The organism is Bacteroides sp. An322, assembly GCF_002161765.1.
Taxonomy (GTDB): Bacteria; Bacteroidota; Bacteroidia; order Bacteroidales; family Bacteroidaceae; genus Phocaeicola; species Phocaeicola merdavium.
Window position 1 is genome coordinate 1 of the sequence record NZ_NFIN01000025.1, and the last position, 44,461, is coordinate 44,461.

A 44,461-nucleotide genomic window follows, 5' to 3' on the forward strand; every position below is an offset into this window, starting at 1 on the left:
ACCATCGATTATGAATTCCTTGCTGAAACCGCAGAAGCTATGGTACAGATTGCATTCATCCAAATCATGCTTAACAGATTTATCGAATGAAATCAAAACAGCTTCTTAATCTGCGTAAATCTGCGCTAATCTGCGTTTAAATACTTCTTTGTGAAAATCACATCAACGCCGGGACCAGCCATTTCGTGAGCAGGTATCCTCCGCCTACCAGCCATACGTACAAAAGTCCGGCAAGGAGGAACGGTTTGGCTCCGGCTTGTTTGAACTTCTCGATGTTCGTATCGGTGCCCAATGCCGTCATAGCCATGGTCAGCATGAATGTATCGATGTATTCGATGGCACCGTTGAGCGGGATTTCCTTCACGCTCTCTACACCTAACAGGTATTGGAGGAACGAGTTGAGGCAGATGATGCCGATGAATCCGAAGGCAAACCAGGGAATGGTGATTTTGCTCTTGCCCGAAGCGTTTCCGGCTTCCGCTGATTTGCGTTTGGCAAGCGCGAAGCTCATAATGACCAATACCGGGGCGAGCATCATCACGCGGATCATTTTCGTAATAGTAGCCGTTCCGGCTATGCCCAAGGCATCGGTAGGGTCCATGGCATTCCCCGCTCCGGCTACGTGAGCCACTTCGTGAAGCGTGCTTCCGGTATAGATAGCCGTGCCGATATTGCCTAATGAATCCAATAATCCCGCACGGTACATAATCGGGTAGAGGAACATCGATATTGTGCCGAAGATAACCACCGTAGATACGGCAATGGCGGTCTTATGCCCTTCGCATTTCACTACAGGCTCGGCTCCCAATACCGCCGCGGCACCGCATATCGCGCTTCCGGTAGCGGTCATGAGCGAAGTGTCTTTATCCATTTTCAAGGCACGTCCTAACCATACGCCCAGCCCGATGGTTCCGCATACGATAATGGTATCGATGATGATAGCTGGAAGCCCTACCGCCGCCACTTGCGTAAGGGTGAGGCGGAAACCGTAAAGCACGATGCCCGCACGAAGGATTTGCTTGGTGCAGAACTTGATGCCCGGCACCCATGTTTCGGGCAAGCGGTTGCGTAAACTATTGGCATAGAGCATGCCTAAGATGATTCCCACGATGAGCGGGCTGAACGAGAGACTCCGTACAAAGGGGATTTCGGCGATATAGAAAGCCGCGAATGAGAAGAGGGCGATAAGCAAGATACCGTGAAGGGTATTTCCTCTGGTTCCTTTTTCAAACATAATACGTATTGTTTTTAAATTAGGCTGCAAAGGTAGGGCTTTTTTGCGTATTCTTTAGCGGGGAAAGGCAAAAAGAGGAGGAAATAGTGGGAAGAATTTGCGAAAAGGTGTACGTTTTTTTTATGGAACACAGAGACACGGAGACACAGAGAAAACAAATATAGAGAAGACAAAGCTCACAGAGCCAGTCTTTTTCTCCGTGGACTTTGTCCTCTCTAATTTAAAATAAAAACTCAGTGCCTCTGTGTCTCTGTGTTCTATCAAATCAAAAATTGCTATAATCACGCATGCCGCAAGCGGAAGAAGCGTGCCTCCGCTTGCAACATCCATGCATAAAGAGTCATACCTCACAGATTCATCATCCGTTCAGAAGAGGAGCAGTTCAAGTCCGTTTCCCTTTCCTTTTCTATTTGCGATAATTATATGTAATCCTATTGAAAACAAGTAAAAATGTAAAGAGAATCTTCGTATTAGGAAAGGTTTCCGGTTTACACTTCGGCTTTATCCGAAAGTTTTCAAATATACGAAAAAGTTAAATACTTTACAAATTCTATGACGTGTTTTTTGCAAGGAAATTGTATATTTGCTCCCGTTTTCAAAAAGTTTAAAGAATGAAGAGACAAATCATAATGGCACTGACATTGCTGGCGGTGCTTTCCCTTCGTGCGCAAGGAGAGATGAAAGCCGATTTCCGTTCGCCTTTCGATTTCCCGCTTCTGTTGAGCGCGAACTTCGGGGAATTGCGCCCCAATCATTTTCATAACGGATTGGACATCAAGACCGGAGGCGTAACGGGCAAACCGATTCATAGTGTGGCGGAAGGCTATGTGTCGCGCGTCATGGTGCTGCACGGAGGATATGGGCAAGCCTTGTTCGTGACCCATCCCAACGGGTTTACTTCGGTGTACGGGCATGTGGTTTCGTTCGCTCCGAAGATTCAAGAATATGTCCGCAAGCATCAATACGAACACGAGACCTTCGTATGCGATATCCGTATCGAGCCGGGAGTGCTTCCCGTAGAAAAAGGTGAAATAATCGCCTTGAGCGGAAACGAAGGCGCATCGGCGGGTCCGCACCTGCATTTGGAATTGCGCCGGAATGATAACGGGGATTATGTCGACCCGATGCCTTACTTTCGGCGATACCTGAAAGATGACAAGGCACCCGTAGCGAGCCTGATAGGGATTTATCCCGTAAAAGGCAAAGGCGTGATAGAAGGAAGCCAGCGGCGCAAGTTGGTTGGAGCCGGAAACCTGAAGCAACGCTTTACGGCATGGGGTGAAATCTATACGGGCATTGCCGCTAAGGATTATATGAGCGGGACTTCTAATTTCTATGGCGTGCATTCGGTGACGCTTTATGTCGATTCGGCTCAGGTTTTCCGGAGTCTGACCGATGAGGTCTCGGCAAACGAGAACCGGATGATAAACGGCTTTATCGATTACGGGGAATACGCGAAGACCCGCCGGCTGGTGATGCGCTCGTATAAGGCACCGGGCAATAGCTTGCGCTTGTTGGAAACGGATGACGCAAGGGGCATCGTTACGATAGACGAGGAGCGCGATTATCATTTCCGTTATGTATTAGAGGATAATTTCGGGAACAAGCGTACATACCGCTTCACGGTGTCCGGAAAGCGGCAGGACATTCCTCCTTACAAACCTCAGGCGAAGCGGATGTTGCGTTGGAATCAGACCAATGTGGTGCAAGAACCGGGCTTGAACTTAGTGGTGCCGAAAGGAATGGTGTATGAAGATACAGAGTTAGATACCCGTGTGGTGAGCGATAGCGGGCGGGTATCGTTCGATTATGTGCTCGATGCAGGACCTACGCCTCTGCACGGCTTTTGCCCCTTAGAGATAGGGGTGCGCCGGTTGCCCGTGGCGGATACCTCGAAATATTACATCGAGCAACGCGTGGGCAAGTGGAAGGCATCGGTAGGAGGCGAATATGCCGACGGATGGGTAAGGGCGAAAGTCCGCACGCTCGGCACGTTCTCGGTGCAGATAGATACCGTCGCTCCCCGCATCACTCCGTTGGGGCAAGGCTCTTGGCGGACCAACCGGAATATCCGCTTCCGCGTAAGCGATACGCAGACCGGCATCGCCTCGTATAAGGTGTATGTGGATGGAGAGTTCGTCTTGTTCGGATTGAAGAAGGGCATCTTGGTTATTCAAGACCCGCAACGGATAAAGAAAGGAGTCCCTCATCCTCATCGGCTGGAAGTAATCGTAAGAGACGGATGCGGGAACGAGGCGCGTGAGGAGTATGAATTCAATTAAAAATTAAAAGTTAAAAATTAAAAGTTGTCCGTGCGGCATCCTAATTCTAATTCTCAACTTTTAATTTTCTCTGTGTCTTCGTGCCTCTGTGTTCGATTTTAATTAATAATATAATTATAACAAATGAGAAAAAAGATTGGATTAATCGCCATGCTATTGGCGATATGTGTGATGAACGGTTGGGCTTGCACCAACCTGATTGTCGGCAAGAAAGCCTCTGCCGACGGGTCGGTAATCGTCTCTTATTCGGCGGATTCGTATGGCATGTTCGGATTCTTGTGCCATTATCCGGCGATGACGCACGAAGCGGGAGCCATGCGCCCCATTTACGAATGGGACACCGGCAAGTACTTAGGTCAGATTAAGGAAGCGAAGCAGACCTATAATGTCATCGGGAACATGAACGAGTTTCAGGTGACGATAGGCGAGACCACTTTCGGCGGACGCCCCGAACTGGTGGACACAACGGGCATCATGGATTATGGAAGCCTGATTTACGTGGCTCTCCAACGCTCGCGCACCGCAAAGGAAGCCATTAAGGTAATGACCGACTTGGTAAAGGAGTACGGGTATTACAGCAGCGGAGAATCATTCTCTATCGCCGACCCGAACGAGGTTTGGATTATGGAGATGATAGGAAAAGGACCCGGTGTGAAGGGTGCCGTATGGGTTGCGGTGCGCATTCCCGATGATTGCATCGCGGCACATGCCAACCAAAGCCGTATCCATAAGTTCGACCTGAACGATAAGGACAATTGCCTCTACTCGCCCGATGTGATTTCCTTCGCCCGCGAGAAGGGATATTTCGACGGGATGAACAAGGACTTCAGCTTTGCCGATGCCTATTGCCCGCTGGATTTCAGCGGACTTCGTGCGTGCGAAGCCCGTGTGTGGAGTTTCTATAATATGTTCAGCAAAACCACTGGTCAGGCATACCTTCCCTATATCCAGGGGCAAAGCAAAGAGCCGATGCCGCTTTACGTGAAGCCCGACCGCAAGGTGTCTGTCCGTGATATCCAGCACGCCATGCGCGACCATTACGAAGGCACTCCCCTCGACATTACGAACGATTTGGGTGCCGGAGCGTTCCGGATGCCTTACCGCTTGTCTCCGCTGACTTTCGAAGTGGACGGGCAAGAATATTTCAACGAGCGTCCTATCTCGACCCAGCAAAGTGCCTTTACGTTTGTATCCCAGATGCGTTCCACGATGCCCGACGCCATTGGCGGTGTCTTGTGGTTCGGCTTGGACGATGCGAACATGACGGTTTTCACTCCCGTGTATTGCAATACCGATAAGGTGCCGGCTTCGTATGCCGAAGGAGAGGGCGATTGCGTGACGTTCTCATGGAACTCGGCGTTCTGGATTTATAATTGGGTGGCGGATATGATTCGTCCGCGCTATAGCCTGATGATAGAGGATATGCGCACCGTTCAGAACTCATTGGAAGACATGTACGCCGATGTGCAAGCCGGAATAGAAAGCACCGCTATGAAGCTCTATGCCGACAATCCGCAAAAGGCAAAGGACTTCCTGACCAATTACACGGGTATGAGCGCCCAGTCGGCGGTAGACGCATGGAAGAAGTTAGGCGAGTTCCTCATCGTGCGTTATAATGATGGTGTAGTGAAGCGTGTAAAGAACGGCAAGCTCGTGCGTCCCGAAACCGGCAATTCCGCACCCCTCGACCGTCCCGGCTATCCCCAAGAGTTCCTGAAAGAACTGGTGAAATCCACCGGAGAGCGGTATAAGGTGATTGACTTGAAATAATCGGAAACTGATTTGTCATTCGGAGTGCCTGTTTATGTTGACAAAGTCTTTTCACGAAGCAGGCTTCATCAGCCTTCGAAGCCGTATGCATCGGGCGATGCAGCCTGCTTCGATGGGCGATGAAGCTATATGCATTTTTGTCAGTAGTTGTATGCCAATATGGCGGTTGGCGTTATAAGTATCTTCCGGTCATGTAATCACAATATTTTTCATTTCCTTCGTAAAAATCGTTGGCGAGTTTGGCTATTACTTCCTGGTAAGTGATGTGGCGGAAGTCGATGAAATCTTTCTCGGCGATTTTGGCGAATTCTTCTATTTCGTTCCGGTGTGCGGCTCCGTCTCTTCCCAGTGTGTCATACCAAAGATAGACAAGAAAAAAGCGGCGTTGCACGGTATATTTCATCGTTTGGGTCACGACCCGTATCGGTTCTTCATAGGCTTTTCTCAATACGATAATGTCTTTTATCAACCGGGCTACATCCAAGTGGCGGAACCAGTAATTGTGTGGCGAGATTTCTTTTGCCAGTTCGCGCAGGTTGGGTAGTTTTTTCCAAAAAGATTCATGCTCGATGTATTTGCTTTCCAGCCCTTTATAGATGTCCCTGTAGGGCTCGGTGAATTGGGTTTCGATAGCGAAATCGAATCCGGCATTGATAAGCACGTCTATCGTGACCGGGTGAGGAAAAATGGCTTTGTGTGCATCGAATTCGAACTTTTGCTTCAATTTGACCGGATAAAGAAGCGGGGTATCTACGGAGATTGCTTCCGGAAGTTTGCTTCCTAAGTTCTTTATCTGTTTAGCCGAATTGTTTCTTGAAGGCAAGCGGAGGGCATTCAATAAAGGGTGAACGTCTTTTCCTTGCCAATATTGGAAGAGGTTGAGGCAGGCGGCAGAAGTCGAACAGAGTTGTTTCATTTCTTTTTTATCGATTTTCCCGAAAAGTTTGGCATTCTTTTCCGATAAAGGTTCGAAAAGATTTAGATTGAATTCGGCAAGATAATCCGTTTCGTATTCGTTTCCTGCAAATTCAGATGTCAATGCGATTCCATTCCGTTTAGCCCAATTCCGTTGCTTTGATTTGATAAATGCGATTCCGTTCATGATTCCGTTTTTAGTTTATAATTGCTAATACGAAATTCAAATTTTACGGAATGGGGAAATGAAACACTTTTTTGCATATTGCGTGAGGCTGATAATGTCTTATTGCTTTCATTAGTAATGATTTGTGTGGTAATGTTTTAAATCTTTGAGAATTTTCCGTTAACATTATTTATGTTATTCGAGTGGGATAATCTCCTTGAATCTCCCTGATTCTTGGTTCGGAGTATTTTATAAATCTTTCTTGTAGGAGCGGAAAAATCATTGGTTTGTAATGTGGAAACGGAAGATATTCGTTACCTTTGCACGCTGAAAATTAAAACCGTTATGCAAACCAGTAGCAGACCGATTATTGAAATAAAGAACGTATCCAAATATTTCGGCGAGAAGACCGCGCTCGACCACGTCAACTTGTATGTCCGCAAGGGCGAGTTTCTTACCATTTTGGGGCCTTCGGGATGTGGAAAGACCACGTTGCTCCGTCTGTTGGCGGGATTCCAGACGGCTTCGGAAGGCGAGATTTACATTGGTGGAAACGAGGTGACACAGACTCCTCCTTACTGTCGTCCGATTAATACCGTGTTTCAGAAATATGCCTTGTTCCCTCACCTGAACGTGTATGACAACATCGCTTTCGGATTGAAACTGAAGAAAATGCCTCGTGCCGACATGGAACGGAAAGTGAAGGCAGCATTGCGCATGGTGGGGATGACCGATTATGAATACCGTGATGTGGATTCGCTTTCGGGAGGCCAGCAGCAACGGGTGGCTATTGCCCGTGCTATCGTAAACGAGCCTGAAGTGTTGCTTCTCGATGAACCGCTTGCCGCGCTCGACCTGAAGATGCGTAAGGATATGCAAATGGAACTGAAGGAGATGCACCGCCGTTTGGGCATCACTTTCGTCTATGTCACCCATGATCAGGAAGAGGCATTGACCTTGAGCGATACCATTGTGGTGATGAGCGAGGGGCGCATCCAGCAAATCGGCACGCCTACCGATATTTATAATGAACCGGTCAACTCGTTTGTGGCAGACTTTATCGGCGAGAGCAATATCCTGAACGGTACGATGGTCTGCGACCGCTTGGTGCGTTTTTGCGGCCACGAGTTCGAATGTGTGGATGAGGGTTTCGGCGAAGAAGCTCCCGTCGATGTGGTGATTCGTCCCGAAGACTTGTATATCTTCCCGGTGTCTGATAAAGCCCAGTTGAAGGGCGTGGTTCAATCGTGCATCTTCAAGGGCGTACATTATGAAATGGCGGTGGCGGTAGACGATTACGAGTTCATCGTGCAAGATTATCACGCTTTCGAGGCGGGCATGGAAGTAGGTTTGCTGGTCAAGCCCGATGACATCCACATCATGAAGAAAGAACGTCTGTGCAATACTTTCGAGGCGAAGATTGCAGACGAGACCCATGTAGAGTTTTTGGGATGTACGTTCGAATGCCTTCCTTCGGCTATCCCCGCTTCGTTGCAGAGCGGGCAGGAAGTCAAGGTAGAGGTGGATTTCGATAAAGTCGTTCTTCAGGATAACGAAGAAGACGGTATGCTTACGGGCGAAGTGAAATTCATTCTCTATAAAGGAAACCACTATCACCTGACGGTACTTTCCGACTGGGACGAGAATGTGTATGTCGATACCAACGATGTATGGGATGACGGCGACCGTGTGGGAATCACCATTCCTCCCGAAGCCATTCGTGTTTGTATGTAAATAAGAAGCAAATGACAAAATTTATCCGGTTTATATCTTCGCGGAAAAGCTGGGCGTTGCCTTACCTCCTCTTTTCCATTCTGTTTGTGATTGTCCCCTTGGTGCTCATTGTCGTATATGCCTTTACCGACGATGCGGGACACTTGACGTTGGAGAACTTCAGTAAGTTCTTCGAGCATCCCGAAGCGGTCAATACGTTTGTCTATTCCATTGGGATAGCGATGATTACCACCATCGGGTGCATTCTTTTGGGCTATCCTGCCGCTTGGATATTGAGCAATTGCAAGAAGTTAGGATATGCCCGCACGCTCATCATGTTGTTTATTCTCCCCATGTGGGTCAACATCCTTGTGCGTACGCTTGCCACGGTGGCTTTATTCGATTTTTGCCGCTTGCCTTTGGGCGAGGGTGCGTTGATATTCGGCATGATTTACAATTTCATCCCCTTTATGATTTACCCCATTTACAATACGCTTCAGAAAATGGACCGGAGTTATATCGAGGCGGCGCAAGACTTGGGAGCCAGTTCGTTCCAAGTGTTCTGGAAGGTGGTGTTCCCGCTTTCGATGCCCGGTGTGGTGAGCGGTGTCATGATGGTGTTCATGCCTACCATTTCCACTTTTGCTATCGCCGAATTGCTTACCATGAACAACATCAAGCTCTTCGGTACCACCATTCAGGAAAACATCAACAACAGTTTGTGGAATTACGGGGCGGCACTTTCCCTCATTATGCTGTTCCTCATAGCCGCCACTTCGCTCTTCAGTGCCGAAGATAAGGGCGAGACGGAGAAAGGAGGAGGTGTGACATGGTAAGGCGGATTGTCGAGCAGGTCTATGTATGGGTGCTTCTCATCCTCTTATACGCTCCGATAGCGATTATCGTGATTTATTCGTTCACCGAGGCGAAAGTCTTGGGCAACTGGAGTGGTTTTTCGCTGAAACTGTACGAATCGTTGTTCCATACCGGTGCGCACCATTCGTTGATGAACGCATTTGTCAATACCATTTTGATAGCCCTGATAGCCGCTACGGTTTCTACTCTTTTGGGAAGCCTTGCCGCTATCGGCATCTTTAACATGCGTGTGCGGAGCCGCAAGGCAATGGGCTTCATCAATACCATTCCCATTCTGAACGGTGACATCATTACGGGTATCTCCTTGTTTCTTTTGTTCGTCTCGTTGGGCATTACGCAAGGATTCACTACGGTGGTATTGGCGCATATCACGTTCTGCACGCCCTACGTGGTGCTGAGCGTATTGCCTCGCCTCAAGCAGATGAATCCCAACCTTTACGAGGCGGCACTCGACTTGGGAGCAACTCCGATGCAGGCGTTGCGCAAGGTCATCCTTCCCGAAATACGTCCGGGCATGGTGAGCGGTTTCCTTTTGGCATTGACTATTTCGATAGACGACTTTGCCGTGACGGTGTTCACTATCGGCAATCAGGGATTGGAGACGCTCTCCACCTACATCTATGCCGATGCCCGCAAGGGAGGATTGACGCCCGAACTCCGTCCGCTTTCCGCTCTGATTTTTGTCGTGATACTGGTTTTGCTGATTATCATTAACCGTCGGGCAGGGAGATTGAGAGTGAAGAATTAAGAATGTGTACAATAGTTGATATGATAAAAAAACGCAGATTTCCGCGGATTAACGCAGATTGAGCAGAAGATTAAAATGATAATCTGCGGGAATCTGCGTTAATCTGCGTTTCCCAAATTAATATACGGCAATGAAAAAAATACTTATCGCTTGGATAATGGCGTGTATGGCGTTGGCTGGGTGCTACAACGCCAGCGAGTCGCGCGAGAATGTGCTGAAAGTCTATAACTGGGCGGACTACATCGGCGAAGGCGTGCTCGATGACTTCTGCACCTACTATAAAGAGCAGACGGGAGAAGACATCCGCATCGTGTATCAGACGTTCGACATCAACGAAATCATGCTCACCAAAATCGAGAAGGGGCACGAAGACTTCGACGTAGTCTGTCCTTCGGAATACATCATCGAGCGGATGTTCCGCCGCGGATTGCTTTTGCCTATCGACACGGTGTTCGCCCGTTCGCCCAACTATATGAAAGGAGTGGCGCCTTACATCCGTGCCCAACTCGACCGCTTGGGTACGGCGGAGCGTCCCGTAAGCCGTTATGCCGTATGTTACATGTGGGGCACGGCGGGCTTGCTTTACAACACGGCTTATGTCAGTGCCGAGGAAATGTCTACGTGGGGATGCCTTTGGGACAAGCGGTATGCCGGAAAGATTCTGATGAAGGATTCCTATCGCGACGCTTACGGCACGGCGTTGCTTTATGCCCACCGCAAGGAGTTGGCAGAGGGGAAAGCCACCGTTCCCGGACTGATGAACGACTATTCGCCTGCGGCAATGGACACGGTGGAGAAATACCTGAAGCTCCTGAAACCCAACGTGGCGGGCTGGGAAGCCGATTTCGGTAAGGAGATGATGACGAAAGGCAAGGCGTGGATTAACATGACGTGGAGCGGCGATGCCCAATGGGCGATAGAAGAAGCCCGCACCGTAGGCGTGGAATTGGCATACCGGGTGCCGAGCGAGGGAAGCAACATCTGGTACGACGGCTGGGTCATTCCCAAGTATGCCAAGAACCGGAAGGCGGCAAGCTATTTCATCAATTTCCTGTGCCGTCCCGACATTGCCTTGCGCAACATGGAAGCTACCGGTTATGTATGTTCCATCGCTTCGCCCGAAATCATGGAGGCAAGCATCGACTCCACTTTGCCGGAAGGCGTAGACGCCAGCTATTTCTTCGGCCCCGAAGCAACGGATGTCAAGCTCCGCCCCACCCAGTATCCCGACCGCTCCGTAGTAGAGCGTTGCTCCATGATACGCGATTTCGGCGACAAGACGGTAGACGTGCTCGAAATATGGAGCCGCGTCAAGGGCGACAACCTGAATAGCGGCATCGTCATCCTGATACTGATAGTCATAGCCCTCCTCAGCGCATGGCAAGTCCGCCGCCGCTGGCTCCGCTGGAAGCGGAAACGCACCTCGCGCCGCAGAAGGCGGAGATAGTTTTTCACCACAGATTACACAGATTGAAATAATTATTGTAGGGGCGGGGTTTGCCCGCCCGAATGCACTCACAGATATATCGGTTGATACAGCCGCACGGGTGTTTTCGGGCAGGCAGACCCTGCCCCTACAATCTTTTTTATGCCCTCCCCGCAAAAGAATCCGAAGTCTCATTGGTTTGCCTTAGCGCAGATAAGCAAGTGTTCGCAGTGTTAAAAGACTTGATGGCATAACGACCTGTCAAAAAAAAGCTACCTTTGAGGACGTTCAACATCAAAATGAATCACGATGAAAAATCTTAAGCTTTTAGGGCTGCTCTTCTGCCTCTGCCTCCTCAGCTGCGGAGGCAAGGCGCAAGAGGCGGAAAAAAAGAAGACGGTCGAAGTGCCGCAGCCGGGCGCATATGGTTTCCCAAAGGAAATGGACGTAAAATGCGAAGTCGTACTGAAAGTAATCTTTAACTATTCGCTTGATAACGTGACTTGGACACGAAGTTCTGTGTATCCATGGGCACATGGGCGAGAGGTATATGCACTATACCATTACGAAGACGGGCAATGGAAAGACATCACCGAGGAGACGATTGCTCCCGAGTTGCTGGAAACATTCCGCAATACCCTTATGGGGGAGTCCCCGCTTTTCGCCGGAGTGGATTACACGACGGAAATCCCGCTCTACAATTATTCCGCCTCTTCGGTAAAAAAGGGATTGTATAAAATCCTTTTCGGCATCAACTACAAGCCCTGCTATGTTATCTTCGAACTCTAAACCGAATCCGCAGCAGCTCCGTTTCCGGCTCCTGCGGATTTGTTTTTGCCCGAAAATCCGACCGCAAAACAAAAAATCCGCTTCCTGAAGCCGATTTTCTCTGCCGAAATGTTGGCGAATCCGCCGATTATGCTAACTTTGCGGAAGTGCAGGCTGCGAAAACGTCCTCCCATCGGGAGCAGCAAATTGCAAGCTGCGAAACCGTCCTCCCGTTGGGAGCGGCAAATTGCAGGCTGCGAAACCGTCCTCCCGTCGGGAGCGGCAAATTGCAGGCTGCGAAACCGTCCTCCCGCTGGGAGCAGCAAATTGCAAGCTGCGAAACCGTCCTCCCGCTGGGAGCGGCAAATTGCAGGCTGCGAAAATCTCCTCCCATCAGGAGCGGCAAATTGCAGCAATCAACCGTAGGGGCGTATCGCATACGCCCGAATACATACGCAATGACAAGTGGGCGCATTCAGGGCGTATGCGATACGCCCCTACATCGATTTTTACTCAATAACCATTAAAAAACGGATAAACCATGAAAGAAATTCTCTACAACTTCTCGAAAGCGAGAGCACGCAACGCACAGCACGTGCAGTTTGCCACCGATGTATTGGCAGCCGTGCCCGAAGAAACGGCAACCGCGCAGGGATTCGCCCCGCAGCGCACCGTGTTCGCCTCGGCTACAGGCGACGAACAGGATTGTTTCCAGCCCGACCGCGGTTATTTGGGCACCGAAGAAATCGAGGCTTCCGACAACAAGCGTGACAACATTTTTTATTTTTACAAACATCTCATCGAGGCGTATGCCAACTATTGTCCTGACGAGGTGAAAAAGAATGCGGGGCGGACGCTGCTTTTCGCCATACAGGAAGCGGGCGATGTCGCCAAGAGTGATTATGCCAGCGAGACTGCTATCCTTTCCGACCTTTCGGCGAAGCTGAAGCAGGAACCTTACGCTGCAGCCTTGGCTGAAATCGGCTTGTCGGACGCTCCTACGGTCATTGCCGAGGCGAACGATGCTTTTAATGCCGTTTATCTGAAGCGCAGCGCCGAGGAGCGCGACCGCAAGCTGGGTGCCACGATGAAGACCCTCCGCCCCGTGACCGACGATGCGTTCAATGAATTGGCAAAGGCGATAAACGCCCTCTATGCAGCCAACGAACTGGTGACGAAAGACGCCGAAAAGTCCACTGCTTTGGAAAAAGTGATAGACGATGTGAATGCTATCGTGGTCCGTTTCCGCAAGACTATCAGCACCGCTTCTTCGGCATCGGAGGAGGAAGAGCCGGCGGAGTGAAACCAAAAAGTGAAACTCCTATCACGAATAGGGAAGTCCCTACCGACGTTTGGGGAGATTCTGTTGCAGGAGGATTTTTATCCTCCTATTTTTGTGTCAAGAAACTTAAACCGTTATGATTATGAAAGCGAAAAGATTTTTCATGGGAATGATGCTTGCCCTTTGTCTGGCGGCTCCAGCTGTGGCTTCCGGTTTGGGCGACATCCGGGTGAATGCCCGTTTCCTGACCGACCGCATGGCGTTCGAACTGAACTTGACACAGACCCAATACAATGATTTGTATGAGGTGAACTATGATTTTTTCAGCGGCATCGACCCGTATGTGTCGGCTATGGCACGGCAGGAGGCGTATGCGCTGGATGCTTATTACCGCTATCTGGACGAGCGGAACGACGATTTGCGCTGGGTGCTTTCCAGTGCCGAGTATGTGCGCTTCATGGCGTTGGAGTATTTTTTCCGTCCGGTTTATATCTTGAACCGCGTGTGCAGCCTGCGTATTTATCAGGTCTATCCCAACCGGACGTTCTTCTATTTCGGGCGTCCGGCGCATTACCTTACGTATTGCGGAGGGCATAGCCGGCGTCATTTAGGGGGGCGGAGCTTCTACCGGGCGCGTCATCCGAAGGTATACCGTCATCCGGTTTATGCGGGGAATTTCCATAGCCGTCCCGATTTCCGGAAGCATGATTTCGCGCCGGGGCGTCCGCCTCAAAAGGGTCCGGGTTATCATTTTACGCCTGCACGTCCTTTGCGTCCCGAAGCGGGACCTGCTCATAAGCCCGGCAAGCGTCCGGCGGTAAAGCCTTCACGTCCCGATAAGAAGCCGGCGATGCGTCCTTCGCGTCCGAACAGGCCTGACAAGAAGCCGGCGGTGAAGCCTTCTCGTCCCGACAGGAAGCCGCAAGCCCGTCCGCGTCCGAACCGGAATGTTTCGAAAGAAAGAGAAGGCGGACATTTGCGTAGAACCTGAAGATGATGTATCTTTGGCGTGGATGTTTTTATGGCTGTGTGCTATTATACAATAAGCAAAATTATGAACCGTAAACTGAAACGACTTGGGATTTGGATAGCCTTGCTCGCGATACTTTCGGGGGCAGGGCTTTTTTTGTCGCGCGGCGTCTTGTTGCGTCATGTCGCCGATAAGCGGATAGCGGCTTGGTCTGCCCGTTACGATATCGGGATAACTTATGCTTCTTTGCGGATGCCTTCGCTTTCTGCCGTAAGGGTGGAGGGGCTGAGTGTGGTTCCTGCCCGTCGGGACACCTTGCTCCGGCTGGCTTCGGCGGAGGTGAAGATTGATTTCTTTTCTTTGTTGCGGGGCGATATTTCGATACGGGAAGTCGATACGGAGGGGCTGGAATGTACGTTTATGAAACAGGGGACGGTGTCGAATTATGATTTCTTGTTCCGTTCTTCCGAAAAGAAACGTGCCGCTTCGGATGCCGGGGCTTCGCTCGGTTATGCCGACCGGATAGACCGTGCGTTGGGCTTGTTGTTCCGCTTGCTTCCCGAAGATGCCGTGATGCGCCGTACGGTGTTGGTAGGCGAGCGCGATTCGCTCCGCACCCGTTTCTATATGCCGGAGTTTGTGTTGGATAACCGGGTGTATGTTTCCGACATTGAAGTGACGGAGGGGGATATGCGGGGCAAATGGCACGTGGAAGGCGCATTGGATTGCGGGATGCGGTCGGTGAAAGGGAGTTTGGCTTCCGCCGAGCGAGGCAAGTGTGTGGTGATGCCTTACGTCCGTCCGCATTATGGGGCGGCGGTGGCGTTCGATTCCGTTGCTTTCAGCTTGGCGCAAATGAAGCCCGAAGGTGGATGCCAGCTTTTGAAAGGGCATGCCGAAGTGAGCGGGCTGGAGGTGCATCATGCGGCTTTATCGCCCGATACGATTGACTTGAACCGAGGGAAAATCGACTATGCGCTTCGTGCGGGAGAACGTTTCATTGAGTTGGATAGTGCCAGTACGGTGTGTTTCAACCGCCTTTCGTTTCATCCTTTCGTGCGGGCGGAGAAGGAGGGGCGTTGGCATTTCACGGCTTCCATACATCGTCCGCCTTTTCCGGCGCAAGACCTGTTCGCCTCGCTTCCCGCTGGTTTGTTCCGGCATCTGCAAGGGATTCAAGTGAGCGGAGAGTTGAGTTATGACCTTCGGGCGGATATTGATTTCAACCGGTTGGATAGCCTGGAGTTTTCATCGGATTTACGCGGGCACGGTTTCCGTATCACCCGCATGGGAACAACCGACCTTGCCCGGATGAGCGGGGAATTCGAATATACGGCATACGAGCACGACCAGCCCGTGCGCACTTTCTCTATCGGACCTTCCAATCCCGGTTTCCGTCCGCTTTCGCGCATTTCGCCTTTGCTTCAAATGGCAATCCTGCAATCGGAAGACGGGAGTTTCTTCTATCACGACGGGTTCTATCCGGGTGCTATCGGGGAGGCTTTGGCATACGATTTACAAAAGGGACGCTTTGCGCGAGGGGGAAGCTCTATCACGATGCAATTGGTAAAGAACGTGTTTTTGAACCGGCACAAGAATATCGCCCGCAAGCTGGAAGAGGCACTCATCGTATGGCTCATCGAGTCGCAACGCCTCACTTCGAAAGAGCGCATGTATGAGGTTTATCTGAATATCATCGAATGGGGACCGATGGTCTATGGTGCGGCGGAAGCGAGCCGTTTCTATTTCGAGAAAGAACCGGCGGACCTGAGCGTGAGCGAAGCTATTTTCTTGGCATCGATTATTCCTAAGCCCAAGCATTTCCGTTCGGTATTCAATCCCGATGCCACGTTGCGCGAGAACCAGTTGGAGTATTATCGCGTTATAGCCCGCCGGCTTGCCGCAAAAGGCTTGATGACGGAAGAAGAGGCGGAAACATTCCGTCCCGATGTGCAGGTGAAGGGAGAGGCAAGGAGGCTTTTAAAAATTGAAAATTGAGAATTGAAAAATATCCATGCGGCATGTAATTCTCAATTCTCAATTTTCAATTTTTCATTTATTCTTGTACATGTTTTCGTAATAGTTCTGGTATTCTCCGCTTGTCACGTTTTTCACCCAGTCTTGGTTATCGAGATACCAGCGTACGGTTTTCACGATGCCGTCTTCAAACTTGGTTTCGGGAAGCCAGCCTAAGTCGCGTGAAATCTTCGACGGGTCGATAGCATAGCGTTGGTCGTGTCCGAGGCGGTCTTTGACAAATGTGATGAGCGACTCGTTTATCCAGTCGATGCGTATCTGTCCGCTCTCGTCCAGTTCTTTCTTTTTCAACATCTTCCGGTATTCGGGTTCTGTTTCCATTATCTGACGTATCGTGTCGATAATCAGCCGGACTATCTCGATGTTCTGCTTTTCGTTGTGTCCGCCTACGTTGTAGACTTCGCCATTCTTTCCATTACGTACTACCAAATCAATAGCTTTGCAATGGTCTTCCACGTAAAGCCAATCGCGCACGTTTGTGCCTTTTCCATACACCGGAAGGCGTTTGCCTTCGAGGATGTTCTTGATTACTAACGGAATCAGCTTTTCGGGGAATTGGTATGGGCCGTAGTTGTTCGAGCATCGGGTAATGGTTACCGGCATTTTATAGGTGTCGCGGTAGGCAAGTACAATGAAATCGGCACTTGCTTTTGATGAACTGTACGGGCTATGCGGGCAGAGCGGGGTTTCTTCGGTAAAATACCCTTCTTCGCCTAACGAACCGTATACTTCATCAGTTGATACCTGATGGAAGCGTACATCGCGTCTCCAAGTCGGGTATCCTTGTTCATCCTTGCCCGTTACCCATGCACGGCGGGCAGCGTCCAGCAGGTTTTGTGTCCCCAAGATATTGGTTTGTAAGAACAGTTGCGGGTCTTCGATGCTTCGGTCTACATGGCTTTCGGCGGCAAAATTGATGATGCAGTCGAATTTGTATTCGGAAAATAGCTGGTCGGCAAGATTGCGGTCGCATATATTCCCCTTGGTGAAGAAGCAACGTTCGTCATCGATGTCTTTGGCAATGGTGGCAAGATTGCCCGCGTATGTCAAGGCATCCAGTACGACAATCCGTATGTCTTCGTGTTTAGCAAGTATGTATTTAATATAATTGGCACCGATAAATCCGGCAGCTCCTGTAACTAAATAAGTTTTCATAATGTCACTTTATTTTCGCGGTGCAAATTTCGCAAACTTTTTTTAATCAACCAAGCATTATCCGTTTAATTCTATTACTTCCAGGTCAGAAAAACTTCCTTCGTGGATGCAAAACCGCACCAATGTACGCGCTTGGTGGAAGCCGTATTTCCCTGCGGCTCCCGGATTGATGTGGAGTAGATTTAGCTTTGGGTCGAACTTAACTTTCAGAATATGAGAGTGTCCGCTGATGAAGAGTTTGGGAGGATGAGCATACAGAGTGGCTCGTACCGAAGCGTCATATCTGCCCGGATAGCCTCCGATGTGTTTCATCAGGACATCGGTTCCGTCTATCGTAAAACGGTTGATTTCCGGATAAATCAGTCGGATATCGTGCCCATCGATGTTTCCATATACGGCACGTAGGGGACGGAACGCTTCCAGGCGTTCAATAATTTCCATAGAGCCGATGTCTCCCGCATGCCATATTTCGTCACACGGCTCGAAATATTTTAGGTAACGTTCGTCCCAATAGCCGTGTGTGTCCGATAGAAGTCCGATTTTAGTCATATTTGCATTCCTGCTTCTGGATTAGGGAAGTTGCAGCTTTTGTTTTACAAAGGATTTAATAAATTCCACTGTTTGGTCAATGCCCAATACCGACGAATCAATGCATAAATGATAGGTCGCGGCGGCTCCCCATGTATTGTAACTATAATAATTATAATAGGAGGAACGTTTCTTGTCGGCTTTTTCCATAATTTCTTCGGCTTTCTCTTCGCTGATGTTCAGGCGTTTGGTCAAGCGTTCGATGCGGGCTTGAGGAGATGCCGATACAAATACATTGGCGCATCGCGGATGGTCGCGCAATACATAGTCGGCACATCTTCCTACGAAGAGGCACGATTGTTTTTCGGCAAGATGCCGGATAACATCACTCTGTATTTTGAATAAGGAGTCATTGCTCAGATAAGAGTTGTAAGGATAGGCACCTTCGGTTATGAAGGGGAAGCGTGTCCCGAACAAGCCTCCTAATAGTCCTTGGGATGCTTTTTCATCGGCTTTTTCGAAAAATTCCTTGCAGAGTCCGCTTTCTTTCGAAGCGAGGTTAATCAGTTCTTTATCATAAAAAGCGATGCCGAGGTCTTTTGCCAGCTTTTCGCCGATTTCTTTCCCGCCGCTTCCTAATTGTCTGCCCAGGTTAATTACATAATAATCGTTCATAGCGTTTGTTTTTGGTTAATTTCTTATGTAAGAGCAAATGTAAATAAAAAAATGGAAACTCGGAAGCGTTTGGTGTGATTTTGTGTGTCTAATTCGAACGCAGAGGCGCAAAAGCGCAGAGAAAATATCGTTAGAGGAGGCAAGAGTGCACGGAGTTCTTTAAATTAAAATACCGTACGGCATCATATCTTTAATTTCTCTGCGCTCTTTGCTTCCTCCAAATAAAAACTTTGCGATTTTGCGTCTCTGCGTTTGAATCAGAATCAACTTACCGCTTGCAGCTTGAATTTCTTAAACTGGTTATAAAGCATGAAAGCGGCGATTACGCTGGCTGCAAGGTCGGAGATAGGCATACTGAACCAAATGCCGTCTACGCCCCAAAAGAGCGGCAGGATGAGCAAGAGCGGGATGAGTATCACCACTTGGCGGCTCAGCGAAAGGATGATGGCTTTCTTCGCCATGCCGATGCTTTGGAAGAAGTTCGACGTGACCATTTGGAAGCCGATGATAGGGAAGAACATCATCACGATACGCAGACCTCGTGCCGAAAGGTCTATCAAAGTCTGGTCGGTGGTAAAGGCTTTTGCCACCAGTTCGGGTATCAGTTCGCCCACTAAGAATCCGGTGGTGGTCACGATTGTGGCGGCTATGACGGTGATTTTCATCACTTGGTTTACGCGCTGGTATTGGCGTGCGCCGTAGTTATATCCCGCAATGGGTTGCATGCCTTGGTTCAGCCCCATTACAATCATCACGAAGAGGAAGCTGATGCGGTTCACAATGCCGAACGCTCCGATGGCAAGGTCTCCGTCGTATAGTTTCAATCCTTTATTAATAAGGATGACAATCATGCAGGCGGCTATGTTCATGAAGAACGGTGCCAGCCCGATGCCGATGATGTTCTGCACCAAGTGGCTCCGCAAGCGGTAGATGCCTTTCTTCAGGCGGAGCAATTCGTTCTTGCGGCAGAAGAGCTTGATTTGCCACGTCAGGGCGATGATTTGTGCCAATACGGTTGCCATTGCCACTCCCTGAATGCCCCAATGGAACACGAAGATGAATATCGGGGCAAGGATGGTGTTGATTATGACGGTCATAATCGTGGCGAACATCGACTTTTGCGGATAGCCGGCGGCACGGAGCACCGAGTTTAAGCCTAAGTACATGTGGGTCACTACGTTGCCTAACAAGATGACTATCATGTAATCGCGTGCGTAGGGGAGGGTCGCTTCACTCGCTCCGAAGAAATACAGAATCGGGTCGAGGAATAAAAGGGTAAGAATCGTGAATCCGATACCGATAAGGACATTCAAGGACACGACGTTCCCCAAGATAAGCTGGGCGGTAGCATAATCTTTTTGACCTAACTTCACCGATACCAATGTCGAGGCACCCACACCCACTAACGAGCCGAATGCGGCGGCAAGGTTCATCAAGGGGAAGGTGATGGCAAGTCCTGAGATAGCCATTGCGCCTACACCGTGCCCGATGAAGATGCTGTCAATCATGTTGTAAAGTGAAGAAGCCGTCATAGCAATGATGGCAGGGACGGCATATTGCGTCAATAGTTTGCCGATAGGCTGCTCGCCCAGTTCGGTTGCTGTTCCTTTTTGTGACATAAAACTCTTTTTACCTTTTTGATTTTCGGGTGCAAAGGTAAGCAAAATAATTGTATCTTTGCACGGAGTTGCTTTAATTTATGGTGTACATTGTGACCGATTACTTTGGAGAAACGCGGATTTTCGCAGATTAGCGCAGATAGAATTAATAATTAAATTATAATCCGCGGAAATCCGCGTTAATCTGCGTTCTAAAAACAGATAATAACATTATTAATATTAATTCATGGAACAGAATCCTTTATCATTATACGAACTGAATGCCTTAGTACGCCAAAGCGTGCGCTTGTCCATGCCTGACGCCTATTGGGTGCAAGCGGAATTGAGCGATGTGCGCACCAATTATTCGGGACATTGCTATGTGGAGTTTGTGCAGAAAGACCCGAGAAGTAACGCTTTGCTTGCCAAGGCGCGGGGCATCATCTGGAGCAATGTGTTCTGCAACCTGAAGCCTTATTTCGAGCGTGAGACCGGACAGGCGTTTGTGGCTGGGCTGAAAGTGCTGGTAAAGGTAACGGTCGATTTCCACGAACTATACGGCTATTCGCTTACGGTATCCGATATTGACCCTACTTATACGTTGGGCGACATGGCGAGGCGGAGGAAGGAAATTCTCCGGCGTTTGGAAGAAGAAGGCGTGCTTACATTAAATAAGGAGTTGGAACTGCCCGAACTTGCCCAGCGCATTGCCGTAATCTCTTCGCCCACGGCGGCTGGCTATGGAGACTTTTGCGACCAGTTGGAGCGTAATGCTTTTGGCTTTGCGTTCTATACCAAATTGTTTCCGGCAATCATGCAAGGCGAGCAGGTAGAGGCTTCCATTATCCGTGCCTTAGACCGGATAAATGCCGAACACGGACGTTGGGACGTGGTGGTGATTATCCGGGGAGGAGGAGCTGCTTCCGACTTGTCGGGCTTCGATACGTATGAACTGGCTACCAATTGTGCCCAGTTCCCTTTGCCTATCCTTACAGGAATCGGTCACGAGCGGGATGATACGGTCATAGACGCGGTGGCTCATACGCGTGTAAAGACGCCTACCGCCGCCGCCGAGTTCTTAATCAATCATTTGCGCAAGACCGCCGAACGGTTGGAAGGGTACGCTTCGTTCTTCGCTCAAGAAGTGCCCGACTGGCTTAACAGGCAAAAGGAGCGGTTGGAACGGTGGGTGGCACGCATTCCGGCACGGGTGCAAATGCGCATCCAAAACGAAGGCTTCCGTCAAGAACGGCTGATGAAGCGCATCCACTTAGCATGGCAGACCCGCCTGATGCGCGAGACTTACTGCCTGCAACTTGAAAGCCGGATAAGCATTGCCCTGCAGTCCCGTCTGACGCGGGAAAGCCAGCATTTGCGCCTGTTGGAGCAACAAGTCAAGTCGGCATCTCCCGACCTTTTGTTGGCGCGCGGATACAGCATCACACTGAAAGACGGGAAAGCCGTGACCGATGCCTCTGCCCTCCGTCCGGGCGATGAAGTGGTGACCCGTGTGGCGAAAGGGACATTTAAAAGCAAAGTGAGTAAATGAAAATCAAACGCAGAGACGCAAAGGCGCAAAGAAAATATTTTAGAGAAGGCAAAAGGACACGGAGCCACTCTCTTGCGCTCTTTGTTCTCTCAATAAATAAAAACTCTGCGCTTCTGCGTCTCTGCGTTTAAAAATAAAAAATATGGCAACAAAGAAAGAAACCTACACCGAAGCGATGAAGCGCCTGGAGGCGATTGTGTCGCAAATTGAGAGCAACGAACTGGACATCGACGAGCTGGCGAACCGCCTGAAGGAAGCGCAACGCCTGATAAAGTATTGCCGCGAAAAGCTCTACAAGGCCGACGTGGAGATTAAAAAAATGCTCGAAGAAGGGCAGGATGACGAAAAAAATGCCGAATGAATTGGATATTGTAAATATAAACCGTACTTTTGCTTTCGTTCTACCACAGATTACACGGATTAAAATAATTAATAATGAACAATTAATAGTTAATAAAGACAGGCGAAAAACACATACCGTTGTTCATTATTCACTTTTAATTATTAATTATTTTAATCTGTGTAATCTGTGGTGAACCTGAAAACGGAAACATTAACATTAAAATATAGATTATCGTATGAAAGAAATCGATTGGGCTAATCTGCCGTTCGGGTATATGAAGACAGATTACAACGTGCGTTGCTATTACCGCGACGGCAAATGGGGAGAATTGGAACTGTGTTCGGAAGAAACGCTGAATATCCACATGGCGGCTACTTGCTTGCACTACGGGCAAGAGGCGTTTGAAGGATTGAAGGCATTCCGCGGCAAGGACGGCAAAATCCGTGTGTTCCGTCCGCAAGCCAATGCCGAGCGTCTGCAAAGCACCTGCAGGGGCATTCTGATGCCCGAACTTCCCACCGAGTTGTTTTGCGAAGCCGTGCGTAAGGTGGTAAAAGCCAACGAACGTTTCATTCCGCCTTACGAAAGCGGTGCCGCTCTTTATATCCGTCCGTTGCTCATCGGTACGGGAGCGCAGGTAGGCGTTCATCCGGCAAGCGAATATTTGTTCGTTATCTTTGTCACTCCGGTAGGACCGTACTTTAAGGGAGGCTTCGCCACCAACTCGTATGTGATTATCCGTGAGTTCGACCGTGCCGCTCCGCTCGGTACAGGTACATATAAAGTAGGCGGAAACTATGCAGCCAGCCTTCGTGCCAACAAAATGGCGCACGATGCAGGCTATGCGTGCGAGTTCTACCTCGATGCCAAGGAAAAGAAATACATCGACGAATGCGGTGCAGCCAATTTCTTCGGCATCAAGGACAATACTTACGTCACTCCGCTCTCTACTTCTATTCTTCCGTCTATCACCAACAAGAGCCTGATGCAATTAGCGGAAGATATGGGCTTGAAAGTAGAACGCCGTCCCATCCCCGAAGAAGAACTGGAGACCTTCGAAGAAGCCGGAGCATGCGGCACAGCGGCGGTCATCAGCCCGATAGAGCGCATCGACGACTTAGAGAACCACAAATCTTACGTCATCTCGAAAGACGGCAAGCCGGGTTCCATTAGCGAAAAGCTCTATCACAAGCTACGCGCCATTCAGTATGGCGACGAACCCGACCCGTACGGATGGGTGATGACGGTGGATTGAAAAAAGAACAGGCAGACACTCAGCCAGAGATTGTGGCGTGACATTGTTCGTCCTTTATATAGAAAAAGAAGCGGAGGCACTGAGTCTTTTTATAGAGATAAAGTGTCTCCGTTTCTTGTTACGTCTGAGTTGCAATTTCTATTCTTTCTTCGTTCCGGTAGTGAAGAAAAGTGGGTCAATATACTAAAGAAACGGTTTTATTTTGATAAGTGTTTATCGGGTAAAATTGCTTCTGTCAAAATGTCAGAAAAGTGCTGACAGAAATGCATACTGCTTCATCGGCTGATGAACCTTATTTCGTTATTCGATTTATAAATGGTTCTAGGATTATTTTCGTTAAAACTATTTAATACTTTGGCTTCTCTTTTACTTTCTTTGAACATTCTACTATATTTGCCGACCGAAAACACTTTTATATTTTTTATGGACGAGATCTTTATAATTATCGGGTTGATAGTACTTAACGGTATTTTCTCCATGTCCGAGGTGGCATTAATATCAGCCCGAAAAACTCGGCTTTCTACCGATGCGAAGAAAGGAAGCAAGGCGGCAAGCGTGGCTCTGAAATTAGCGAACGACCCTGACCGTTTCCTTTCGACTGTTCAAATCGGAATTACGTTAATCGGAATCCTGACCGGTATCTATTCGGGAAATAAAATCGCCAGCGACTTTACGGGGGTATTGACCTCGTGGGGGGTGCCTGCTTCGTATGCCGACACGTTGGCGCAAGGTATCATCGTGGTCATCGTGACTTATCTCACTATCATTTTCGGTGAACTGGTGCCCAAGCGCATCGGATTGAGCATAGCCGAACAAGCGGCGAAGACCGTTTCGCGCCCCATGCGTTTCCTCTCGGTGCTGGCATTGCCTTTCGTATGGTTGCTCTCGAAGAGCACAGAGGTGATATTCAACCTCTTGGGCATCAAGGAGTCGGATAATAAGGTGACCGAAGAGGAAATCAAGTCGATTATCCAGGAAGGTACGGAAGACGGCGAGGTGCAACCCGTAGAGCAAGACATCATGGAGCGTGTGTTCCTGTTGGGCGACCTGAAAGTCAGCTCAATCATGACGCATAAGAACGACATCGTATGGCTTGACACGGACATGACGGCGGATGATGTGAAGAAGGTGTTGAGCGAGAAGCTCTATGAGTTTTATCCGATAGCCGATGGCGACTTGGACCACGTGAAGGGTATCGTAAACCTGAAAGACTTGGTGCTTCACTTGTACGAGCCTGATTTCAAGCTTACTTCGTTGATTCACGAAGCGGTGTTCTTCCACGAGAGCATGAACGTGTATAAGGCATTAGAGCAGATGAAAGCGCGCAAAATCAGCCGTGCATTAGTGTGCGACGAGTTCGGTATCTGCATGGGTGTCATCACGTTGAGAGACATCTTAGAAGGCTTGGTGGGCAATATGGACGGTCCGGGTGAGGAGCCCGACATCATCAAGCGGATGAACAAGGAAGGCTGGTTGGTAGACGGTCAGTGCTCTTTATACGATTTCTTGTGTTATTTCGACCGGAGCGACCTTTTCGAGAACTCCGAATACCACACGCTTGGCGGATTGATTTTGCAGCAATTGCAACACATCCCCGTGAGTGGAGAAACGTTGGAATGGAACGGTTTCAACTTGGAAATCGTAGATATGGACGGTGCCCGCATCGACAAGGTACTGGTGACTATTCCTGCTACGGAAAGGCAAACAGAAGATAACGAATAATGAAATTGCGATGAAGGAAAGACGGAAGTACATAGCATATTGGCTTTTGTTGGTCTGCATGGTGATGCAGATAGCTTCCGTTTTCCCCCATCACCACCACTCGGAACTCTTTTGCCTGCATGCCGACCTGACGGCTTGTGCGGGCGAAGATTGCGATACGGACGGGATGCATCACGAGGGTGACGGCGACCGCCATACGTGTTCGGCAGGATGCGTCACGCATATCCAAAGCGGCACGCCCGATGATGCCGTCCCGCATCTATCTCCCGACTATTCTTTTTATTTGATTCTTTATACTTTCGATACTCTTCTTCATCGGGTGTCCGAATGCTTTTCGCGTGCGGATGCCGTGTATGTGGAAAATCTTCATGCGCAAGATGTGGCGTGTGCTACGGGCTTGCGTGCCCCTCCTTTTTGTTAAGTCTTATACATTGCAACCCGGTTGCGGGGGATATACGCTACATTTGCATCAGGAAAATAAAATCAAAAAGACATACTTATGAAGAAAAGGATTTTTACGGGAGTCTTTGCCTTGCTGGCATTGGCTTCCTGTGGGGGAGGAGAAACGCATTCCCACGAAGAAGATATTCATGCCGGAGAAGCCGCACACGGTGCTTCGGATGAAATTGTGTTGGCACCCGAGAAAGCGGAAGCGGCGGGTGTGAAGACCGAAACGGTACAAGCGGGCACATTCCGCGGAGTAATACAAGTTAGTGGGCAGATACTTGCCTCGCAGGGCGATGAAGCCACGGTGGTGGCAAGTACGTCGGGGGTGGTATCGTTTGTGCGCCCGCTTGTAGAAGGAATGGCGGTAGCGGAAGATAAGGCGGTGTTGACCGTATCGGGAAGCCGCATCCAAGACGGGGACGCCATCAACCGGACGCGCGTGGCTTACGAGACCGCTAAAGCCGAATACGAGCGTGCATCGAAATTGGTAGACCAACAAATCGTGTCGCAAAAGGATTTCAACGCCTTGAAAGAGGCTTACGAGAATGCCCGCATCGCTTACGAGGCTCTTTCGCCCAGTGCAGACGGGCAGGGGGTGTCGGTGGTGTCTCCCATTGCGGGATATATTAAGTCGTGCTTAGTGAAAGAGGGCGATTATGTCACTGTAGGCCAACCCTTGATGACGGTCACCCAGACCCGCCGCCTGCGGTTGCGTGCGGACGTGCCGGAGCGGTATTATCCGATGTTGCGCGGAGTGTCTTCCGCCCATTTCCGCACTTCTTATAACGATCATGTTTATCAACTCGATTCGTTGAACGGACGTTTGCTTTCGTATGGCAAATCTACGGACGGTACCTCTTATTATATTCCTGTTACTTTCGAGTTCGATAATCGGGGCGAAGTGCTTCCGGGTGCTTTTGCCGAGGTCTGGTTGTTGTCGGGCGAGCGGGAAGACATCATCAGCATACCTCGTTCGGCACTTACCGAGGAGCAAGGCGTGAAGTTCGTCTATGTGCAACTGGACGCCGAGTGCTACCAAAAGCGGGAAGTAAAGACGGGAGCCGATGACGGAGCGCGTGTGGAAATTCTTTCGGGCTTGAAAGAGGGTGAAAAATTAGTCACCCAAGGTGCTATCCACGTCAAATTAGCTTCGGCAAGCAATGCCATTCCGGCGCATACACATAATCATTGAAATTAAGAATGAAGAGTTGAAACGCAGATTAGCTCAGATTTACGCAGACAATAATTTAAAATTTTGTTTTATGGCTTAAAATAATCCGTGAAAATCTGCGTCAATCTGCGTTTCAAAATCCAAATAGTAAATAGATCTTATGCTGAACAAGATAATTCGTTTTTCATTGCAGAACCGATTGTTAGTGTTGGTGGCATCGGTGCTTCTGCTTGTGGGAGGGACGTACACCGCCTGGCATACCGAGGTGGATGTGTTTCCCGACCTCAATGCGCCTACGGTGGTGGTGATGACCGAGGCGGGAGGAATGGCGGCTGAAGAGGTGGAACAACTCGTTACTTTCCCTATTGAGACCGCTGTAAACGGAGCTACGGGCGTGCGTCGTGTGCGTTCGTCTTCCACTACGGGATTCTCCGTGGTATGGGTGGAGTTTGATTGGGACACAGATATTTATTTGGCGCGTCAGATTGTGTCCGAAAAATTGGCTACGGTGGGAGAGGACCTGCCCGATAACGTGGGAAATCCTACCTTGGGTCCCCAATCGTCTATCTTGGGCGAATTGCTTATTGTGGGCTTGACCGCCGATAGCACTTCGATGCTCGACCTCCGCACCTTGGCAGACTGGACTATCCGTCCGCGCTTGCTTTCTACGGGAGGCGTGGCTCAGGTGGCAGTATTAGGAGGCGATATCAAGGAGTATCAGGTATTGCTTCATCCCGAGCGGATGAAACATTACGGGGTGACATTGGGTGAGGTAATGGAGGTGACCCGCGGAATGAACCAAAATACCAACGGAGGCGTCATCTACGAGTATGGCAACGAGTACATCGTGCGCGGGGTGGTGTCTACCGAGGAGGTGCAGGAAATGGCTCGTGCGGTTATCAAGACCGTGGGAGGTGCGCCCGTGACGCTTGAAGACATAGCGGATGTACGCATCGGGGCACAACAACCTAAGTTGGGGACGGCTTCGGAGAAAGGAAAGCCTGCCGTACTCATCACCGTGACCAAGCAGCCCCATACGGGCACTATCGAACTGACCGAAAAATTAGAGGCGGCGTTGCACGACCTGCAGAAGAACCTGCCTCCCGATGTGCGTGTCTCTACCGATACCTTCCGCCAGTCGCGCTTCATCGAAAACTCCATCGGCAACGTGCAGGATTCGCTCCTCGAAGGCGCGGTATTCGTGGTTATCGTCCTCTTTCTCTTCCTTGCCAATGTGCGCACTACGCTCATTTCGCTCGTCACGCTTCCTCTCTCGCTGGTGGTGGCGGTGCTCGTGCTCCACTATATGGGCTTGAGCATTAACACGATGAGCCTCGGAGGTATGGCTATCGCTATCGGCTCGTTGGTGGATGATGCGATTGTGGATGTGGAAAACGTGTGGAAACACCTGCGCGAGAACCGGATGCTTCCTGTGGGCGAACGCCGTCCCGTGCTCGAAGTGGTGTTCAACGCTTCGCGCGAGGTGCGTATGCCTATTTTGAACTCTACTTTGATTATCATCGTGAGCTTCGTTCCCTTGTTCTTCCTGAGCGGGATGGAAGGCAGGATGCTGGTGCCGCTGGGCATCGCTTTCATCGTGTCGCTCTTTGCCTCTACAGTGGTGGCGTTGACCCTTACTCCCGTGTTGTGCAGCTACCTGTTAGGCGGTTCGAAGAAAGACGGCTTGCCTCGCGAAGCCTTTCTTGCCGTATGGCTCCGCAAGCATTACGAGAACGGATTGCTGTGGGCGTTGGCACACAAGCGGACGGTCGTGGGGAGCACGCTCGCTCTTTTCCTCGTGGCATTGGGATGCTTCTTCACGTTGGGGCATAGCTTCTTGCCCGCATTCAACGAAGGCTCGTTCACGATTAATGTAAGCTCCTTGCCGGGCATTTCGCTCGAAGAGTCGGACAAGATAGGGCGGCAAGCCGAAGAAATCCTGCTTTCCATTCCCGAAATACAGACCGTGGCGCGGAAGACGGGACGGGCTGAACTGGACGAACATGCTTTGGGCGTGAACGTGTCGGAACTGGAAGCTCCCTTCGAACTCAAGGACCGTTCGCACAAGGAGCTATTAGACGAAGTGCGCCATAAGCTCTCGGTCATTACGGGAGCCAATATCGAGATAGGCCAACCCATCAGCCATCGCATTGACGCCATGCTGAGCGGCACGCAGGCAAGCATCGCTATCAAGCTTTTCGGCGACGACCTGAACCGGATGTTCACCCTCGGAAACCAAATCAAGGATGCGGTGAAAGACGTGGAAGGCATTGCCGACCTGAATGTGGAGCAACAGATAGAGCGTCCCGAACTGAAAATCGTGCCTCGGCGTGAGATGCTGGCGCGTCACGGCATTTCGCTTGCGGCGTTCCGCGAGTTCGTCACGGTCAATATGGCGGGCGAAACGGTGTCGCAAGTCTACGAGCAGGGCAAGGCGTTCAACCTCGTGGTGCGTGCCTCGGAAGACAACCGAGGCTCGATAGAGCGTGTCAAAGACCTGATGATAGACGATGCCGAGGGGCGGAAAATCCCCCTGAGCGATGTGGCAGACGTGGTGTCGGCTATGGGACCGAACACGATTAACCGCGAGAACGTGAAGCGTAAGATTGTCATCTCAGCCAACACCAGCGGGCGCGACCTGCGGAGTGTGGTGAACGACATCCGTGCCCGTGTGGACGAACAGATACACCTGCCCGAAGGCTATCACATCGAATACGGAGGGCAGTTCGAAAGCGAGCAGGCGGCAAGCCGCACCCTGGCGCTCGCCTCGGCGATAAGCATCGTGGTCATCTTCCTCCTGCTCTACTGGCAGTTCAAGAACGCCGCCCAGAGTGCCGTCATCCTTCTCAACTTGCCCTTGGCGTTGATAGGGGGCGTGTTCGTGCTGCTCCTCACCTCGGGCGAACTGAGCATCCCCGCCGTCATCGGTTTCATCTCGCTTTTCGGCATCGCCACGCGCAACGGTATGCTCCTCATCAGCCATTACAACCTGCTCCGCGAAGAGCAAGGCTTGGGCTTGCGCGAGTGTATCGTGCGCGGTTCGCTGGACCGCCTGAACCCGATTCTGATGACCGCTCTCTCGTCAGCATTGGCATTGATTCCGCTTGCCTTGCGCGGTGACCTGCCGGGCAACGAAATCCAAAGCCCGATGGCGAAGGTTATCCTCGGTGGTCTGCTCACATCGACCTTCCTCAATGCCTTCATCGTCCCCATCGTCTACGAATGGATGCACCGGTCTTCCACCACAGATTACACAGATTAAAATAATTGACTATTAACCACAGAATACATTGGAAAATAATTTTATAAATCTGTGTAATCTGTGGTGAAAAACAAACATACACAAACAATGAACAGATACATCACATTAGCCATAGCTTGCTTTGCGGTAGTCCCGATGCAGGCGCAAACGATAGACGACGTGCTCCGCCAGGTGGAGCAAAACAACAAGGAGCTTCAGGCACAGGCACAAGCCACGCTCGCTTCGAAACTCGAAGTGCAGGCGGAAAACAACCTCGAAGACCCTTCGGTGGAGTATAGCCCTTTCTATACGCGGGGCATCACGGGGATGTCCAGTTCGGAACTGGTGGTGACTCAGGGCTTCGATTTTCCCACCCTCTACGGCGCGCGCCGCAAGTCGGGGAAGGTGAAGCAGGAAGCCCTTGACCGGCGTTATCAGGCGGTGCGCCGTGATATCCTTCTGCAAGCCAAGAATCTCTGCCTCGACCTGATTATGCTCCGCCAGAAGCAAGCCCTCCTCGACGAGCGGGCGAAGAATGCCGACGAGCTGCTCGCCCTTTTCGAGAAACGCTTGCAGGAAGGCGACGCGGGTATCCTTGAAGTGAACAAAATCAAGATGGAGCGGATGAGCGTGCAGACCGAGACGGCGCAAACCTCTGCTGCCCACCGTACTGCTCTCCAAGGGCTTCTCGCCCTGAACGGCAACCTGCCCTTCACGTTCGATGCCGACACTTATCCCCGCATGGAGGAACCGAACGATGCCAATGCCCTCTACGATGAGGTAATGGCGACCGATGCGGCTTTGCTCGAAGCTGATGCTAATGCCCGTGCCGCCGAACAGGAACTGAAGGTGAACCGCCAAAGCTGGCTTCCGAAGCTAGAGGTGGGATACCGGCGCAACACTTCGCTCGACGAGAAAAGCAACGGTTTTCTTGTAGGCGGAAGTTTCCCCCTCTTTTCCAACCGCAAGAAGACCCGCATCGCCCGTGCCCAAGCCGTGAGTGCCCGTCTGGCGGCAGACGATGCTCGCCTGAAAGCGGAATCGGAGGTGCATAGCCGTTTCAACGAGATGTGCCGCCTGCGCGAGGCGATGGAGGCATACGATGTAACACTGATGCACCGCACCTTGGCATTGCTCCACGAAGCCGTCCGCGCGGGTCAGCTCTCCGTCATCGAGTTCTATACCGAAGCCGACAACGTCTACTGCAACCTGCAGGCATACATCGAACTGGAAAACCAGTACCAGAAGCTGATGGCGGAGATTTATAAGAATAGGCTTTGAGAGTGAATAATTAATAGTGAACAGTTCATAGTGACTGGCGTTTTGCATATCATTATTAACTGTTCACTATTAACTATTCACTAAAAAACGCTATCTTTGTGCCTGATTAAAAAAACGATGAATTTATGCCACTGAATTTACCTGATAAATTGCCCGCCATTGATTTGTTGAAGGAAGAGAATATCTTCGTTATCGACACGTCTCGCGCGAGTACACAAGACATCCGTCCGTTGAAAATCGTCGTCCTCAACCTGATGCCGATTAAGATTACCACCGAGACCGACCTCATCCGCCTGCTCTCCAACTCGCCTTTGCAGATAGAGGTGAGCTTTATGAAGCTGAAGAGCCACACCTCGAAGAACACGCCGATAGAGCACATGAAGGCGTTCTACCGCGACTTCGACCTGATGCGGGGCGAGAAGTTCGACGGGATGATTATCACGGGCGCGCCTGTGGAGCACCTCGATTTTGAGGGCGTGAACTACTGGAGCGAGCTTCAGACCATTTTCGACTGGGCACGCACGCACGTCACTTCTACGCTCTATATCTGCTGGGCTGCGCAAGCGGGGCTGTACCATTATTACGGCGTGCCGAAATACCAGCTCGGCAAGAAGATGTTCGGCATTTTCGAACATCACGTGTGCGAGGGTTTCCAGAAGCTGCCTATCTTTCGTGGATTCGATGATGTGTTTTTCGTTCCGCACAGCCGCCATACGGAAGTGCGCCGTGCAGATATTGAGAAGCATCCCGAACTTCAGATTGTCTCCGAGTCGGACGATGCGGGCGTACATATCGTAATGGCGCGCGGCGGAAGGGAGTTTTTCGTGACGGGACATTCGGAATATGCCCCTTACACCCTCGACGGGGAATACCGGCGCGATGTGGCGAAAGGCTTGCCCATCGCCCTGCCGAAGAACTATTACCGTGACGATGATCCCGACAAAGGCCCGTTGGTGCGCTGGCGGAGCACCGCCAATCTTTTGTTCTCCAACTGGCTGAACTATTATGTTTATCAGGAGACACCGTATGATATTAATGAAATCCAATGACAATTAATAGTGAATAATTAATAGTTAATAACGATGAATGACATTCTGTCGTTTTCTGTAGCTTGTATTCACTATTAATTGTTCACTATTAATTATTAACTAAAAGACATGACAATCGAACTATTGGCTCCCGCGAAAAACTTGGCGTGCGGGATAGAGGCTATCAACCATGGGGCGGACGCCGTGTATATCGGGGCACCCCGCTTCGGGGCACGTGCCGCCGCGGGAAACTCGTTGGAGGACATCGCGGAATTGGTGCGTTATGCGCATCTGTTTCGGGCGCGTATTTACGTGACGGTGAATACCATTCTGAAGGATGAGGAGCTGAAAGATACCGAGGCGATGATTTGGGACTTGTACCGCATTGGCGTAGACGCGCTCATCGTGCAGGATATGGGCATTACCCGCCTCGACCTGCCTCCCATTCCGCTTCATGCCAGCACGCAGATGGATAACCGCACGGCAGAGAAGGTGAGCTTCTTGGCTGAGGCGGGATTCCGTCAGGTGGTGTTGGCTCGCGAACTGACCTTGGAAGAGATTCGGAAAATCCACCGCGCCTGTCCCGGCACGTTGCTCGAAGTCTTCGTACACGGAGCGTTGTGCGTGAGCTATAGCGGGCAATGCTATGTGAGCCAAGCGTGTTTCGGACGAAGCGCGAACCGTGGGGAATGTGCCCAGTTCTGCCGTCTGGCGTTCGATTTGGAGGATGCCGACGGGAAGGTCATCGCCCACGATAAACACTTGCTTTCGCTCAAGGATATGAATCAAAGCGAAAATTTAGAGGAACTACTCGATGCGGGCGTTTCGTCGCTCAAGATAGAAGGAAGGCTGAAGGACGTGTCGTATGTGAAGAACGTGACGGCTTATTACCGCCAGCGGCTGGACAACATTTTCAAGCGGAGGAAAGAATACGTGCGGGCTTCGTCTGGAAACGTGCGGGTGGAATTCCGTCCTCAGTTGGACAAGAGCTTCAGCCGTGGATTTACCGATTATTTCCTTCACGGGCGCAATCCCGGCATCTTCAACCTGAACACGCCGAAATCGTTGGGCGAGGAAGTGGGAACGGTGAAGGAGGTGCGTGCTACGTGTCTGACCGTGGCGGGCGTGAAGCCTTTTGCCAACGGAGACGGCTTGTGCTACGTGGACGACCAAGGCAAGTTGCAGGGCTTCCGGGTGAACCGTGTGGAGGACAACAAGCTCTTCCCGCAGGAGATGCCCCGCCGCATCCGTCCGAAGACGGTGCTCTACCGCAACTTCGACCAAGCTTTCGAGCGCGCGATGCAGAAGAAGTCCGCCGAGCGGAAGATAGCGGTAGACATGCGATTGGAAGAGAACAATTTCGGCTTCACCCTTACCTTGACCGATGAAGACGGGGTACGTGTGAGCGTGGTGCTGGGACGGGAAAAGGAAATTGCCCGCACTTCGCAAGCCGAGAACTTGAAAGCCCAGTTGCGCAAGTTGGGCAATACGCCTTTCGTGGCGGAAGAGATAAGCATCGGCTTTACGGAAGACTGGTTCATCCCTTCGTCCGAGCTTTCTGATTTGCGGCGCAGGGGCGTGGAACGTTTGCTTTCGGCACGCCGCATTACCTATCCTCAGGAGCGGAGAAGGTGGACAGAGACCGTTCATCCGTTTCCGGCAAAGGTGTTGGATTATCGGGGCAATGTAATGAACCGTGAGGCGGAAGCGTTTTACCGTTCGCACGGCGTGGAACGCATCGCTCCCGCTTTCGAGAAAGACCCTCCGCGCGACGCGGTATTGATGGAATGCAAGCATTGTGTGCGGTATAGCATGGGCTGGTGTCCGGTACATCATCAGAAACGTGCTCCTTTCCGCGAGCCTTTCTACTTGGTGAGCGCAGACGGCAGACGTTTCCGCTTAGAGTTCGATTGCAAGGCGTGCCGGATGAAGGTTCTTTCATCTGTGGTAAAAAAGACGATAGATTATGCTGAAGAGTAAATACCTTATTCCGTTCTTGTTTCTGCTGGCGTTGCTTGCGGCTTGCCATTACCGCCCGATGTACATTCCCGAAAGCGGGGAGGAGGGCGATTCTGCCCGTATCAATACGCGGGCGTATGCGTTGAACAGCAATTTTCAGGTAGAGGCGGATACGTTATGGCTCCATGTACTTCCGTTTATGGACACCGTGGCATTGGTGCAAGGAGATGAAGTGGTGGTGGCGGAATTCGATGTGCATCCGCAAGATTCTGTGGACTCAGTGTGGGTGAAGGTGGCACGCGACCAAGAGACCATCGGTTGGATTCAGGAACGCCGCTTGCTGGAAAACATTGTGCCCGTCGACCCGATTTCGCGCTTTATTCATCTCTTTAGCAATGCCCATACCTTGCCTTTCTTCTTGGTATTAGCGGTGTTTTTCCTTTGGTTTGTCTATCGGGCTGTACGGCGCAAGCAAATCAAGCTCATTTGGCTGAACGATATCGATAGCGTGTTTCCTCTTCTCTTGTCGCTCTTGATGGCGATAGCCGCCACTACGTATAACAGCATCCAGCATTTCGTCCCCGAAACGTGGGAACGGTATTATTATGAGCCTACGCTGAACCCCTTCGATGTGCCTTTCATCTTGGGTTTCTTCATTGTATGTGTGTGGTTGATTGTGCTGGTAGGCGTGGCGGTGCTCGATGATTTGTTTCATCAGACAAAGGCGGAAGTGGCTTTCTTTTACTTGGTAGGGCTGGTTTCGTGCTGCATATTCATTTATGTGTTTTTCACTTACCTCAATATTTACATCGCTTACGTATGCCTTGCCGCCTACGGTGCGGGTTGCATCCGCTGGTTCAGCAAGTCAGACCGCTATCCGTATGTATGCGGGGCGTGCGGGGCAAAGATGCGTGCCAAAGGTATCTGCCCGCATTGCGGGGCGTTGAATGAGTGAGTTTTTCACCACAGATTACACAGATTTAAATAATTAAGAATTAAAAGTGAATAATGAATAACGAAGAATTCTTCAATTAGCCGTCATTAACTATGAATTGTTCATTATTAATTATTTAAATCTATGTAATCTGTGGTGAAAGAACATCAGAAGTTGCACCGCAGGTCGATGCCCACTTGCAAGGGGCGTCCCGCTTGCTCGAACCCGCGGCCCATGGTTTCGAAATAGAATGCTTGGTAATGCTTGTTGAGGGCGTTGGCAATCCACAAGGCGATTTGCCCGTTGCCTTTGGCGAAGCTGATACGTCCGTCCAGGGTACCGTAGAACGGCTGGCTGGCGTTGTTTTGCTCCGTCCAGTAGATGCGTCCTGCCGCCCGGTAGTTGGCATCGAGGGTGATATGGTCAAGTATTGTGTTCCGCCGCAGGGTGAAACGGTATTGCCCTCCCGCACTGAAGGTGTGCTTCGGAACGAAAGGCACGTAACGCCCGTTGTAGGTTTCTTCTTCGCTTACCACGTAATCGGTAAACGTGGCATACGTGTATCCGTAGTTGGCGTTCAGGCTGAAGGCATCGGTCACTTGGGCACGTACCGACGCTTCCGCTCCGATGCTCCGGCTCTTTCCCGCGTTGACTGTGATGCGTCCCAATCCGTTTTCGGCAAAGCGGGAGATTTGCTGGTCGCGCGTGTCCATATAGAAGAAAGCCGCATCGGCTTGTAGCTTTCCGTTCGTGGAGGTAAGGTGTGCTCCCACTTCGTAATTCCACGAATATTCGGGTTTGTAAAGCGTCGCTTCCGATACGTTTACATCCGAGGCGGGGAAGTCGGGCATCATTCCCGCGAAGTTTCCCAGCACTTCGTCTTGCTTGATAGCATCCATCATAGCCGTGCGCAGGTCGTTCTGCACTAAGTCGGAGAACATTTGGATGTTGTAGCCTCCCGAGCGGTAGCCTTTGCTCACCGTGGCGTAGACATTGTTTCGCCGGTTCCATGCGTATTGCAAGGTGAATTTAGGAAGCAATTGCAGGTAATCGGTCCGTTCTTTGCCGATGAATTGGGTCAAGGCTTCCAAAGGGCGCACGATGTCTTGGGGCAGGAAAGGAGCCGAAACACCAAAGTCGAATCCCATGGCGCATTGCGAATCGTAATCCAGCCAAAGCTTTTCGTAATCCAGCCGGAGCCCTACGGTGAGCGAAAGCCCTTCGGTGAAGAGGTCGTTCAAGGTAGACTGGTGATAGATGGCGCCGTTCAATGCAGGAGTTTGGAAAGAACCCGTAACGGTGAGCGGACGGGTAGTGACCTGTGCCGAGAGCTTGGGCGCACTCGACGGAAGATGGGAGAGGCCTGCATTGATGTTGTCTTCTATCAGGCTCCGGATGCCTTCGTCTTCGAAAGTCACGGGGGCATTCGTGTCCAGCCATTGGTAAAATCCGCTCACGCCCGTGGTCCATTGCCAGCGCGTGCCCGGCTTCGATTTCAATACGATTTCTTGCGAAAGGGTTTTCGAGTTCTGCTTTTGCATCATCGTATAGATATCGGCTTCGGTAAAGTCCTGGTCTAAGTTCATCTGGTCATACAGGTATTGGAATCCCGTCACGCTGTTCAGGGTGAAGTTTTCTCCGTGATGCTCGATGTTCAATCCCCCGTTCACTAAGTTGCGCTTGTATCCGCAAGGGTGGTTGTATGCGATTTCACCGATGTGTTCCCCGCGGTTTTCTTCCTTTCCGTCTGTCCGTCCTGTGTAGGCGTAAGGATAGCCGCCTTGGTTGGTATATTCATAATTGAGGGTGAAGTCCAATTTCAGGTCTTCGTTAGGAAACCAGATGGCACGCACACGCCCTCCCGCTTCATCATCGGTATCAATGCGCTTCCCGTTGTAGGCGTTCTTGAAGAAGCCTCCCTTGTGCTCGTAAAACATCCCTACCGAGAACGCGAATTGGTCTGAAATGCGGTGATAGTGTTTCAGCATCGCCTTATAGTTATTATAGGAGGCGGCACTGAGTTGCACATCGGTTCCTTGGTAAGTAAAGGGCGATTTAGTGAACACGCGGATAAGCCCGCCCATCGTATTGCGTCCGTAGAGTGTGCCCTGCGGACCTCGCATCACGTCGATGCGCTCAATGTCGGAGTAGTTGAAGTCGAAAGCGGATTTGTCGATGAACGGGATGTTATCGACATACAATCCTACGGCAGGCGTATTGATGCGCGAACCGATGCCCCGCACGTAGACCGAGGTGGTGAGCTTCGACCCATAATCGGGGATAAATAGATTGGGCACCCGTCCCGAAAGCGATTTCACCGACCCGATTTGCCCGCTCCGTATGTCGGCTTGCGAGAACGAGTTGGACGAAAGCGCTTGTTGGCGTAAGCGGGTGTTTTCTTTCGGTGTGGCGATAATCACCACTTCTTCGATGTCGATAACTTTTACCGTGTCGCGCGGGGCGATAGGTCCGGATGCAAATCCCGATGCCGCCGTGGCAAGCGCAAGGGTCGTAAAGATAAGTCTTGTCTTCATATATTCTTTCTGTGTTATGCTTTTGAGGTTTACCACAGATTACACAGATTAAGAAAATTGATTATCATCGCAGGATTTAATCTTAATTGTTTTAATCTGTGTAATCTGTGGTGAGAAAAACCGCCTGCAAAGTAACGCCAAATCTTCGACACTTGCAATCCCCATAAATGAGGATATTTCCGGTTGTTCTACATTGGTGTTACAATAGGGTCTTAATTTCGGCAGTTTTATTGAAATAAGTCTTTTTTTTGTAACTTATAATCGTCTTTTCAAATATATTTTTTACTTTTGCATTTGTTGTAGCTGTTTTTGTTTAAGCAAAAATGAGCTTCAGAAGATTATTTGTCATGTTGAAAAGGTGATAAATTGTATTCAAGATGACAATGCATAGGCATGTTGTAAATGTGGAAAAAAGATCCGAACTTTTTAGGAGTGTTGTTGTAACTGCTTGTTTCTTAAATGGATAGAGAAGCCGGTAGGATTGGTAGAATTGTCTTTTAATAAATCATCCGTTAAATGGATAATCAAACGAAGCAATGGTTTGTCATGCGCGACTTGACTCGCCCGAATGCCAAGCATCCGGCATACTTGATGTTGCGGGAAAAAGGAATCCGGTATTTCACTCCGATGATTTGGAAAATACAGGTATGCAAGGGCAAGCGGCAGCGGAGAGAAGTGCCTTACATGCAAGACTTGCTTTTCGTTTACGATACCCGTTCGGTGATTGACCCTCTCGTCGAAGAAGTTCCTACTTTCCAATACCGTTTCTTGCGCCATACTTATCGGGTGCCTATGACGGTACGCGAAAAGGATATGGAGCAGTTCATACGGGCAGTAGAGTCGTCAGCTTCTCCTCAATATTATCTTCCGGAGGAAGTTACCCCCGATATGCGCAACCGTAAGATTCGCATGATCGGAGGACAACTTGACGGATACGAAGGCAGCTTGATAACGGTTCGTGGCTCAAAGGTCAAGCGGTTGTTGGTCGAATTGCCTTCGCTTCTGGCTGCAACCGTAGAGGTAGAACCGGAGTTTATCCAGTTGCTCTGACTTCCTCCCTTACGGTTCCAAATCCAGGTATTCCGCAATTACGTTGAAACAGGGGCATGTCTTTTGTGGATTCAGGTCCCGGTGTCCCACGATAAGGGCTTGCGGATATTCCCGGTGCAGTTTTTCCAATAAACGCCGTAGGGCTGTACGTTGTGCGGAAGTGCGTGTGTCTTTAGGCATGCCTTCTTTCGACAGTCCTCCGATGTAACAGATACCGATGCTATGCCGGTTATGTGTCTTACAATGGGCGCCGGCTTGTTTCAGAGAGCGTCCTTCTTCAATGGCTCCGCTGGTAGGTATCACGTAATGGTAGCCGCACCCGTTCCAGCCAATCGAACGGTGATAGTTGTCAATGTCTTTGCAGCGCAAAGGGCTGCCTTCCTGATTGCCGGAGCAATGAATGATGATTAAAGAAATGTCTCGCATAGGTGTTTAAGTTTTAAGTGGTAGAGACGCGGTGTATTATCAACTATCAACTCTCAATTATCAACTTTTAATTTAAAGAATTACGCTTTTGCGGCTTCCAGGTCTACCGTGCTTAGTCCTTCCTTCTCTGCTTTCAACGTAGCTTTTTGAGCAGAACGGCTGCTGACGGGGTTGAACTCGGCGCGTGACAGCAGATTTTGGAAATCATCGCCAGGCGTGAAAATGATATTGACCGAAGTGATATTGGCAGCAGTAAACGCCTTGAGGTTTTCGGCACCTTCCGAACTGAGGGAAATCCAGAAGTTTCCCAAGTCGCCCAGTTGCACTTTCTTGCCTTCCAAGAGCATTTCTACCAGGCATTCGCACATATCCGAGATAACGCCTTTCACCGTACCGCGGGTATATACGCCGTTGTGGTCGGCAATGTGTTTCACGAACTTGTTGAACGACATAAGTTCAGCCATTTGCGGTTTTGCATACGCTTTTTCGGGTGCCATTTCGTCTTGAGGGTTGCCTAAGAGGCATACAGAATAATTAATCATAAGCTTAAAGTTTTTTAGGTTTATAAAAAAGGTTTGTTTTTAGATAGATTTTCATTTAAAAGGTTATTTGTCATTCGGTTACATGCAACTGGTAATACCTAATGTTGTACCGATTGCTGTGAGGATTGTGATTAATGTTTGGATAATAATACCCCAAATGTTTTTCTTTTCCATACGTTTATTAGTTTATAGTTAATAATTTGTAGTTGATAGTTGAGAGTTGATAATTGATAGTTTGATATCCTTCGTCTCAATTTTCAATTTTCAATTTCAATAAGTCATAGACCGTTTGTCGTTGATTGACAATGCAAAGATAGAGCGGGGATGAGGCGAAAGAAAGCGCGTTCGGAACCGTTTAAAATCCGTTCGGGATTTGTTCGGTAATCCTGCGTTTAAGAGGTATTCATAATCCTATTTCTATGGAACAATTCAATAATTTCGGTACTATTCATCAGCTTAGTACAGGCGATCATGCTACATTGATATATAATAATAAGGAGGAGAAAGACGGTACTGTCTCCGAAGAAAAGCTCAGTTGTTCTCCCGAAGAGCAGGCATTGGCGGTTTATTTGCAGGAAGCCTCTCGGCGCGAGGCGGTTATAGCCCAACTGGCTTTGGTCACCACAGCCCGTGAAATTGCTTTCAAGGTAGTGGCTTCCCTGTCCGACCTTCCCAATATCGACCGCTATGTCGTGGTAAAGAAAGATTTCATCAACTCTTTGTTGTCTTTTACGCCGAATCTTACCCACGGCAATTCCGTCAACAATGTACGCGAGCAAATCAACAAAATGGTAGACCAAAATAAATGGAAACGATAGTGCACCGCAAATTACAAATTTGCCTTTCAGACCTGTTTCGGGTCACTCTCGGGTGGCTGTTCGTTACGGTCTGCATCTATGTTTTCGAAATAGAGGATGAAATGCTGTGTGGATATACTTTCGGGACATTGGTATGGCATGCAATCGCTTACACGGTATTGTTGGCGGTTGTCGTTTGGTTTTTAGACCTGATACTTCCGGAAAGAAAGAAGGTGCGCGGCAAGAAGAAACGTCATGCCGTCTTTCATATTTCAAGCACCACCAACCATATTGACATAGAAAACAGAGGGACAATCCACCAGTTAAGCACAGGCAAGGATTCTTCCCAAACCATCAACGAAGACAAGTAACGCCCAGCCGGAAAACTGGGTTTTTGCAGAATGAAGCCACTCATCGAGCGAATGCTGGCCGCACGTTTTTGGAGAATGTATAAGCATGGCATATCCCGATGGCTGATTCGTTTGTTTGTTCCGATGTCTTGTTGAGCATAGGTTATGTGGTAGGGGTGCTGCTCTGTATCGGGCTTCATCTGAAGATTCTGGAGTGGCGCACGAAAAAGAAAGACGGTAAAAAAACGTTGGTCGATGAGTTATGCGAGAAAGCTGAGGCAAAAGGGGTTAAGTTGACCGAAGAAGAGGCAAAAAGCCTGTTGCATAAGCTGTTTTTCGATTATATAGACAGGCTAGAGCCTCAAAAAGAGAAGACGGAAGACGAAGAATAAAGCCTGCCAGAATGTCTGCCGTTAGCTGACAAAAATGCATACGGCTTCATCCGCCTCCGAAGCCTGCTTCGTTTCCCCAATCATCCGGCTTCGTAGCCCGATGCAGCTAGCTGCGTTTGCAGCGCCGAAATATTCCCGATTGCTTGCATTTGGCGGAATAAATGCTTATATTTGCAGAAAAGGAGGAGCTAACATGAAGACAAAAGATGAATATATCAAGTTATTACAATCGTGTGCAACGATTTTGCGTGAACAATTTGATGTCCGTACACTTTGCTTGTTTGGCTCCGTAGCCCGAAACGAACAAACAGAAGATAGTGATGTAGATATTTGTGTAGAAATGGAACCGAAGCTTTATCGTTTTGTGGAATTAGGTATGTTTCTTGAAAAATTGTTAGACAGTCGTGTGGACGTAGTTCGTATGCATCGCAATATGAATGCCTTGTTACAAAAAGAAATCGAAAAAGACCGTATCTATGTGTTGTCGTGAGCGGAAAGAAAGAATATTGTTGACTTTAAGACAGGTAGAACATTCTATTCTTTTATTGCAAGAATGGAATAAAGGTATGTCTAATGCTGACGATTATTTGCTTTCTCCAGAGGGTACTAAAAACTGGAATGCCTTAAATAGAGTGCTTACATAAACTTTCTTACTAAAATATGATAAGAAGCAATAAATCCACATGATATACCAGTGATGTTTTGATAAAACTTTTTATATTTGCAAAAAAAATCATGAATATGATCGATAATGATATGATAATCGATATAACCGCTCCAGACGTTATTCAGGAAATTTGGGAAAAAGGAATATCTGTTGATGGATATGATGCAAATTTATATCGTCAAGATTTTGCCGGTGCATGGATTGCACGAGATAAATATGGAAATACAGAAAGTATGTTGGGATGGGAAATAGACCATGTTTATCCTACAGCAAAAGGAGGAGATAATCATTTTATCAATTTACGTCCGATGAATTGGCAAAATAATAGAAGCAAGGGTGATGATTTCCCCGATTATCTTGCTGTTGTCACATCAGAAAAGAGCGTGAACATTCAAACTGAGGCCAATTATACCGTCAATCAAAAGTTAGTGGAAGAGCTAAAAAAACTTTATGAATTATGATTAAAGGAATTGCCATAGAAAAGTTATTTGGCATCTATAATTATGATATTAAGATACCTCAGGGAGAGAATGTAAGCATTCTTACCGGTCCTAATGGTTATGGTAAAACAACGATATTAAACATTATCAGGCATTTATTGAATTGTGAATTTTGGTTTTTTTATTTCTTAGAGTTTAGGCGGATTTTAATTTTGTTTGATTCGGATAAATATATAGAAATACAAAAGTCTGCTGTTGCACAGCTTGATTATACATTGTTATCAGACAAAGATACTGTAGACTTAAGTGGAACATTACAATCTCAGGCAAAAATAGCATTAAAGGAAAATGACCGCTGATAAACTGAAAAACTATGACTTTTTGCATACAAGTTGTTATAACCCAGCTTCCAGTCATGGTTTGATAGAGAAGGACGATTTAGACGATTTTATAGAAAGACATCAAGAGTGTTCTGATTGGGAATTTATAAATGGGCATGATTTTATTCAAAGATTATGTTTCTATTTGAAATCTACCCATCATAAAAATAACCTAAATGAGGAAAAGATTAAGTTTGCGTTATATCCTTGTTTCGATATGAATGCATTTCAAAGAACATTGCTTTATGGAAATATACGACGATGGGAAGTAAATAATGGAAAACCTATTCTGAAACCTGTATCGTAAACATTAAAGATACTCGTAAAAAGTAGGTAATCAGCCCAAAATCAGCCATTGACTGAAAGCTTTATCTTCGTTGCGAATAAGAATCATGATTACTATCAAACACACCGATTTCACGTCCGACATCAGTTTGGCATCCATGCTGATGGTCTGCACAAAAGAAAACATGTTGGATACCTGCAAGAAACTCGGTCTCTATGTCAGCCCAAATCTAAGAAAGGAAGAGACGGCACGCCGCATTGCGCAGGAGATTTTAGACAATCCCCTTGCCGTGCTGTGTAGCCTGAGCAAGAGTGAACTGCAATTAGTGGACGAGTTTGTGAAGGCAGGTCCGAACCAATACCTCACCAAAAAAATGCGTAAGACACAATATAAGTTGCAGAAATACGCGCTAATATTGACTTTCGAAGATTTCGCGGCCAATGAATGGAAGATGCTGATGCCAGATTGTGTACGTGAGTCGCTTTCCAACAGTTTGCCGACCATTCTGTCCATCACAGAGAAAACGGGAAAGGCACCGAGTTACAAAGAATTTCAGATGCTGGCGTTTCTAAACTCGTTAGAAGGCTGTAAGTGAATAGGATTCCGGCAAAAATCGCCTTGGCTACAACCTTGTATTAATTATTCAAGACTAATTTTTAACATAACTCGGTTTAGGGCATTGTTTAGTGTCTTTTCAAAAGGGATGTCCTAAATTAAACAATTATTTTTATTATTTATGATACAAAAAATCTCATTTCAGAATTACAAAGCCTTTGAGAAAGGAGAAATAAAAATAAAGCCTATAACCATATTATTGGGAGCTAATAGTGTTGGTAAAAGTAGTATAATTAATTTATTGTTAATGCTACAACAAACGGCTAATTCAAGAAACTACAAATCAGCTCTTAGATTACATGGTGAAAACGTGAGTATGGGTGAATGTGAAAATATATTTAGAAATAAAAAAACTGAAAATAATATAGTTATTGGTTTTGATTTTAATAATTCAACATTATTGGAACTATTAAAAGGTGGTTTATTAGAGGATTTTATTGATATTTTATTTCAGCCAATAGAACTTCTGTCTAGTTTTCCTGATTACAGATTAAAGAATAATATAAATATAAATATAAATCAATTCCTTAATCAGAAACAGGAAATAGACACCCAAGTTTATGCTTCAAAACAAAAATTTATAAAATTATATACAACTATAGAATCTATCATGAATAATAGTAGCAATACGTATTCTGATAAATTAAGATACTATTTAATAAATATCAAAAAAGAGGTTCTACTCAATGAAAAAAAACATATAGAATTATTATATGATTTTCTAAGAAATGTAAAAGATATCATACAGATAGAAGATGAAACTTTTAATTTATCATTTGAATTACTTTTTACAAAATCAAACAAAAAAGAAGATGTACTTAAGATTAAAAAAGTGTCTTTAATTTATAAAAAGCACTCCATTTTAGATATAGAACTTATACTGAATAAAAACAATTCTACATATGAGAA

General features: G+C 48.8%; 41 protein-coding genes. 31 read left to right on the forward strand and 10 right to left on the reverse strand.

Going from position 1 to position 44,461, the window contains the following annotated elements; genetic code table 11:
• Nucleotides 1-157: 157 nt before the first annotated feature.
• Nucleotides 158-1,234 carry a YeiH family protein gene (locus B5F91_RS12040; RefSeq protein ID WP_087429323.1) on the reverse strand — a complete coding sequence of 359 codons (1,077 nt, stop codon included), beginning with the start codon at nt 1,232-1,234 and terminating at the stop codon, nt 158-160.
• 611 nt (nt 1,235-1,845) lie between these two features.
• Between B5F91_RS12040 and B5F91_RS12045 the strand changes: the two genes are divergently transcribed.
• Nucleotides 1,846-3,516 carry a M23 family metallopeptidase gene (locus B5F91_RS12045; protein WP_087429324.1) on the forward strand — a complete coding sequence of 557 codons (1,671 nt, stop codon included), beginning with the start codon at nt 1,846-1,848 and terminating at the stop codon, nt 3,514-3,516.
• A gap of 123 nt (nt 3,517-3,639) precedes the next feature.
• The gene (locus B5F91_RS12050; RefSeq protein ID WP_087429325.1) at nt 3,640-5,286 is read left to right on the forward strand and encodes a C69 family dipeptidase; all 1,647 of its coding nucleotides are present in this window, start codon (nt 3,640-3,642) and stop codon (nt 5,284-5,286) included.
• A 172-nt stretch (nt 5,287-5,458) separates the two neighbouring features.
• Here B5F91_RS12050 and B5F91_RS12055 read toward each other — a convergent pair whose 3' ends face one another.
• Entirely contained in the window at nt 5,459-6,388 is a 930-nt protein-coding gene (locus tag B5F91_RS12055; protein WP_087429326.1) for a hypothetical protein, read from the reverse strand.
• A 324-nt stretch (nt 6,389-6,712) separates the two neighbouring features.
• On the opposite strand from B5F91_RS12055, the gene potA reads away from it, so the two are divergent.
• From potA to B5F91_RS12100, 8 genes are all read left to right on the forward strand, one after another.
• Complete coding sequence (gene potA / locus B5F91_RS12060) at nt 6,713-8,101, forward strand: polyamine ABC transporter ATP-binding protein (RefSeq protein ID WP_087429356.1); 1,389 nt, start codon at nt 6,713-6,715, stop codon at nt 8,099-8,101.
• A gap of 11 nt (nt 8,102-8,112) precedes the next feature.
• Nucleotides 8,113-8,916, forward strand: coding sequence for an ABC transporter permease (locus tag B5F91_RS12065; RefSeq protein ID WP_087429327.1), 804 nt, complete (start codon nt 8,113-8,115; stop codon nt 8,914-8,916).
• Nucleotides 8,910-9,704 carry an ABC transporter permease gene (locus B5F91_RS12070; RefSeq protein WP_087429328.1) on the forward strand — a complete coding sequence of 265 codons (795 nt, stop codon included), beginning with the start codon at nt 8,910-8,912 and terminating at the stop codon, nt 9,702-9,704. The genes B5F91_RS12065 and B5F91_RS12070 overlap by 7 nt, the downstream gene beginning before the upstream one ends.
• A 130-nt stretch (nt 9,705-9,834) precedes the next feature.
• Nucleotides 9,835-11,151: an ABC transporter substrate-binding protein gene (locus B5F91_RS12075; RefSeq protein ID WP_087429329.1), complete on the forward strand. Its 1,317-nt coding sequence runs from the start codon at nt 9,835-9,837 to the stop codon at nt 11,149-11,151.
• Between the two features lie 288 nt (nt 11,152-11,439).
• Nucleotides 11,440-11,919: a hypothetical protein gene (locus B5F91_RS12080; RefSeq protein ID WP_087429330.1), complete on the forward strand. Its 480-nt coding sequence runs from the start codon at nt 11,440-11,442 to the stop codon at nt 11,917-11,919.
• 520 nt (nt 11,920-12,439) lie between these two features.
• Entirely contained in the window at nt 12,440-13,201 is a 762-nt protein-coding gene (locus B5F91_RS12090) for a DUF6261 family protein (RefSeq protein ID WP_087429332.1), read from the forward strand.
• A gap of 121 nt (nt 13,202-13,322) precedes the next feature.
• Nucleotides 13,323-14,171, forward strand: coding sequence for a hypothetical protein (locus B5F91_RS12095; protein ID WP_087429357.1), 849 nt, complete (start codon nt 13,323-13,325; stop codon nt 14,169-14,171).
• Nucleotides 14,172-14,234: 63 nt separating this feature from the next.
• On the forward strand, nt 14,235-16,148 hold the full coding sequence (locus B5F91_RS12100; protein WP_087429358.1) for a biosynthetic peptidoglycan transglycosylase: 1,914 nt from the start codon (nt 14,235-14,237) through the stop codon (nt 16,146-16,148).
• Between the two features lie 54 nt (nt 16,149-16,202).
• Here B5F91_RS12100 and rfbB read toward each other — a convergent pair whose 3' ends face one another.
• The 4 genes from rfbB to B5F91_RS12120 form a co-directional block, all read right to left on the reverse strand.
• Nucleotides 16,203-17,342: a dTDP-glucose 4,6-dehydratase gene (gene rfbB, locus B5F91_RS12105; protein ID WP_087429333.1), complete on the reverse strand. Its 1,140-nt coding sequence runs from the start codon at nt 17,340-17,342 to the stop codon at nt 16,203-16,205.
• A 57-nt stretch (nt 17,343-17,399) separates the two neighbouring features.
• The gene (locus B5F91_RS12110; RefSeq protein WP_087429334.1) at nt 17,400-17,891 is read right to left on the reverse strand and encodes a metallophosphoesterase family protein; all 492 of its coding nucleotides are present in this window, start codon (nt 17,889-17,891) and stop codon (nt 17,400-17,402) included.
• Nucleotides 17,892-17,912: 21 nt separating this feature from the next.
• Nucleotides 17,913-18,545, reverse strand: coding sequence for a cytidylate kinase-like family protein (locus B5F91_RS12115; RefSeq protein ID WP_087429335.1), 633 nt, complete (start codon nt 18,543-18,545; stop codon nt 17,913-17,915).
• Nucleotides 18,546-18,808: 263 nt separating this feature from the next.
• Nucleotides 18,809-20,164, reverse strand: coding sequence for an MATE family efflux transporter (locus B5F91_RS12120; RefSeq protein ID WP_087429336.1), 1,356 nt, complete (start codon nt 20,162-20,164; stop codon nt 18,809-18,811).
• Nucleotides 20,165-20,390: 226 nt separating this feature from the next.
• Between B5F91_RS12120 and xseA the strand changes: the two genes are divergently transcribed.
• The 11 genes from xseA to B5F91_RS12175 all read left to right on the forward strand — a co-directional run bounded on the left by xseA (nt 20,391) and on the right by B5F91_RS12175 (nt 35,094).
• On the forward strand, nt 20,391-21,692 hold the full coding sequence (gene xseA / locus B5F91_RS12125; protein WP_087429337.1) for an exodeoxyribonuclease VII large subunit: 1,302 nt from the start codon (nt 20,391-20,393) through the stop codon (nt 21,690-21,692).
• 142 nt (nt 21,693-21,834) lie between these two features.
• Nucleotides 21,835-22,053 carry an exodeoxyribonuclease VII small subunit gene (gene xseB / locus B5F91_RS12130; RefSeq protein ID WP_087429338.1) on the forward strand — a complete coding sequence of 73 codons (219 nt, stop codon included), beginning with the start codon at nt 21,835-21,837 and terminating at the stop codon, nt 22,051-22,053.
• 217 nt (nt 22,054-22,270) lie between these two features.
• A complete protein-coding gene (locus B5F91_RS12135; protein WP_087429339.1) occupies nt 22,271-23,290 on the forward strand; it encodes a branched-chain amino acid aminotransferase in 1,020 nt (339 codons plus the stop codon).
• Between the two features lie 423 nt (nt 23,291-23,713).
• Nucleotides 23,714-25,012: a hemolysin family protein gene (locus tag B5F91_RS12140; RefSeq protein ID WP_087429340.1), complete on the forward strand. Its 1,299-nt coding sequence runs from the start codon at nt 23,714-23,716 to the stop codon at nt 25,010-25,012.
• A 10-nt stretch (nt 25,013-25,022) separates the two neighbouring features.
• Entirely contained in the window at nt 25,023-25,433 is a 411-nt protein-coding gene (locus tag B5F91_RS12145) for a DUF6769 family protein (protein WP_239416426.1), read from the forward strand.
• Nucleotides 25,434-25,511: 78 nt separating this feature from the next.
• Nucleotides 25,512-26,651, forward strand: a complete 1,140-nt coding sequence (locus B5F91_RS12150; protein WP_087429342.1) for an efflux RND transporter periplasmic adaptor subunit — start codon at nt 25,512-25,514, stop codon at nt 26,649-26,651.
• A 139-nt stretch (nt 26,652-26,790) separates the two neighbouring features.
• Nucleotides 26,791-29,892 (forward strand): efflux RND transporter permease subunit, encoded by a 3,102-nt coding sequence (locus B5F91_RS12155; protein WP_087429343.1) that lies wholly within the window; start codon nt 26,791-26,793, stop codon nt 29,890-29,892.
• Nucleotides 29,893-29,979: 87 nt separating this feature from the next.
• Nucleotides 29,980-31,152: a TolC family protein gene (locus tag B5F91_RS12160; RefSeq protein ID WP_087429344.1), complete on the forward strand. Its 1,173-nt coding sequence runs from the start codon at nt 29,980-29,982 to the stop codon at nt 31,150-31,152.
• 125 nt (nt 31,153-31,277) lie between these two features.
• The gene (gene metA / locus B5F91_RS12165) at nt 31,278-32,201 is read left to right on the forward strand and encodes a homoserine O-succinyltransferase (protein ID WP_087429345.1); all 924 of its coding nucleotides are present in this window, start codon (nt 31,278-31,280) and stop codon (nt 32,199-32,201) included.
• A 108-nt stretch (nt 32,202-32,309) separates the two neighbouring features.
• The gene (locus tag B5F91_RS12170) at nt 32,310-34,160 is read left to right on the forward strand and encodes a U32 family peptidase (RefSeq protein WP_087429346.1); all 1,851 of its coding nucleotides are present in this window, start codon (nt 32,310-32,312) and stop codon (nt 34,158-34,160) included.
• Complete coding sequence (locus tag B5F91_RS12175; protein WP_087429359.1) at nt 34,147-35,094, forward strand: hypothetical protein; 948 nt, start codon at nt 34,147-34,149, stop codon at nt 35,092-35,094. Before B5F91_RS12170 ends, B5F91_RS12175 begins: the two co-directional genes overlap by 14 nt.
• Nucleotides 35,095-35,240: 146 nt before the next feature.
• Here the strand turns inward: B5F91_RS12175 and B5F91_RS12180 are convergent, their stop codons facing one another.
• Entirely contained in the window at nt 35,241-37,607 is a 2,367-nt protein-coding gene (locus B5F91_RS12180; RefSeq protein WP_087429360.1) for a TonB-dependent receptor, read from the reverse strand.
• 516 nt (nt 37,608-38,123) lie between these two features.
• On the opposite strand from B5F91_RS12180, the gene B5F91_RS12185 reads away from it, so the two are divergent.
• Nucleotides 38,124-38,657 (forward strand): UpxY family transcription antiterminator, encoded by a 534-nt coding sequence (locus tag B5F91_RS12185; RefSeq protein WP_087429347.1) that lies wholly within the window; start codon nt 38,124-38,126, stop codon nt 38,655-38,657.
• Nucleotides 38,658-38,666: 9 nt separating this feature from the next.
• Here B5F91_RS12185 and B5F91_RS12190 read toward each other — a convergent pair whose 3' ends face one another.
• From B5F91_RS12190 to B5F91_RS15220, 3 genes are all read right to left on the reverse strand, one after another.
• Nucleotides 38,667-39,083: an N-acetylmuramoyl-L-alanine amidase gene (locus B5F91_RS12190; RefSeq protein WP_087429348.1), complete on the reverse strand. Its 417-nt coding sequence runs from the start codon at nt 39,081-39,083 to the stop codon at nt 38,667-38,669.
• Between the two features lie 80 nt (nt 39,084-39,163).
• Nucleotides 39,164-39,625, reverse strand: a complete 462-nt coding sequence (locus tag B5F91_RS12195; RefSeq protein WP_087429349.1) for an HU family DNA-binding protein — start codon at nt 39,623-39,625, stop codon at nt 39,164-39,166.
• A 78-nt stretch (nt 39,626-39,703) separates the two neighbouring features.
• A complete protein-coding gene (locus tag B5F91_RS15220; RefSeq protein WP_158099917.1) occupies nt 39,704-39,799 on the reverse strand; it encodes a smalltalk protein in 96 nt (31 codons plus the stop codon).
• Nucleotides 39,800-40,044: 245 nt separating this feature from the next.
• Between B5F91_RS15220 and B5F91_RS12200 the strand changes: the two genes are divergently transcribed.
• The 9 genes from B5F91_RS12200 to B5F91_RS12240 all read left to right on the forward strand — a co-directional run.
• Nucleotides 40,045-40,443 carry a hypothetical protein gene (locus B5F91_RS12200; protein WP_087429350.1) on the forward strand — a complete coding sequence of 133 codons (399 nt, stop codon included), beginning with the start codon at nt 40,045-40,047 and terminating at the stop codon, nt 40,441-40,443.
• The gene (locus tag B5F91_RS12205) at nt 40,431-40,793 is read left to right on the forward strand and encodes a hypothetical protein (RefSeq protein ID WP_144025114.1); all 363 of its coding nucleotides are present in this window, start codon (nt 40,431-40,433) and stop codon (nt 40,791-40,793) included. The genes B5F91_RS12200 and B5F91_RS12205 overlap by 13 nt, the downstream gene beginning before the upstream one ends.
• Nucleotides 40,794-40,891: 98 nt before the next feature.
• Nucleotides 40,892-41,164: a hypothetical protein gene (locus tag B5F91_RS12210; protein WP_087429352.1), complete on the forward strand. Its 273-nt coding sequence runs from the start codon at nt 40,892-40,894 to the stop codon at nt 41,162-41,164.
• A 193-nt stretch (nt 41,165-41,357) separates the two neighbouring features.
• Complete coding sequence (locus B5F91_RS12215; RefSeq protein ID WP_087429361.1) at nt 41,358-41,654, forward strand: nucleotidyltransferase domain-containing protein; 297 nt, start codon at nt 41,358-41,360, stop codon at nt 41,652-41,654.
• 245 nt (nt 41,655-41,899) lie between these two features.
• Nucleotides 41,900-42,292: an HNH endonuclease signature motif containing protein gene (locus tag B5F91_RS14990; RefSeq protein WP_239416427.1), complete on the forward strand. Its 393-nt coding sequence runs from the start codon at nt 41,900-41,902 to the stop codon at nt 42,290-42,292.
• Nucleotides 42,289-42,630 (forward strand): ATP-binding cassette domain-containing protein, encoded by a 342-nt coding sequence (locus B5F91_RS12225; protein WP_087429353.1) that lies wholly within the window; start codon nt 42,289-42,291, stop codon nt 42,628-42,630. Before B5F91_RS14990 ends, B5F91_RS12225 begins: the two co-directional genes overlap by 4 nt.
• Complete coding sequence (locus B5F91_RS12230; protein WP_144025115.1) at nt 42,620-42,958, forward strand: hypothetical protein; 339 nt, start codon at nt 42,620-42,622, stop codon at nt 42,956-42,958. Before B5F91_RS12225 ends, B5F91_RS12230 begins: the two co-directional genes overlap by 11 nt.
• Before the next feature lie 85 nt (nt 42,959-43,043).
• Nucleotides 43,044-43,532, forward strand: a complete 489-nt coding sequence (locus tag B5F91_RS12235) for a hypothetical protein (protein WP_087429355.1) — start codon at nt 43,044-43,046, stop codon at nt 43,530-43,532.
• A 141-nt stretch (nt 43,533-43,673) separates the two neighbouring features.
• On the forward strand, nt 43,674-44,461 hold a 788-nt coding region (locus tag B5F91_RS12240), incomplete at its 3' end, for an AAA family ATPase (protein ID WP_158099918.1).

What these genes read in the sequence shown, in the direction of transcription:
- B5F91_RS12110 (WP_087429334.1), bottom strand. Translation starts at nt 17,891, where the DNA reads ATGACTAAAATCGGACTTCTATCGGACACACACGGCTATTGGGACGAA.
- B5F91_RS12160 (WP_087429344.1), top strand. Translation starts at nt 29,980, where the DNA reads ATGAACAGATACATCACATTAGCCATAGCTTGCTTTGCGGTAGTCCCG.
- metA (WP_087429345.1), top strand. Translation starts at nt 31,278, where the DNA reads ATGCCACTGAATTTACCTGATAAATTGCCCGCCATTGATTTGTTGAAG.
- B5F91_RS12095 (WP_087429357.1), top strand. Translation starts at nt 13,323, where the DNA reads ATGAAAGCGAAAAGATTTTTCATGGGAATGATGCTTGCCCTTTGTCTG.
- B5F91_RS15220 (WP_158099917.1), bottom strand. Translation starts at nt 39,799, where the DNA reads ATGGAAAAGAAAAACATTTGGGGTATTATTATCCAAACATTAATCACA.
- B5F91_RS12235 (WP_087429355.1), top strand. Translation starts at nt 43,044, where the DNA reads ATGATTACTATCAAACACACCGATTTCACGTCCGACATCAGTTTGGCA.
- B5F91_RS12225 (WP_087429353.1), top strand. Translation starts at nt 42,289, where the DNA reads ATGATTAAAGGAATTGCCATAGAAAAGTTATTTGGCATCTATAATTAT.
- B5F91_RS12150 (WP_087429342.1), top strand. Translation starts at nt 25,512, where the DNA reads ATGAAGAAAAGGATTTTTACGGGAGTCTTTGCCTTGCTGGCATTGGCT.
- B5F91_RS12135 (WP_087429339.1), top strand. Translation starts at nt 22,271, where the DNA reads ATGAAAGAAATCGATTGGGCTAATCTGCCGTTCGGGTATATGAAGACA.
- B5F91_RS12040 (WP_087429323.1), bottom strand. Translation starts at nt 1,234, where the DNA reads ATGTTTGAAAAAGGAACCAGAGGAAATACCCTTCACGGTATCTTGCTT.
- rfbB (WP_087429333.1), bottom strand. Translation starts at nt 17,342, where the DNA reads ATGAAAACTTATTTAGTTACAGGAGCTGCCGGATTTATCGGTGCCAAT.
- B5F91_RS12050 (WP_087429325.1), top strand. Translation starts at nt 3,640, where the DNA reads ATGAGAAAAAAGATTGGATTAATCGCCATGCTATTGGCGATATGTGTG.
- B5F91_RS12115 (WP_087429335.1), bottom strand. Translation starts at nt 18,545, where the DNA reads ATGAACGATTATTATGTAATTAACCTGGGCAGACAATTAGGAAGCGGC.
- B5F91_RS12230 (WP_144025115.1), top strand. Translation starts at nt 42,620, where the DNA reads ATGACCGCTGATAAACTGAAAAACTATGACTTTTTGCATACAAGTTGT.
- potA (WP_087429356.1), top strand. Translation starts at nt 6,713, where the DNA reads ATGCAAACCAGTAGCAGACCGATTATTGAAATAAAGAACGTATCCAAA.
- xseA (WP_087429337.1), top strand. Translation starts at nt 20,391, where the DNA reads ATGGAACAGAATCCTTTATCATTATACGAACTGAATGCCTTAGTACGC.
- B5F91_RS12200 (WP_087429350.1), top strand. Translation starts at nt 40,045, where the DNA reads ATGGAACAATTCAATAATTTCGGTACTATTCATCAGCTTAGTACAGGC.
- B5F91_RS14990 (WP_239416427.1), top strand. Translation starts at nt 41,900, where the DNA reads ATGAATATGATCGATAATGATATGATAATCGATATAACCGCTCCAGAC.
- B5F91_RS12120 (WP_087429336.1), bottom strand. Translation starts at nt 20,164, where the DNA reads ATGTCACAAAAAGGAACAGCAACCGAACTGGGCGAGCAGCCTATCGGC.
- B5F91_RS12155 (WP_087429343.1), top strand. Translation starts at nt 26,791, where the DNA reads ATGCTGAACAAGATAATTCGTTTTTCATTGCAGAACCGATTGTTAGTG.
- B5F91_RS12210 (WP_087429352.1), top strand. Translation starts at nt 40,892, where the DNA reads ATGGCTGATTCGTTTGTTTGTTCCGATGTCTTGTTGAGCATAGGTTAT.
- B5F91_RS12215 (WP_087429361.1), top strand. Translation starts at nt 41,358, where the DNA reads ATGAAGACAAAAGATGAATATATCAAGTTATTACAATCGTGTGCAACG.
- B5F91_RS12045 (WP_087429324.1), top strand. Translation starts at nt 1,846, where the DNA reads ATGAAGAGACAAATCATAATGGCACTGACATTGCTGGCGGTGCTTTCC.
- B5F91_RS12100 (WP_087429358.1), top strand. Translation starts at nt 14,235, where the DNA reads ATGAACCGTAAACTGAAACGACTTGGGATTTGGATAGCCTTGCTCGCG.
- B5F91_RS12090 (WP_087429332.1), top strand. Translation starts at nt 12,440, where the DNA reads ATGAAAGAAATTCTCTACAACTTCTCGAAAGCGAGAGCACGCAACGCA.
- B5F91_RS12145 (WP_239416426.1), top strand. Translation starts at nt 25,023, where the DNA reads ATGAAGGAAAGACGGAAGTACATAGCATATTGGCTTTTGTTGGTCTGC.
- B5F91_RS12055 (WP_087429326.1), bottom strand. Translation starts at nt 6,388, where the DNA reads ATGAACGGAATCGCATTTATCAAATCAAAGCAACGGAATTGGGCTAAA.
- B5F91_RS12205 (WP_144025114.1), top strand. Translation starts at nt 40,431, where the DNA reads ATGGAAACGATAGTGCACCGCAAATTACAAATTTGCCTTTCAGACCTG.
- B5F91_RS12170 (WP_087429346.1), top strand. Translation starts at nt 32,310, where the DNA reads ATGACAATCGAACTATTGGCTCCCGCGAAAAACTTGGCGTGCGGGATA.
- B5F91_RS12185 (WP_087429347.1), top strand. Translation starts at nt 38,124, where the DNA reads ATGGATAATCAAACGAAGCAATGGTTTGTCATGCGCGACTTGACTCGC.
- B5F91_RS12070 (WP_087429328.1), top strand. Translation starts at nt 8,910, where the DNA reads ATGGTAAGGCGGATTGTCGAGCAGGTCTATGTATGGGTGCTTCTCATC.
- B5F91_RS12175 (WP_087429359.1), top strand. Translation starts at nt 34,147, where the DNA reads ATGCTGAAGAGTAAATACCTTATTCCGTTCTTGTTTCTGCTGGCGTTG.
- B5F91_RS12190 (WP_087429348.1), bottom strand. Translation starts at nt 39,083, where the DNA reads ATGCGAGACATTTCTTTAATCATCATTCATTGCTCCGGCAATCAGGAA.
- B5F91_RS12180 (WP_087429360.1), bottom strand. Translation starts at nt 37,607, where the DNA reads ATGAAGACAAGACTTATCTTTACGACCCTTGCGCTTGCCACGGCGGCA.
- xseB (WP_087429338.1), top strand. Translation starts at nt 21,835, where the DNA reads ATGGCAACAAAGAAAGAAACCTACACCGAAGCGATGAAGCGCCTGGAG.
- B5F91_RS12080 (WP_087429330.1), top strand. Translation starts at nt 11,440, where the DNA reads ATGAAAAATCTTAAGCTTTTAGGGCTGCTCTTCTGCCTCTGCCTCCTC.
- B5F91_RS12140 (WP_087429340.1), top strand. Translation starts at nt 23,714, where the DNA reads ATGGACGAGATCTTTATAATTATCGGGTTGATAGTACTTAACGGTATT.
- B5F91_RS12065 (WP_087429327.1), top strand. Translation starts at nt 8,113, where the DNA reads ATGACAAAATTTATCCGGTTTATATCTTCGCGGAAAAGCTGGGCGTTG.
- B5F91_RS12075 (WP_087429329.1), top strand. Translation starts at nt 9,835, where the DNA reads ATGAAAAAAATACTTATCGCTTGGATAATGGCGTGTATGGCGTTGGCT.
- B5F91_RS12195 (WP_087429349.1), bottom strand. Translation starts at nt 39,625, where the DNA reads ATGATTAATTATTCTGTATGCCTCTTAGGCAACCCTCAAGACGAAATG.